The 57,671-nt window shown below is 60.5% G+C and carries 52 protein-coding genes and 1 riboswitch (2 of these 53 only partly in view); of the genes, 22 read left to right on the plus strand and 30 right to left on the minus strand.

Features of this window, described 5'->3' with window-relative positions; genetic code table 11:
- The 7 genes from FHT87_RS24825 to FHT87_RS24855 all read right to left on the minus strand — a co-directional run.
- Positions 1–278, minus strand: partial view of a mannitol dehydrogenase family protein gene (locus FHT87_RS24825; RefSeq protein WP_183735402.1) — the start only. Its footprint begins 1,204 nt before the window's first position; 278 of the gene's 1,482 nt are visible here — the first part of the coding sequence; it begins with the start codon at positions 276–278; its stop codon lies off the left edge, out of view.
- 105 nt (positions 279–383) lie between these two features.
- Positions 384–1,382, minus strand: a complete 999-nt coding sequence (locus tag FHT87_RS24830) for an ABC transporter ATP-binding protein (RefSeq protein WP_183805357.1) — start codon at positions 1,380–1,382, stop codon at positions 384–386.
- An 18-nt stretch (positions 1,383–1,400) separates the two neighbouring features.
- On the minus strand, positions 1,401–2,231 hold the full coding sequence (locus tag FHT87_RS24835; RefSeq protein ID WP_183735404.1) for a carbohydrate ABC transporter permease: 831 nt from the start codon (positions 2,229–2,231) through the stop codon (positions 1,401–1,403).
- Between the two features lies 1 nt (position 2,232).
- A complete protein-coding gene (locus FHT87_RS24840; protein WP_183735405.1) occupies positions 2,233–3,105 on the minus strand; it encodes a sugar ABC transporter permease in 873 nt (290 codons plus the stop codon).
- Between the two features lie 133 nt (positions 3,106–3,238).
- The gene (locus tag FHT87_RS24845) at positions 3,239–4,549 is read right to left on the minus strand and encodes a sugar ABC transporter substrate-binding protein (RefSeq protein WP_183735406.1); all 1,311 of its coding nucleotides are present in this window, start codon (positions 4,547–4,549) and stop codon (positions 3,239–3,241) included.
- Between the two features lie 146 nt (positions 4,550–4,695).
- Positions 4,696–5,649 (minus strand): sugar-binding transcriptional regulator, encoded by a 954-nt coding sequence (locus FHT87_RS24850; protein WP_183735407.1) that lies wholly within the window; start codon positions 5,647–5,649, stop codon positions 4,696–4,698.
- A 98-nt stretch (positions 5,650–5,747) separates the two neighbouring features.
- Positions 5,748–6,326, minus strand: coding sequence for an exopolysaccharide biosynthesis protein (locus tag FHT87_RS24855; RefSeq protein WP_183735473.1), 579 nt, complete (start codon positions 6,324–6,326; stop codon positions 5,748–5,750).
- 261 nt (positions 6,327–6,587) lie between these two features.
- Here FHT87_RS24855 and FHT87_RS24860 point away from each other — a divergent pair, with 261 nt between their 5' ends.
- Positions 6,588–7,499, plus strand: a complete 912-nt coding sequence (locus tag FHT87_RS24860; RefSeq protein ID WP_183735408.1) for an ROK family protein — start codon at positions 6,588–6,590, stop codon at positions 7,497–7,499.
- 58 nt (positions 7,500–7,557) lie between these two features.
- On the opposite strand, the gene FHT87_RS24865 is transcribed toward FHT87_RS24860, so the two are convergent.
- From FHT87_RS24865 to FHT87_RS24885, 5 genes are all read right to left on the minus strand, one after another.
- The gene (locus FHT87_RS24865; protein ID WP_183805425.1) at positions 7,558–9,471 is read right to left on the minus strand and encodes a family 20 glycosylhydrolase; all 1,914 of its coding nucleotides are present in this window, start codon (positions 9,469–9,471) and stop codon (positions 7,558–7,560) included.
- 227 nt (positions 9,472–9,698) lie between these two features.
- On the minus strand, positions 9,699–12,845 hold the full coding sequence (locus FHT87_RS24870) for an efflux RND transporter permease subunit (RefSeq protein ID WP_183805359.1): 3,147 nt from the start codon (positions 12,843–12,845) through the stop codon (positions 9,699–9,701).
- 25 nt (positions 12,846–12,870) lie between these two features.
- Positions 12,871–14,010: an efflux RND transporter periplasmic adaptor subunit gene (locus tag FHT87_RS24875; RefSeq protein ID WP_183805360.1), complete on the minus strand. Its 1,140-nt coding sequence runs from the start codon at positions 14,008–14,010 to the stop codon at positions 12,871–12,873.
- A gap of 50 nt (positions 14,011–14,060) precedes the next feature.
- A complete protein-coding gene (locus tag FHT87_RS24880) occupies positions 14,061–14,669 on the minus strand; it encodes a TetR family transcriptional regulator (protein WP_183805362.1) in 609 nt (202 codons plus the stop codon).
- 151 nt (positions 14,670–14,820) lie between these two features.
- Positions 14,821–15,252: an OsmC family protein gene (locus FHT87_RS24885; protein ID WP_183805364.1), complete on the minus strand. Its 432-nt coding sequence runs from the start codon at positions 15,250–15,252 to the stop codon at positions 14,821–14,823.
- A gap of 191 nt (positions 15,253–15,443) precedes the next feature.
- On the opposite strand from FHT87_RS24885, the gene FHT87_RS24890 reads away from it, so the two are divergent.
- From FHT87_RS24890 to FHT87_RS24905, 4 genes are all read left to right on the plus strand, one after another.
- The gene (locus FHT87_RS24890; RefSeq protein ID WP_183805366.1) at positions 15,444–16,184 is read left to right on the plus strand and encodes a FadR/GntR family transcriptional regulator; all 741 of its coding nucleotides are present in this window, start codon (positions 15,444–15,446) and stop codon (positions 16,182–16,184) included.
- Positions 16,185–16,255: 71 nt separating this feature from the next.
- Positions 16,256–17,404, plus strand: coding sequence for a galactonate dehydratase (dgoD, locus tag FHT87_RS24895; RefSeq protein WP_007820404.1), 1,149 nt, complete (start codon positions 16,256–16,258; stop codon positions 17,402–17,404).
- 94 nt (positions 17,405–17,498) lie between these two features.
- Complete coding sequence (locus FHT87_RS24900) at positions 17,499–17,897, plus strand: DoxX family protein (protein ID WP_183805368.1); 399 nt, start codon at positions 17,499–17,501, stop codon at positions 17,895–17,897.
- A 74-nt stretch (positions 17,898–17,971) separates the two neighbouring features.
- Positions 17,972–18,751, plus strand: a complete 780-nt coding sequence (locus FHT87_RS24905; RefSeq protein WP_183805369.1) for an SDR family NAD(P)-dependent oxidoreductase — start codon at positions 17,972–17,974, stop codon at positions 18,749–18,751.
- A gap of 69 nt (positions 18,752–18,820) precedes the next feature.
- On the opposite strand, the gene FHT87_RS24910 is transcribed toward FHT87_RS24905, so the two are convergent.
- Both FHT87_RS24910 and FHT87_RS24915 read right to left on the minus strand, forming a co-directional pair.
- A complete protein-coding gene (locus FHT87_RS24910) occupies positions 18,821–20,038 on the minus strand; it encodes an adenylate/guanylate cyclase domain-containing protein (RefSeq protein WP_183805370.1) in 1,218 nt (405 codons plus the stop codon).
- A gap of 71 nt (positions 20,039–20,109) precedes the next feature.
- The gene (locus FHT87_RS24915; protein WP_183805371.1) at positions 20,110–21,132 is read right to left on the minus strand and encodes a LacI family DNA-binding transcriptional regulator; all 1,023 of its coding nucleotides are present in this window, start codon (positions 21,130–21,132) and stop codon (positions 20,110–20,112) included.
- Between the two features lie 94 nt (positions 21,133–21,226).
- Between FHT87_RS24915 and FHT87_RS24920 the strand changes: the two genes are divergently transcribed.
- The 3 genes from FHT87_RS24920 to FHT87_RS24930 all read left to right on the plus strand — a co-directional run bounded on the left by FHT87_RS24920 (position 21,227) and on the right by FHT87_RS24930 (position 24,325).
- A complete protein-coding gene (locus FHT87_RS24920) occupies positions 21,227–22,414 on the plus strand; it encodes a phytanoyl-CoA dioxygenase family protein (protein ID WP_183805372.1) in 1,188 nt (395 codons plus the stop codon).
- 81 nt (positions 22,415–22,495) lie between these two features.
- A complete protein-coding gene (locus FHT87_RS24925) occupies positions 22,496–23,317 on the plus strand; it encodes an SDR family oxidoreductase (RefSeq protein ID WP_183805373.1) in 822 nt (273 codons plus the stop codon).
- 96 nt (positions 23,318–23,413) lie between these two features.
- Complete coding sequence (locus FHT87_RS24930) at positions 23,414–24,325, plus strand: SMP-30/gluconolactonase/LRE family protein (protein WP_183805374.1); 912 nt, start codon at positions 23,414–23,416, stop codon at positions 24,323–24,325.
- A gap of 2 nt (positions 24,326–24,327) precedes the next feature.
- On the opposite strand, the gene FHT87_RS24935 is transcribed toward FHT87_RS24930, so the two are convergent.
- The 6 genes from FHT87_RS24935 to FHT87_RS24960 all read right to left on the minus strand — a co-directional run bounded on the left by FHT87_RS24935 (position 24,328) and on the right by FHT87_RS24960 (position 29,727).
- Positions 24,328–24,609 (minus strand): MurR/RpiR family transcriptional regulator, encoded by a 282-nt coding sequence (locus FHT87_RS24935; RefSeq protein ID WP_162729933.1) that lies wholly within the window; start codon positions 24,607–24,609, stop codon positions 24,328–24,330.
- Between the two features lie 71 nt (positions 24,610–24,680).
- A complete protein-coding gene (locus FHT87_RS24940) occupies positions 24,681–25,430 on the minus strand; it encodes a ThuA domain-containing protein (RefSeq protein WP_183805376.1) in 750 nt (249 codons plus the stop codon).
- A gap of 16 nt (positions 25,431–25,446) precedes the next feature.
- Entirely contained in the window at positions 25,447–26,529 is a 1,083-nt protein-coding gene (ugpC, locus tag FHT87_RS24945; protein ID WP_183805378.1) for a sn-glycerol-3-phosphate ABC transporter ATP-binding protein UgpC, read from the minus strand.
- A gap of 19 nt (positions 26,530–26,548) precedes the next feature.
- Positions 26,549–27,460, minus strand: a complete 912-nt coding sequence (locus FHT87_RS24950; protein ID WP_183805380.1) for a carbohydrate ABC transporter permease — start codon at positions 27,458–27,460, stop codon at positions 26,549–26,551.
- A 1-nt stretch (position 27,461) separates the two neighbouring features.
- On the minus strand, positions 27,462–28,349 hold the full coding sequence (locus FHT87_RS24955; RefSeq protein WP_183805382.1) for a sugar ABC transporter permease: 888 nt from the start codon (positions 28,347–28,349) through the stop codon (positions 27,462–27,464).
- 85 nt (positions 28,350–28,434) lie between these two features.
- Positions 28,435–29,727: an extracellular solute-binding protein gene (locus FHT87_RS24960; protein ID WP_183805384.1), complete on the minus strand. Its 1,293-nt coding sequence runs from the start codon at positions 29,725–29,727 to the stop codon at positions 28,435–28,437.
- 202 nt (positions 29,728–29,929) lie between these two features.
- Here FHT87_RS24960 and FHT87_RS24965 point away from each other — a divergent pair, with 202 nt between their 5' ends.
- The 3 genes from FHT87_RS24965 to FHT87_RS24975 all read left to right on the plus strand — a co-directional run bounded on the left by FHT87_RS24965 (position 29,930) and on the right by FHT87_RS24975 (position 34,289).
- On the plus strand, positions 29,930–30,934 hold the full coding sequence (locus FHT87_RS24965; protein WP_183805386.1) for a Gfo/Idh/MocA family oxidoreductase: 1,005 nt from the start codon (positions 29,930–29,932) through the stop codon (positions 30,932–30,934).
- A 10-nt stretch (positions 30,935–30,944) separates the two neighbouring features.
- Positions 30,945–31,943: a LacI family DNA-binding transcriptional regulator gene (locus FHT87_RS24970; RefSeq protein WP_183805388.1), complete on the plus strand. Its 999-nt coding sequence runs from the start codon at positions 30,945–30,947 to the stop codon at positions 31,941–31,943.
- 102 nt (positions 31,944–32,045) lie between these two features.
- Entirely contained in the window at positions 32,046–34,289 is a 2,244-nt protein-coding gene (locus FHT87_RS24975; protein WP_183735429.1) for a glycoside hydrolase family 2 protein, read from the plus strand.
- A gap of 25 nt (positions 34,290–34,314) precedes the next feature.
- Here the strand turns inward: FHT87_RS24975 and FHT87_RS24980 are convergent, their stop codons facing one another.
- The 4 genes from FHT87_RS24980 to FHT87_RS24995 all read right to left on the minus strand — a co-directional run bounded on the left by FHT87_RS24980 (position 34,315) and on the right by FHT87_RS24995 (position 38,665).
- Positions 34,315–35,430, minus strand: a complete 1,116-nt coding sequence (locus tag FHT87_RS24980) for an ABC transporter ATP-binding protein (protein WP_183735430.1) — start codon at positions 35,428–35,430, stop codon at positions 34,315–34,317.
- A gap of 3 nt (positions 35,431–35,433) precedes the next feature.
- On the minus strand, positions 35,434–36,381 hold the full coding sequence (locus FHT87_RS24985; RefSeq protein ID WP_183735431.1) for a carbohydrate ABC transporter permease: 948 nt from the start codon (positions 36,379–36,381) through the stop codon (positions 35,434–35,436).
- The gene (locus FHT87_RS24990; protein WP_183735432.1) at positions 36,378–37,331 is read right to left on the minus strand and encodes a sugar ABC transporter permease; all 954 of its coding nucleotides are present in this window, start codon (positions 37,329–37,331) and stop codon (positions 36,378–36,380) included. The genes FHT87_RS24985 and FHT87_RS24990 overlap by 4 nt, the downstream gene beginning before the upstream one ends.
- Before the next feature lie 74 nt (positions 37,332–37,405).
- A complete protein-coding gene (locus FHT87_RS24995) occupies positions 37,406–38,665 on the minus strand; it encodes an ABC transporter substrate-binding protein (RefSeq protein ID WP_183735433.1) in 1,260 nt (419 codons plus the stop codon).
- A gap of 312 nt (positions 38,666–38,977) precedes the next feature.
- Here FHT87_RS24995 and FHT87_RS25000 point away from each other — a divergent pair, with 312 nt between their 5' ends.
- Positions 38,978–40,030 carry a substrate-binding domain-containing protein gene (locus FHT87_RS25000; RefSeq protein ID WP_183735434.1) on the plus strand — a complete coding sequence of 351 codons (1,053 nt, stop codon included), beginning with the start codon at positions 38,978–38,980 and terminating at the stop codon, positions 40,028–40,030.
- Here the strand turns inward: FHT87_RS25000 and FHT87_RS25005 are convergent.
- The 6 genes from FHT87_RS25005 to FHT87_RS25030 form a co-directional block, all read right to left on the minus strand.
- Positions 40,027–41,274 carry an adenylate/guanylate cyclase domain-containing protein gene (locus tag FHT87_RS25005; RefSeq protein WP_183735435.1) on the minus strand — a complete coding sequence of 416 codons (1,248 nt, stop codon included), beginning with the start codon at positions 41,272–41,274 and terminating at the stop codon, positions 40,027–40,029. The two genes, FHT87_RS25000 and FHT87_RS25005, sit on opposite strands and share 4 nt — an antisense overlap.
- A gap of 94 nt (positions 41,275–41,368) precedes the next feature.
- Positions 41,369–42,343: a class 1b ribonucleoside-diphosphate reductase subunit beta gene (nrdF, locus tag FHT87_RS25010; RefSeq protein WP_183735475.1), complete on the minus strand. Its 975-nt coding sequence runs from the start codon at positions 42,341–42,343 to the stop codon at positions 41,369–41,371.
- Positions 42,344–42,359: 16 nt separating this feature from the next.
- Positions 42,360–44,528: a class 1b ribonucleoside-diphosphate reductase subunit alpha gene (gene nrdE, locus FHT87_RS25015; protein ID WP_183735436.1), complete on the minus strand. Its 2,169-nt coding sequence runs from the start codon at positions 44,526–44,528 to the stop codon at positions 42,360–42,362.
- On the minus strand, positions 44,507–44,908 hold the full coding sequence (gene nrdI, locus FHT87_RS25020; RefSeq protein ID WP_183735437.1) for a class Ib ribonucleoside-diphosphate reductase assembly flavoprotein NrdI: 402 nt from the start codon (positions 44,906–44,908) through the stop codon (positions 44,507–44,509). Before nrdI ends, nrdE begins: the two co-directional genes overlap by 22 nt.
- A gap of 13 nt (positions 44,909–44,921) precedes the next feature.
- A complete protein-coding gene (gene nrdH, locus FHT87_RS25025; RefSeq protein WP_007820342.1) occupies positions 44,922–45,143 on the minus strand; it encodes a glutaredoxin-like protein NrdH in 222 nt (73 codons plus the stop codon).
- Between the two features lie 260 nt (positions 45,144–45,403).
- Positions 45,404–45,629, minus strand: a riboswitch (cobalamin riboswitch).
- A 337-nt stretch (positions 45,630–45,966) separates the two neighbouring features.
- Positions 45,967–48,237, minus strand: coding sequence for a heavy metal translocating P-type ATPase (locus tag FHT87_RS25030; RefSeq protein WP_183735438.1), 2,271 nt, complete (start codon positions 48,235–48,237; stop codon positions 45,967–45,969).
- Between the two features lie 71 nt (positions 48,238–48,308).
- Between FHT87_RS25030 and FHT87_RS25035 the strand changes: the two genes are divergently transcribed.
- From FHT87_RS25035 to FHT87_RS25080, 10 genes are all read left to right on the plus strand, one after another.
- Positions 48,309–48,731: a helix-turn-helix domain-containing protein gene (locus FHT87_RS25035; RefSeq protein WP_183735439.1), complete on the plus strand. Its 423-nt coding sequence runs from the start codon at positions 48,309–48,311 to the stop codon at positions 48,729–48,731.
- Positions 48,732–48,769: 38 nt separating this feature from the next.
- Positions 48,770–49,981, plus strand: coding sequence for a TIGR03862 family flavoprotein (locus FHT87_RS25040; protein WP_183735440.1), 1,212 nt, complete (start codon positions 48,770–48,772; stop codon positions 49,979–49,981).
- 166 nt (positions 49,982–50,147) lie between these two features.
- The gene (locus FHT87_RS25045) at positions 50,148–51,107 is read left to right on the plus strand and encodes a helix-turn-helix domain-containing protein (RefSeq protein ID WP_183805390.1); all 960 of its coding nucleotides are present in this window, start codon (positions 50,148–50,150) and stop codon (positions 51,105–51,107) included.
- Between the two features lie 168 nt (positions 51,108–51,275).
- The gene (gene adh, locus FHT87_RS25050; RefSeq protein ID WP_183805392.1) at positions 51,276–52,784 is read left to right on the plus strand and encodes an aldehyde dehydrogenase; all 1,509 of its coding nucleotides are present in this window, start codon (positions 51,276–51,278) and stop codon (positions 52,782–52,784) included.
- A 73-nt stretch (positions 52,785–52,857) separates the two neighbouring features.
- Positions 52,858–53,253 (plus strand): DUF779 domain-containing protein, encoded by a 396-nt coding sequence (locus FHT87_RS25055; protein WP_183735443.1) that lies wholly within the window; start codon positions 52,858–52,860, stop codon positions 53,251–53,253.
- 88 nt (positions 53,254–53,341) lie between these two features.
- Complete coding sequence (locus tag FHT87_RS25060) at positions 53,342–53,941, plus strand: DJ-1/PfpI family protein (RefSeq protein WP_183805393.1); 600 nt, start codon at positions 53,342–53,344, stop codon at positions 53,939–53,941.
- Between the two features lie 18 nt (positions 53,942–53,959).
- A complete protein-coding gene (locus FHT87_RS25065) occupies positions 53,960–54,310 on the plus strand; it encodes a ribbon-helix-helix domain-containing protein (protein ID WP_183805395.1) in 351 nt (116 codons plus the stop codon).
- Positions 54,311–54,492: 182 nt separating this feature from the next.
- Positions 54,493–55,626 carry a calcium:proton antiporter gene (locus tag FHT87_RS25070; RefSeq protein WP_183805397.1) on the plus strand — a complete coding sequence of 378 codons (1,134 nt, stop codon included), beginning with the start codon at positions 54,493–54,495 and terminating at the stop codon, positions 55,624–55,626.
- A 201-nt stretch (positions 55,627–55,827) separates the two neighbouring features.
- On the plus strand, positions 55,828–57,027 hold the full coding sequence (locus tag FHT87_RS25075; RefSeq protein WP_183735447.1) for an efflux RND transporter periplasmic adaptor subunit: 1,200 nt from the start codon (positions 55,828–55,830) through the stop codon (positions 57,025–57,027).
- A gap of 41 nt (positions 57,028–57,068) precedes the next feature.
- Positions 57,069–57,671, plus strand: partial view of a multidrug efflux RND transporter permease subunit gene (locus FHT87_RS25080; protein ID WP_183805399.1) — the 5' end (the start) only. 2,565 nt of this gene lie beyond the right edge of the window; only the first 603 of its 3,168 coding nucleotides appear in the window; the start codon lies at positions 57,069–57,071; its stop codon lies off the right edge, out of view.

The following is a 57,671-nucleotide window of genomic DNA, read 5'->3' on the forward strand; positions in this document are numbered from 1 at the left end:
TTGTTGTCCTGCTCGACGACGGTCGTCAGGAAATCCTGCGCCGCAAGCTTCTCGCGCATGGCCGCATCCGAGGGCAGGACGCCCGCACCGATGATAGCCCAGTTGTGATCGCTGCCGGCATTGAAGAGATCGTCGAGATAAATCGCTTGATGCGCGCGATGGAAGTTACCGACGCCGAAGTGCACGATGCCGGCTTTCAGCGACGCCCGCTCATAGGCCGGAATGGCTGCAGTCTTTGCTGCCTCGGCGAGCGTTGCCAGCGATAGTTTCCACGTCATGTTTCAGTCCTCTTGAAGGTCTTGCGAAAGGGCTTTCGTCCTCCCGGTAGCGCGGGCCGGACGAAGCCGCCCGGTCCGCATGTCTGCCCCCAGCCGGCGGCTGCCTCAGATGGCGAGACCGCTCTCGTTGAATTTATGGATGCGTATCTTGTCCGGCGTCAGGTAGACAGTATCACCGGCCTTGGACGCAAAGTCGCCGTTGCTGCGCGCCGTCACCATCCCGATACCCTCGACATCGACATGCAGGAACGTATCGGAGCCGAGATGTTCGGCCACCATGACCCTGCCCTTCCAGTCGCCGCTCTCGGTCGACAGCAGCACATGTTCTGGACGGATGCCGATCGTGTGCGCATTGAGCTGCGCAGCATTCTGCCCCTTGATGAAATTCATCTTGGGCGAGCCGATGAAGCCTGCAACGAAGAGGTTTCGCGGGCTGCGGTATAGCTCCAGCGGCGAACCGACCTGCTCGATATTGCCCCTGTTCAGAACCACGATCTTGTCGGCCATGGTCATGGCTTCCACCTGGTCGTGGGTGACATAGACCATCGTCGTCTTGAGCTGCTGGTGCAGCTCGCTGATTTCGATGCGCATGTTGACGCGCAGCGCCGCATCAAGGTTCGACAGCGGCTCGTCGAAGAGGAAGGCCGAAGGTTGGCGCACGATCGCACGGCCGATGGCGACACGCTGACGCTGACCGCCCGAAAGCTGGCGCGGCTTGCGGTCCAGATAGTCGCCGAGGTTCAGCACGCGCGCCGCATCGTTCACCTTGCGGTCGATCTCTGCCTTGTCCATGCCCGCCATCTTCAGCGGGAAGGCGATGTTGTTGCGCACGCTCATATGTGGATAGAGCGCGTAGGACTGGAAGACCATCGCCAGCCCTCGCTCGGACGGCGCCTTCTCGGTCGCATCCTTGCCGTCGATGACGATCTTGCCGCCGGAGACATCTTCGAGACCGGCGATCAGGCGTAGAAGCGTGGACTTGCCGCAGCCGGAGGGGCCGACGAAGACGACGAATTCGCCGTCCCTGATATCGAGATCGATCGAAGGGATGACCTTGGCTTCGCCGAAGACCTTCGAAACCTTTTGAAGGGTAATGCTGCCCATGTTTCTCTCCCTATGATCTTATTTCACCGCGCCGAAAGTCAGGCCGCGGACAAGTTGTTTCTGGCTGAACCAGCCGAGGATGAGGATCGGCGCGATCGCCATGGTCGAAGCCGCCGAAAGCTTGGCGTAGAACAGGCCTTCCGGGCTCGAATAGGAGGCGATGAAGGCCGTCAGCGGCGCTGCCTTGGAGGCCGTGAGGTTCAGCGTCCAGAAGGCTTCGTTCCAGGCGAGGATGATGTTGAGCAGCAGCGTCGAGGCGATGCCCGGCACCGCCATCGGCGTCAGCACATAGATGATTTCCTTGGCGAGCGATGCACCATCCATGCGGGCGGCTTCAAGGATCTCGCCGGGAATTTCCTTGAAGTAGGTGTAGAGCATCCAGACGATGATCGGCAGGTTGATCAGTGTCAGCGCGATCACCAGACCGGTGCGCGTATCGAGCAGGCCCGAATTGCGAAACATCAGGTAGATCGGGATGAGCGCGCCGACCGGCGGCATCATCTTCGTCGACAGCATCCACATCAGCACATCTTTGGTCCGCTTAGTCGGCGCAAAGGCCATGGCCCAGGCGGCGGGAATTGCGATGATGAGGCCGATCAGCGTCGAGCCGAAGGAGATCACCACCGAATTCATGAAGTGGCTGAGATAGTTGGAGCGGCTCTGCACCTCCGCGTAGTTCTCCGTCGTCCAGTGGAAGAACAGGAACTGCGGCGGCGAGGCGATCGCATCTGCCTCCGACTTGAAGCTCGTCAGGAAAGTCCAGAGGATCGGGAAGAAGATCAGGATGGCGAGCGTCCAGGCGATCGCGGTCATGATGACTTTACGTTGGGTAGTAACCTTTCTAGCCATCTCAAGCCTCCAGATTCTTGCCGACGAGGCGCACGAGGAAGATCGCAACGATATTGGCAAGCACGACCGCCACGATACCGCCCGCCGAAGCCCCGCCGATATCGAACTGCAGCAGCGCCTGTACATAGACGAGATAGGTGAGGTTCGTGCTCTGCGTGCCCGGGCCGCCATTGGTGGTGACGAGGATTTCGGCAAAGACCGACAGCAGGAAGATCGTCTGGATGAGGATCACTACCGTGATGGCGCGGGCCATGTGCGGCAGGATGATATAGATAAATTTCGAGATCGCTCCGGCGCCGTCCATCTCGGCGGCTTCCTTCTGCTCTTCATCGAGCGACTGCAGCGCCGTGAGCAGGATGAGCGTGGTGAAGGGAAGCCATTGCCAGGCGACGATCAGAATGATCGAAAACAGCGGGACGCTTGCCAGCCAGTCGATCGGCTGCAGGCCGACAGCCTTTGCCATATAGGCGAAGAGGCCGTTGACCGGATTCATGAACATGTTCTTCCAGACAAGCGCTGCCACCGTCGGCATGACGAAGAAAGGCGCGATGACCAGGATACGCACGATTCCCTGACCGTAAATGTCCTGGTCGAGCAGCAGCGCAAAGAGGATACCGCCGACGACGGTGATCAGAAGCACACCGGCGACCAGCACCAGCGTATTGATGAGCGCTGCGAAGAAGGCCGGATCGGTGAGGAAGTATTGGTAGTTTAAGAGACCGACGAAACTCTCCATGCCCGGGCTGAGCAGATTGTAATTCAGCAGGGAGAAGTAAATCGTCATCGCCAGCGGGACGATCATCCACGCGAAGAGCAGCACCACGGACGGTGCTATCATCAGGCGTGCTGCGGAGCGAGTGTGGAACGTTGCCATAGCAATCACCGGTCTGATCTGAAGCGGAAATGGCTGCGAAACAGCTTTGGAAAAAGCGGCCGCCGATACAGTTCGGATGATCGGCGGCCCGGAGGTGCGGAATGTCAAGCATTCCGTACATGCTCAGGAGGTTTTACTTGATATAGCCCGCCTTGGTCATTTCGCGGGTGGTCAGCTGCTGCGCGCTCTGCAGGGCCTGGTCGACCGAGATCTGGCCGGCAAGAGCTGCGGAGAACTGCTGGCCGACAGCCGTGCCGATGCCCTGGAATTCCGGGATCGCCACGAACTGGACGCCGACATAGGGAACCGGCTTGACAGTCGGCTTGGTCGGGTCGGCGGAGTTGATGCTGTCGAGCGTCATCTTCGCAAACGGAGCGGCCTTCTGGTAGTCGGCATTCGCATAGAGCGAAGTGCGGGTGCCGGGAGGTGCGTTCAGCCAGCCTTCCTTTTCGGCGACGAGATTGGTGTAGTCCTTGCTGGTTGCCCAGGCGATGAACTTCTCGGCGGCTTCAGACTTCTGCGAGCCTGCCGGAATGGCGAGGTTCCAAGCCCAGAGCCAGTTGCCGCGCTTGCCGAGGCCCTTGTCCGGAGCCAGCGCAAAGCCGACCTTGTCGGCAACCTGCGACTGCTTCGGATCGGCCACGAAGGAAGCAGCAACCGTTGCGTCGATCCACATGCCGCACTTGCCGGTCTGGAAGAGCGCCAGATTTTCGTTGAAGCCGTTGGAAGAAGCACCCGGAGGGCCGGCTTCCTTCATCAGGTTGACGTAGAAGGTCAGCGTGTCCTTCCACTCGGGCTGATCGAACTGCGGCTTCCACTCTTCATCGAACCAGCGAGCGCCGAAAGAGTTCGACATCGCCGTCAGGAAGGCCATGTTTTCGCCCCAGCCGGCCTTGCCGCGCAGGCAGATGCCGTAGATTTCCTTGTCCTTGTTGGTGATCTTCTTCGCAGCGTCTGCGATGAAGTCCCAGGTCGGCGCGTCGGGCATCTTCAGGCCGGCGGCGTCGAACAGGTCCTTGCGGTACATGACCATGGAGCTTTCGCCGTAGAACGGAGCTGCATAGAGCTTGCCGTCCTGGCTGATGCCGCTGCGGATAGCCGGCAGCAGGTCATTCACGTCGTAGCTGTCGCCGAGATTGTCGAGCGGCAGCAGCCAGCCCTGCTTTGCCCAGATCGGAACTTCATAGGTGCCGATCGTGAGCACGTCATACTGGCCACCCTTGGTCGCGATGTCGGTCGTGACCTTCTGGCGCAGTACGTTTTCTTCGAGGGTTACCCATTCAAGGTCGATGCCGGGATTTTTCGCCTTGAAGTCATCCGTCAGCTTCTGCATCCGGATCATGTCGCCGTTGTTCACGGTCGCGATTGTCAGCGTCTCGGCCGAAGCCATGCCGGCAAACGCCATTGCCGAGCAGGCGCCCAGCAGGAAAGTTCTCAATGTCATATCTTCCTCCCAGAAGATGAGTAGTGAGCATTCGCTTTGCTCATGGGCAATTACTCATCAGCGGAGAAAATTTGTCAATTGGCAATCGTTGCTGCGATGCCGAACAATCGAGCTATAGCATTGATTCAGAAAGGTAATATTTTTGCTCAGTTATTGAGCAAAAACTCAGCGGTCTCTTCGTCCGTGATCAAACCGTTCACCTGATGGCCGCTGATGGCCGCCCTGATCGCCTTGAACTTGCGCTTGCCCTTGGCAATCCCGATGACGACAGACGAATCGCGCGGCGGGATCGGAGCCGATGCGACACGCTCGTTGATCGGGTTGTCGAGCAGCTTGCCGTCGGCGTCGAATATCCAGCCGCAAATCTCGCCCGCCGCGCCGCCGCGCATCAGTTCCATCATCTCGTCCTTCTCGAGGAAACCGTCGACGCAGAGCGGGCCGTCGATCCCGAGCTCGCCGATACCGACGAAGGTCACATCCGCCTGTGCGCTGATCGCCAGCGTCGAGCGCACGAGCTGCTGGCCATGCAGAAGCTCGCGCTCCTCCGCCGAGGTGACGAGAACCGGCAGCGGCATCGGATAGTGCCGCGCCTTCACGGCATCGGCCATGCTGAAGATGACGTTGTAATAGGCGGCCGAACCGTCCGGGGCGATATTGCCCGTCAGCGAAACGATGCGGTGATTGGGACATTCGATCGCCGGCAACTGGTCGACGGCCGCCTTCAGCGTTCGCCCGGTGCCGACCGCGAGCACGATCGGATCGGGGCGCTTCAGCCAGCGCTCGATCTCGGAAGCTGCCGCCTCCGCAATGCCGACCGTCGTCGATGATGAGCCTGGATCGCTCGGAACGACCTCGACGTGCTTAAGACCGAATTTCTTGCGCAGCTGATTACCGAGTTCGAGGCAGGCGGCAATCGGATGGTCGAGCCGTACCTTGATCAGCCGCTCGGCCACGGCGAGCGAGACAAGCCGCTGTGCCGACTGGCGCGAAATGCCCATGGCGGACGCGATTTCATCCTGCGTACGGCCGGCAACATAATAGAGCCAACCGGCGCGCGCCGCGTCATCCAGCCGTCCGGAGGTCTCCGATCTCTTCACCATCTATCGCCGCCATTGATTTCTTTGAGTCTGTCTGGCGCCAGATCAAACCAAAAATCGGGCAAATGTCGAGGGCGTTGAAAAAGTGAGCAGCCAGTTCTTTATCCGAACCACTGCATGACGATGTAGATGGCAGCCTTGAAGAGACCGTAGATCACCCCACCGGCAACAGTGACGGAAACCGCCGTCATGACGAAGCCAAGGAGCGAAAACAGCCCGTCCCGGCCGAGAATTGCAAAGGCAAAGACGGAAATCGCAATCGCCGGCAGGATATTGCCGAGCGGCACCGGCAGCACGAGAACGATCGCCAGCACCAGGCAGCAGAAGCCCGCCAGATATTCCGCAGGCGGCTCCACGAAAATGCTGAGCCGCGGCTGCAGCATGCGTTCCGCCCAGGCGAGCCAGGGATGGATGCGCCCAACGATCGTCTCGAAATCCTCCCGTCGCATGGAGCGCGCCGCAATTGCCTTCGGCAACCACGGCTTCAAGCCGAAGGTGAGCTGCGCAGCGAGGAATACCAGGGGAGCGCCGAGCAGCGAGGAGGTGCCGGGCGGTGTTGGAAAGGCGTTCGGCAATGCGAAGATCAGCATCAATGCGCCGATCGCCCGGTCGCCCATCGTCTGGAACAGATCTCCGATCGACACTCGTTCACGGCTTCGATCCGCCGCCATCTGTCGCAGGATGGAGGAAAGCCGCCGGCCTTTTGGGCGCGGCCTGCGAGTGGTCGTTCTATTGGCTTCGGTATTTTCGATGGTCATGAATCCGGCATCGGCAGGTGAATAATGAAAAGCTTGCCCGTGCAATATGCCAATAGCATGACCCTGACGGATGAAAATTTCGGTGCGCGCATGCCAGTAACTTAGTTCATTTATCGAATAATCCTTGTAATTCCCCGCCAAGAGTGCGAGCAGACGCCGACACAGACAATCGGCAGACACCAGATGATCATTTCATTCGATATCGGTGGCTCCGCCATCAAGGGCGGAATTGCGCGTTCAGAATCCGACATCGTACCGCTCGGCCGCCGCCCGACGCCGAAGGACGATTTCCCGGCTTTCGTCAAAACGCTGAAGAGCTTTATCACCGAGGCCGGCGAACAACCCTCCCGCATTGCGCTCTCGATTGCCGGCGTCGTCGACCCGGACACGCAGCGCCTGATCGTCGCCAACATACCCTGCATCCACGGCCGCAATCTCGCTGCCGATCTGGAGGCTACGCTCGGCCTGCCCGTGCTGATCGCCAATGATGCCGATTGCTTCGCCATGGCGGAAGCCGAGCTCGGCGCCGGCCGCGGCCACCGCATCGTCTTCGGCGCCATCCTCGGCACCGGCGTCGGCGGCGGCATCGTCTCCGATGGTCGCCTCATCAATGCGTCAGGCGGATTTGCGGGAGAATGGGGCCACGGCCCGATTATCGCGTCGCAGGCAGGCACTCCGCCGGTCGCCATTCCCGCTTATGCCTGCGGCTGCGGCCAGAAAGGCTGCGTCGATACCGTCGGCGGCGCACGCGGCCTGGAACGCCTGCACAAGACGCTGCACGATCTCGACCTCTCCAGCGAAGAAATCGTCACCAACTGGCGCAAAGGCGAGGAAAAGGCCAACCGCACCATCGACGTCTATGTGGATCTCGTCGCTTCGCCGCTGGCGCTCGCTGTCAACATAACGGGCGCAACGATCGTGCCAGTCGGCGGCGGCCTATCGAATGTCGAACCGCTTCTCGCCGAACTCGATCAGGCAGTGCGTGCCCGTATCCTGCGGAAATTCGATCGGCCGCTGGTGGTGCGCAGTGAATGCCGCATCGAACCCGGTCTGATCGGCGCAGCGCTTCTGGGTCTGAAGGCCGAAGCAGCCTGAAGCAATTCCAGCAAAAGTGTGCAGCGGGTTTGCGTCCGGAATTGCGTAATAACCAACTTTAAAGCTTCGGCCACATCCTGACGATCGCGGCGAAGCGCAGCCAGTCCTTTCGGAGTGTCGGGGTCCAGGCAGCTTCCGCAACCGCCGACAGCCGCGGGAAGACCAACCGGTTGAAATAGGCCCTCGAGACGAAATTTTCGCCCCAGATGCAAGCCTGGATGCCACGCATCCGCTCTCTCAACTCCTCTGGGAACTCGCCCTCGGGTTCGTATGCATAGGTCTTTTCCGGTGGCGTGAAACCAGCCCAACTCGCACCCGGCTCTCCCCAGCCTTCCGCCTGGGCCATATCGAGATAATAGGCCTGCCCCGGCGTCATGACGATATCATAGCCCTCGCCCGCCAGCTCGATGCCGACCTCCGGCTTCTCCCAGGCCATCAGCAGCGTGCCGTCGCGATCGACGCCGCCGCCATGCGAGACCTCGTTCCAGCCGGCAAGCTTCTTGCCGCGTTCGGCAAGCATGGCCTTGATCCGCCGCATGAAATGCGACTGGAGCTCGGCCGTGCCGGCAAGCTTTTCCTTCTCCATCAATGCTTTGCAGGCCGGTGAGGCGAGCCAGGAACCATGCGGCACCTCATCCCCGCCGATATGGAGATAGTCGAAGGGAAAGAGTGCTGCCACCTCGTCGAACACCTTGCCCAGGAATTCATAGGTGAACTCAATCGCCGGATTGAGCGCATTATTCGGATAGCCCTGCACCGAGCGGTAGCTGCCCGGCGCCTCCTGCCCATCGACAAGCTTTGGCAGAGAAAAGAGAGCGGCTGCGCTGTGCCCGGGAATATCGATCTCGGCCACGACATCGACATGAAGTGCAGCGGCGTGAGCGACGATCCGGCGCGCGTCGTCCTGCGTGTAATATCCCGATCGCGGTTCGGCCCCGTCACCAAGCTGCGGCACGAGAACCTCATCCGGCCCGCGTTTTGCGCCGATCTCCGTGAGCTCCGGATAGGCCTTGATCTCCAGTCGCCAGGCCTCATCGTCGGTCAGATGCCAATGGAAAATGTTGAGCTTGTTCCAGGCGAGGATATCGATCAGCCGCTCGATATCCTCGACCGGATAGAACTGCCTGCTGACATCGAGATGACAGCCGCGCCACTCGTAACGAGGCTGGTCGGCAATATCGCCGAAGACGGGAAACTGGAAGATCTCGGCATCCCGGCGCGCACCGTGCAGCAATTGGGCGAGGCTGATAAGCCCGTAGAACCGCCCTACCGCATCATCCGTGGCGAGAATGATTTCCTGTGCCGTGAAGCGTAGTTCATAAGCGGTCGGCATGATCGAGGATTCCGTCTCGAAGCGGATCGGCCGACCACCCTGGACCGGCTGCAGCGTGAAAGGCACGTTGTCGGCGGGAAAGAGTCGTTGGTAGAGTGCCAGCACCTTCGCCACCGCCTTGATATCTTCGGCGCGCGAGCCGGCCGCCGGATAAAGCGCGACGGGCGGCACCTCGTCCGGCCGCATTGATAGGGAGAGCGGCCAGGGCAGCAGCGAAAACGGCTCCGTCACCTCGCCTCTCGGCAGCAGCTCAGGCAATTCGCCGCGCTCTGCGCCATCAAGCATCAGATCGCCGAAGCTGACGGGGACATGCCGGCCATCGGCAAGCGTAAGATAGGCGGATTTGATGCCCGCCGTGATGTGCTTCGGGCCATTCGCCAGCCCCTCCACAGTAAACTGCCAACTGTCGCCAGGCTTGAGCGTGAGCCCATCAGGCGGAGAATACTCATGAAAATTCGCAACGCGCCGCTTGAGCACGGCACCTTCCGCGGCATGTCCGTCCGCCACGCGGGTGAGCGAAGTATAGGCGAGCGTAAAACCGGAGAGCGGTTCGTCAGAAAGGTTGAAGAGCGTGAAAGTGAAGCGCCCGAAACGTCCTTCGACCGGGCTCCAGCTCGCTTCTAAACGGTAATCGGCCACAGTCATATCCTCCCTCCAACGAATATAGGGCGATCTTTACTCCCGTTTAGCGCCCCCGTCTCCTCGACGGCAGCATTCTGTACGCCGATGGCGTGCGCGGCGACCACATGCTCTGGCAGACGCTCTACTACCGCCGCAAGCACGAAGGCCCGAAACAAAAGATGAGTGAGACAAAGGATGAGTGAAACAAAAATGGCGCGGCCTCGACCGCGCCATGCGCCATTGTCTCATTCGGCTGCCAATGCCGGCGGATGATGGATGTCACCATCCGCCTCTTCCTGGTTGGCATTGGCATGTTCGTCATTCCTGGCCTTCGGCTCACGGCCGAAGAACAGAGCGTAGCCGGCCGGCAGTACGAGGATGGTCAGCACGGTGGCGACCAGGATACCGCCCATCATGGCGTAGGCGAGTGGACCCCAGAAGACGCCGCGCGAGATCGGGATCAGCGCCAGCACGGCTGTCAGCGCCGTCAGCATGATCGGCCGGAAGCGGCGGACGGCAGCTCCGACGATCGCCTCCTGCCTGTACATGCCCGCCTTGATGTCCTGATCGATCTGGTCGACGAGGATGATCGAGTTGCGGATGATGATGCCGAGCAGCGCGATGACGCCGAGGATCGCCACGAAGCCGAAAGGCGCACCGCTGATCAACAGGGCCGAGGCGGCACCGATGATGCCGAGCGGGCCGGTGGCGAAGACCAGCATCGCCTTGCCGAAATGCTGCAGCTGCGCCATCAGCAGGATCATGATGACGACGAGCATGATCGGCGCCTTGGCGGCAATCGAGGCCTGGCTTTCGGCCGAATCTTCGGCACCGCCCTGGATCTCGATCTTGTAGCCGGCCGGCAGGCTGTCGCGCAGATCCTTCATGTCGTTGTACAGCTTGGTCACGACGTCATTCGACTGAACATTATCAGGCAATGTCGCACGCACGGATATGGTCGGCAGGCGGTCGCGCCGCCATTCGACGCCTTGTTCCATTGACGGCACGACCTTGGCGATCTGCGAGACCGGAACGAAACCGCCGAAATCCGTCGGTACATAGACCGAGTTGACGGCTGAGAGCAGCGAACGGTTGGCATCCGGCTCGCGGGCGACGATCGACACCGTCTCTTCGCCGTCGCGGAAGTCGTCGAGCGGCGCGCCGGACATGGCGGTCTGCAGCATCTGGCGGACGCGCTGCGAGGTGACGCCAAGCGCACGGGCACGGTCCTGGTCGATGACCAGCTTCATCGCCGGCACCGGCTCCAGCCAGTCGTCATGAACAGCGCCGAGCATCGGGTCCTTGGCGAAGCGTTCCTTTACCTGATCGGCGATCTCACGCACTTCCCCACGGTCCGGACCCATCACGCGCATCTGTACCGGCCAGCCCGTCGGCGGGCCGAGGAACAGACGGTCGACCTTGCCACGGATGGATGGGAAATCTTCCGCAAGGATCGTCCTGAGCTTGGTGATGAGGCGTTCACGGGCCGGCTCGTCATTGGCCATGATCAGGAGCTGCGCATAGTTCGGGTTGCTAAGCTGCTGGTCGAGCGGCAGGAAGAAGCGCGGCGCGCCTTCGCCGATATAGGTGGCGATGAACTTCTTATCCGGATCGTCCATCATCTTGGCTTCCAGCGCCTTGGCCTGGACTTCCACTTCCTTGATGCTGGTGCCCTCGGGCAGCCAGAGATCGACGAGGATTTCCGGGCGCGAGGATTGCGGGAAGAAGTTCTGCGGAATGAACTGGAAGCTCCAGAGGCTGGCAACGAAGGTGGCGAGCGTCAGCACAACCACGATGACGCGATGGCGCACCGCCCAGCCGACCGTATGGCGCAAGCCGCGATAGAAGCGCGTGTCGAACACGTCATGATGCTCGCCCGCATGATGACGCTGCTTCAGGATCATGTAGCCGAGCCACGGCGTGAAATAGACCGCCACGAACCATGAGGTCACCAGCGCGATACCGACCACATAGAAGAGCGAACGCACATATTCGCCGGCCGTCGAGGCCGCAAAGCCCACCGGAATGAAGCCGGCCGTGGTGATCAGCGTACCCGTCAGCATCGGGAAGGCGGTCGAGGAATAGGCAAAACTCGCCGCATCGATCTTGACGAGACCTTCCTCGAGCTTTCGCTCCATCATTTCGACGACGATCATCGCATCGTCGACGAGCAGGCCGAGCGCGATGATAAGCGCACCGAGCGAAATGCGCTGCAGGTCGATACCGAGTTCGTACATGATGGCGAAGGTCGCAGCCAGAACCAGCGGAATGGCGATGGCGATGACAAGACCCGAACGCCAGCCGATCGACAGGAACGAGACGACGAGCACGATGGCCAGCGCTTCGCCGAGTGCATGCATGAACTCGCTGACCGCATCCGTCACGACGTCAGGCTGGTTGGAGATCTGGTCGACGGCGACGCCATAGGGCAGCGAGTCCTCGAAGCGCTTGTAGGTCGCCTCCACATCCTTGCCGACATCGGTGACCTTGAAGCCTTTGGCCATGACGACGCCGACTTGAACACTCTCGCGACCGTTATAGCGGTACTTGCGCTGATAGGGATCTTCGAGGCCGGAGGTGACGGTGGCGATATCGCCAAGGCGCGTCACCTGATTGCCAGAACGCAGGCGCAGTTCGCGGATATCCTCCACCTTGTGAACATTGCCTTCCACGGAGATACGAACCGAGCGCAGGCCGGTATCGACGTTGCCGGCCGGATCGACGGCGTTCTGGCCCTTGATGGCGTTCTGCAGGTCAGGGATCGTCAGTCCGCGCTCGGCGAGCGCTTTGGAGGAGACGTCGATATAGATCTTTTCCGGCTGATCGCCGATGATGACCGCCTTCTCGACGCCTGGCGTCGTCAGCAGCATGTCGCGCGCCTGGATCGCGAACGTCTTCAGCTCCGGATAGGAATAACCATCGCCGCTGATCGAATGCAGCGTGATGAACGTATCGCCGAATTCATCGTTGAAATAGGGACCGAGTAGGCCCTGCGGCAGGTCGCCACTGATGTCGCCGACCTTCTTGCGCACCTGATAGAAGGCGTCCGCGACCTGAGCTGAATCCGTGTCACCCTTCACCTGCACGGTGATGATGGTGCTGCCGGCGCGTGTGTAGGACTTTACCCAGTCGAGATGCGGGGTTTCCTGCAGTTTACGTTCGATCTTGTTGGTGACCTGGTCTTCCATGTCCTGAAGCGAGGCGCCAGGCCAGAGCGCCTGTACCACCATGACGCGGAAGGTGAAATCAGGGTCTTCCTTCTGGCCCATGCGTGTCAGGCCGAGCACACCGGTAATCAGGATCAGTCCGAACAGGAACCGCGCGATGCTCGGATGGCCGATTGCCCAGCGCGAAAGGTTGAAGGGGCGCTTTTCAGTGGTGGTGGTATCCATGGTCGTGTTCCCTCTCCCTGACCGTTCAGCGGACGGCTGCTTCCGTTTCGGCGGCAGCCGATTGCTGGTTGGGAAGCTTGACCTTCAGGTTTTCGCTCATGAATTGTGTGCCGGCTGCCACGACGAGATCGCCGTTATCGAGCCCCTTGGCGACACGAACGCCATCGCCGGTGAAATCCGCAATCTCGACGCCACGGACATGGACGGTTTCCGTTCCACGGTCGACGGTCCACACGACCTGCTTGCCATCCTTCTGTGCCAGTGCGCTGAGCGGGATGGAAACATAGGTGTCCGCATTGCTGACATCGGCTTCGATCGTCGCCGTCATCCCGAGCAGCACGCGCGGATCGTTCGGCAGGCTGACACGCACGGCGAAGGTGCGCGACTGCTGGTCGGCACTGCCCGCGACCTCGCGAACGGTGCCATCAAGCACCAGCTGGTCATCGGACCAGAAGCTCGCCTTGACGGTCTTGCCCGGCTTGAACTGCGCGATATCGTTTTCCGGCACCGCGATCTGCACTTCCTTCTCACCATCGACGGCAACGGCAACCACCGGCGTGCCGGACCCTACGACCTGTCCGACATCGGCATTGATGGTGGTCACGATACCGCTATGGTCCGCCTTGAGTTCCGTATAGCTCACCTGGTTCTTCGCCTGGTCGAGCGCGGAAGCGGCAGCATCCCGGCTCGAAATCGCCTGGTCATGGCTGAGCGAAGCCTGCTCGACCTGGGATTTCGGCGCGACATTCTTGTCGAAGAGCTGCTCGGCGCGACGGTTGGCGATATCGGCCGTCTCGACGGCCTTTTCAGCGGCGGCGAGATTGGCGTCGGCAGTCTTCACCGCAAGCTGGTAGTCGGTCGAGTCGATCCGCGCGAGAACGTCACCCGGCTTCACCTGCTCGCCGATATCGACGAGGCGCTCGGTGATCTTGCCGCCGACGCGGAAGCCGAGGTTCATTTCCGTGCGCGCCCTTACCGATCCGGAATAGTCCAGCGTGCGGGTATCGCCAGCCTTGGCGATCTCGACCACCTTGACCGGCCGGATGACCTCCTTAACCTCTGCCTTTTCTTCCGTGCAGCTTGCAACGCCGAGACCGACCGCACCAAGGAGCGCGAGGCTCATGACGGACGGCATGCGGTTGCTGAAGGTCTTGAGCGAAAACATCTTTCGCACTCCTGATTATCTAGGGTTTTCTTGGGCGACCTTGGCCGCGATTATTTTCTGAGTGCCCTGATCGCAAATTCGATCAGTTCGTCCACGGTCGCCCGGTTTGTCTTGGCAAGACATTGGGCCACCATCTGCGGGTGGCAGAGATTGATGGTCGCCGCCCCAAAGCAGCGGGAGGCGATCTCGGGGTCCTGTTCGGCGAATTCACCGGCAGCGATGCCGTCGCGGATAACGTCGGCAAGCAATGCGTGAATGGAGTCGATGTGCTTCTCGATGACATGCCAGTCGCGTTCGATCGCGACGATCACCATCTCATGCACTTTCTGCTGATCGAGCATCATGTCGAGCGTCAGCTGGTACTGGCTGCGCACGTACTGGCGCAGCCGGTCGGAAGCGCTGATCTTCTGATGGCAGATATTGGCTGCAAGCGCATAGCTCATCGCCAGCATGCGTCCGCAGATCGCCTGGTGGATCTCAACCTTGGAGGCGAAGAAACGGTAGATATTGGCAGGCGACATGCCGAGATCGCGGGCAACGTCCGCAACCGTCGTCTTGGAATAGCCGTAGTGGCGGAAAAGCCGCTCCGCCGCATCGAGAATACGGGTGATATTTTCCTGCCGCGTGACGTCGAGCGTATTTTCCGCGATGTCATTCATGGGTTTCAGGCCTGATATTTTACGACTGACGAAATTCGAATTTCGTCAGTCGTAAAATATCATCCTTCATTTGTCAATGATTTTGCGATGCAAACAAAAGTGCCGCAGCCTCGGAGAGCTGCGGCATCAGAATAAAAACAGGCTTGAAGGATCAGGCGAGCTTGACGTCGAGCGTGATCGGAACGGCCGAGAGAGCCTTGGAAACCGGGCAACCCGCCTTTGCCTTGCCGGCAAGTTCCTCGAACTTTGCCTGGTCGGCGCCGGGAATGCTGCCGGTCAGCGACAGGTGGATGGCGGTGATGGCAAAGCCGCCCTCGACGCTTTCAAGCGTCACCTTGGCGGAAGTTTCCATGTGGTCGGCCTTGAGGCCGGCTTCGCCGAGGATCAGCGACAGCGCCATAGTGAAGCAGCCTGCATGAGCAGCGCCGATAAGCTCTTCCGGGTTGGTGCCGGGAATGCCTTCGAAGCGGCTTGCGAAGCCGTATGGGTAATTGTTCAGCGCACCGCTCTGGGTCGAGATCAGACCCTTGCCGTCCTTGAGACCGCCCGACCACTGAGCCGAACCTGTACGATTGATCTGCATGCCGTCCTCCTGTTTCGATTGGTTTTCGAAGCGTTGTGCCGCTCCACCGCGAAGGACATTCTGCCCTTCCGACCGGCAATATAGTCCTCTATCCGCGGAAGACGACACCAGATTGAATTCCAATCATCATACAAGAAGATTGCTTGTGTATGATGATTGCTTTAAAAGACTTGGCCACGAGGAATCTTCCGATGCAGCCCGCAGCAAGACGCGATGAAAAAACTGCGGCGCCCGAGCGCCGGCCGCGCGTCCGCCGTAACGTGACGGCGGCGATTGCCGAGGATATCTGCGCCAACCGATACCCCGCCGGTACGCTGTTGCCGCGCGAAAACGATCTCTGCGACCTCCATGGCGTCAGCCGCACCGTCATCCGAGAATCCCTGAAAGTCCTGGAATCCAAGGGCCTCGTGCGCGGCAAGCCACGCATCGGCACCACCGTCTGCGACAAGGACGAATGGAACATCCTCGATCAGGATGTGCTGGAGTGGATGGGGCCGCATCTCGGCGACTTCGACTTGCTGGCGAGTATCCTGGAGGCCCGCCGCACGATCGAGCCGGCCGCGGCCGAATATGCCGCAAGCCGCGCGACCGCCAAGGAGATCGCCGATCTGGAGGAAGCCTGGCAGCGCATGCAATCGGCGAGCGACGATCCCGAAGCCTTCACCGAGGCGGATCTCCTCTTTCATACGGTGCTTCTCAAGGCGAGCCATAACCAGGTCTTCCGCCGCCTCGCCGGCGCCATCCATGCCGCCCTGAAATTCGCGCTTCACGCGTCGAACCTCGCCATGCCGGATCACCGGGAAGCGATCGCCATTCATGGCAAGGTCGTGGAGGCACTGCGCCTGCGCGACGCGGCAGAGGCGCGCGATTGCGTCAACCGAATTCTCGACCTCGCCAAACGCGACCTCACCGCCGCCGGCCGGACGAAATAAACGAACTCTGAGCAATATCGGCGGCTTCGTTCGCCGATGGGAACACGAAGCGAAACGAAAGCACGATTTCCATGAAGATCACCAAACTGACCACTTACATCGTCCCGCCGCGCTGGCTGTTTCTGAAGATCGAAACCGATGAAGGTATCGTCGGGTGGGGTGAACCGGTCGTCGAAGGCCGCGCGCTGACCGTCGAGGCCGCCGTTCACGAACTCGCCGATTATCTAGTCGGCAAGGACCCTTTCCTCATCGAAGACCACTGGACCGTCATGTATCGCGGCGGCTTCTACCGCGGCGGCGCCATCCACATGTCAGCAATCTCCGGCATCGACCAGGCGCTCTGGGACATCAAGGGCAAGGCACTGGGACAGCCGATCCATTCGCTGCTCGGCGGCCAGGTACGCGACCGCATCAAGGTCTATTCCTGGATCGGCGGCGACCGCCCTTCCGACGTCGCCCGCAACGCCAAGGACGTTGTGGCCCGTGGCTTCAAGGCCATCAAGCTCAACGGCTGCGAAGAAATGCAGATCGTCGACACCAACGAAAAGATCGACAAGGCCGTCGAAACCATCGCCACGATCCGCGAGGCGATCGGCCCGCATATCGGCATCGGCGTCGATTTCCACGGCCGTGTGCATAAGCCGATGGCCAAGGTTCTCGCCAAGGAGCTCGAGCCCTACAAGCTGATGTTCATCGAGGAACCGGTACTGTCCGAGCACCGCGAGACGCTCAAGGAAATCGCCAACCATTGCTCGACGCCGATCGCGCTCGGCGAACGCCTCTATTCCCGTTGGGATTTCAAGTCGGTCCTGTCGGACGGCTATGTCGATATCATCCAGCCCGATCTTTCGCATGCCGGCGGCATCACCGAATGCCGCAAGATCGCCGCCATGGCCGAAGCCTATGACGTGGCGCTCGCGCCCCACTGCCCGCTTGGTCCGATCGCGCTTGCCGCCTGCCTGCAGGTCGATGCCATCTCTTACAATGCCTTCATTCAGGAGCAAAGCCTCGGCATCCATTACAACAAGGGCAACGACATTCTGGATTACATTTCCAACAAGGAAGTCTTCCAGTACGCCGACGGTTTCGTCTCCATTCCGCAAGGTCCCGGCCTCGGCGTCGAAGTGGACGAGGCCTATGTCATCGAGCGCGCCAAGGAAGGCCACCGCTGGCGCAACCCGATCTGGCGCCATGAAGACGGAAGCTTCGCCGAATGGTAAACGAAGGGCCGCGAAAGCGGCCCTTTTTCATTAGCTCTGTCGGATAACGGGCAGCTCGTCCGTCATAGTGGAAACTCAAAGAGGAGATTTTACCATGGCCAGAGCCATTGCAGTCATCATCGCCCGCATCATCTTCAGCTTCATCTTCTTCATGGCGGCCGGCTTCAAGTTTGCCGATATCGGCGCGACGGCAGCCTATATCACCGCGGCCGGCTTTCCGGCGGCGACATTCTTCACCTGGATCGCTGCTTTCTTCGAGATCGCGCTGGCGCTCGCCTTCATCACGGGCGCCTTCTTCACCGAGGCCAGCCTGCTTGCCGGCATTTACGTGATCTTCCTCGCCTTCTCCTTCCATGGCCCCTCGCACTGGCAGCAGAACCAAGCCGAGTTCGGCTTCTTCGTCGATCACTTCACCTTCCTCGCCGGCCTGCTCTTCGCCGCCGTTCACGGACCGGAGAAATGGGCGCTGCGTCACAGCCTCCTGAAATGGTAGTCATCGCCCGAGCGTCCGGAACCAAGAGCCGCCCCGATCATTGCCTTACCGGCAACCGCAAAGAGGAACGGCCGATGGAGTTGCAGGGAAAGACCGCATTGGTGACCGGCGCAGGCTCCGGCATCGGCAAGGCAACCGCATTGAAGCTCGCCGCCGAAGGCGCAAAGGTCGCGGTGCTGAGCCGCACCGAAAGCGAGGTGCAACGGACCTGCCAGGAGATTATTGCCGCCGGCGGCCAGTCGATCGAACTGACCGCCGATACCAGCGATGAAGCGCAGATGCGGACTGCCATCGAGAAAATGACCGAGACTTTCGGGGGCATCGATATCGTCATCGCCAATGCCGGCATCAACGGTGTCTGGGCGCCGATCGACGACCTCAAGCCCGAAGAATGGGATCGGACCATGGCCGTGAACCTGCGCGGCACATATATGACCCTGCATCTGACCGTCCCCTATCTGAAGATGAACGGCGGCTCGATCGTCGTGGTCTCCTCCATCAATGGCACACGCACCTTCACGACACCCGGCGCCACGGCCTATACCGCGACCAAGGCGGGGCAGGTCGCGATGGTCCAGCAACTGGCGCTGGAGCTCGGCAAACACGGCATCCGCGTCAATGCCGTCTGCCCCGGCGCCATCGAAACCAGCATTTCCGCCAACACTACGACGCGTCACCGCGAGGAAACCGAGGTGCCCGTCATCTGGCCGGAGGGCGAAATCCCCATCACCGGCGGCAAGGCGGGATCGAGCGAAGATGTCGCCGAAACGATCCTCTTCCTCGCCTCCGAGCGCGCCAGGCATATTACCGGCACGCCGGTCTGGATCGACGGCGGACAGGGATTGCTGCGTTAGGGCAATTGCATGGAGCGAATAGCCGACCTGCATCCTATGCAGGCCTTGAACGCGGATAGATCTTGCTGGTCAGCCGTTCAGCCGCGCACTTTCCAGCGTATAGAGCAGCTGAGGGCGCTTGACGCCGCGCAGAGCATAGCGGCCGATACAGGCGAGGACGTTCCGCTCTGCCTCGGGGATCGTCGCTTCGAAATCCGACGACATCAGCACGTTGAGATCGACCGAACGGCAGATCGAGGCAATGCGGCTGACCTCGTTGACCGCCGGCCCGATGACCGTGAAGTCCAGACGATCCTGGCTGCCGATATTACCGTAGAAGACATCGCCGATATGCAGGCCGATATAGACATCCGTCGTCGGCCGCCGGTTCACTTCGCGCGCAGCGTTGAGTGCTGCAAGCTTCTGCCGTAGCAGGCGCTCTGCCTTCAGCGCCGCAGAACAGCTTTCCGCCGGCTCCTCGCCCTTGAAGATGGCAAGCACCCCGTCGCCGATCAGCTTCAGAACATTGCCGCCGGCCTCATGAATCGCTGTTATCACCGCCTCGCTATATTCGTTGAGCAGCGGAATGATCTCTTCCGGCGGAGAATTGTCCGAGATCTTCGTGTAGTTCAAGAGGTCGGAGAACCAGAGCGCTGCCGAAATGCGCTCGGTCTTGCCGCGCGAGATCTTGCCGTCCATCACCTGGCGGGCCGCATCCTCGCCGAGATAGACCTCGGCGATCGTGCGGGCGATGCGGGCGAGTGCCACGCATTTGATTGCCAGCCCAAGCACCGGCACCAGTTTGCGCAGGATCGCAAGATCCTGATCGGAAAACCCCTCCGGATGCTTCGTCGAGAAATGCGAGAAGAAGCAATCCATCTCGCCGATCGTGCCGGCCTCGGCAAAGCGATAGGCCATGGCAACGTAATCGGTATGACCGAGCTTATAAATCTGATCCAGCATGATGAAATCAGTCGGATCGCCGAAGCCGATCCTGCGCCGCACCTCTCGATCTCCGCTGGTCCAGAGATGGTAGAAGGCCGACCGACGCCAGGTATCCAGCCCCTGGCCCTCGCTCGAAGGGCCATATTCAAACTCGCCCTCGAAATCCTCAACGCTGTCCCAGCGAAAGGCCCGGCCTTCATGCACCGGATGGAGCGTGTCCATCAACGCCATGGCGCGATCAAGCCGCATGCCGGCATTGCGGCAGGCCTCGCAGAAGCCGGCAAGCAACTCCGCTTCGGTCGCACCGTTCAGGCCCTGTTCCGTCACCCATGCTGCGATTGTGCCGACGTCACTGTGATCCATGCGCTCTCCTCGCTGTCCGCAAGCTGTAACGTGAATCTGCCGCAGATGGAAAGACAATCAACCCGAACATACTATTGGCTCGTCGGCATATTGTAAGGCGTAACGATTTCGACGGTCGAAAACGCCGCCGGCGCCGCCCGACTGGCAGGGATCGTGCGAGCCATGATTGCACGGAAAGCGGAGCGTGCATCGGTTCTGAGATCATGATGCAGCACGAAATCGATCCGCCGTTCCACAAGCAAGGCGCGATTATCAGCATCAAGATCATGCGCCACGAAGACCGAGATCGGCCGGCCTGCAGCCTCGAAAGCGGCGAGCACTGCACGGTTCCCGCCGCCAACTGAATAGACGGCGTTGATCGAGGGATCACCGGCAAGGGCTTCGGCAACGAGCGTGCCCGTCGCGGCATCGGTGCCATGCCCTTCGCTCACTTCGATAATACCGATCGACGGATAATGCGCGCGGATCACCCGGCGAAAGCCGATCTCCCGCTCTTCCTCGCCCCGGAAGCGTCCGCTCGACAGCGTCACCAGCGCCTTGCCGCCGGAGGCCCCGAGCAGCCGGCCGATAAGGTAGGCTGCCGTCTCCCCCGCCGCCCGGTTATCGGCGCCGGCATAGGCCGACCGAGCCGAATTCGGCAGGTCGGTGACGAGCGTGACGACCGGGATATCGGCGGCATCGAGCCTTGCAACGGCCGCGACGATATCAGGCACGTCGGGCGCCTTCAGCACGATGCCATGTGTGCCACGCAGCCGGATCCGGTCGAGAAGTTGTGCCAATTCTGCCACTCGCACCACCTCGGCAAAATGAAACCGGCAGCGGAAGACAGTCGGCAGGAAGGTCGCAACCTCCGCTTCGAAGGCGGCCCGCACCGCCGTGCTGAACCTGTCAGGCGTTTCCATGACGATATCGATCGTCAGCTTGCGACCGGCTACATCGGCACCCGCCTGTTTCTCGAGCTCGGCGATTGCCGCTTTCACCCGCATCTCCGTCTGCCGCCGCACACCGGGCCGGCCGTTCAGCACCCGATCGACTGTGGCAGTGCTGAGACCTGCCTGAAAAGCGATATCCTTGACAAGAAAGGGATGTGCCATGCTTGCTGTTTTGATGGATTTTTGATGGATTCCTGCTCTATATCAGGATCGCCGTCGGCGTATAGTCCCTTCATCGGACATGGAGGAGCACCCGATGAAATCAGACAACCAGCAGAAACTGCGTACCGACCGCGTCTGGCTCACCGAAGACGCCTGCGATCTCAATGATTTCCGCGCGCTCGCCGAAAAGACAACCGTCCTCGCCGACTACCCAACGGCTTCTGCCGTCGAGAAGAACGTGCTGATCTACGACAGCCGCAAGGTGATCGAGGCAGCCTCGACGCCGGAAGGCCGTCGCGCCATTCTCGCCGAGATCTCGGAAGCCTTCGGCATCGGCCCCGGCGTCGTCGTCTTCAAGCATGCCTACGAAGACACCGGCATCATCGATCGAGCCAGCACCATCTTCGACGAGATCATCGAGGAGCAGCACCGCACATCGACCGGGGGCGGCGACCATTTCGCCAAGCCCGGCGCCAATGACCGCATCTGGAACTCGCTGGAAAAACACTGCCTTGCCGACCCCGACAACTTCGCTCGCTATTACGGCAATGCCATCGTGGCGCTGGCGAGCGAGGCATGGCTCGGCCCGCATTATCAGATGACGGCGCAGGTTAACCGGGTGAACCCGGGCGGTGCCGCGCAATCGGCCCATCGCGACTATCACCTCGGCTTCCAGTCATCCAAGGTAATCGAGCAGTTCCCCGCGCATGTCCATCGCCTCTCGCCGGTGCTGACCCTGCAGGGTGCGGTCGCCCATTGCGACATGCCGCTCGAAAGCGGCCCGACGCTTTTCCTGCCACACAGCCAGACCTACGAGCCGGGCTACCTCGCTCTCAAGCGCCAGGAATTCAAGGATTATTTCGACCAGAACCATATCCAGCTGCCGCTGGAAAAGGGCGATGTCGTCTTCTTCAACCCCGCCCTCTTCCATGCCGCCGGCACCAACCGCTCGAAAGACATCAAGCGCGTGGCGAACCTGCTGCAGGTCTCCTCGGCCTTTGGCCGAGCGATGGAAACCGTCAATCGCGAACGCATGAGCGCAAAACTCTTCCCCACTCTCAAGGCGCTGAAAAGTGCGCTGTCGGCAAGCGAGATCGCCAATGCCGTCGCCTCCTGCGCGGAAGGCTATTCCTTCCCGACCAATCTCGACCGCGATCCGCCACTCGGCGGCCTTGCGCCAAAGACCCAGGCCCGGTTGATGCACGAGGCGCTCGCGGAAAACTGGAGCGACGACGCCTTCGGCAAGGCCCTTGCGGAACAGGCAGCCAGGAAGCTGAGCTGACACGGCCATTACAACACCATCATCCCAGAGCCCCTTACCAGCGGTAAGGGGCCATTGGCATGTCATCAGGAGGAAAGACATATGAACACGGATTACGCCCGCCTCGACGGCAAGATCGCCATCGTCACCGGCGGCACACAGGGCCTCGGCGCCACCATTGCCCGCCTCTTTGCCGAACGCGGCGCTGAAGGCATCGTCATCTGCGGCCGCAACGAAGCCAAGGGCAAGGCAAAAGCCGAGGAGATTTCGTCAAAGACCGGCGCCAAGGTGGTCTACGTCAAGGCCGATCTCGGCAAGGTCGAGGATGCGCAAAATGTCGTCCATGTCTGCGACCAGACCTTCGGCCGCGTCGATGCCCTGGTCAATGCCGCTGCCATCACCGACCGCGGCACGATCCTCGATACCAGCCCCGAACTCTTCGACGCCATGTTCGCCGTCAACGTTCGCGCCCCCTTCTTCCTCATGCAGGAAACGGTCAAGGTCATGCGCCGAGAGAAGACCGAAGGCACCGTCGTCAATATCGGCTCCATGTCCGCCAAGGCCGGCCAACCCTTCATATCAGCCTATTGCGCGTCCAAGGGCGCACTGGAAACATTGACCAAGAACACCGCCTATGCGCTCTTGCGCAACCGCATCCGCGTCAATGGCCTGAATATCGGCTGGATGGCCTCCGAAGGCGAAGACCGCATCCAGAGGGAGTTTCACAAGGCCGACGATGACTGGCTCGCCAAGGCTGCCGCAAGCCAGCCCTTCGGCCGTCTTGTCGATCCGGAGGAGGTTGCCCGCGCCTGTGTCTATCTATCATCGGCCGAATCCGGCCTGATGACCGGCTCCGTCATCTGCTTCGACCAATCGATCTGGGGCGCCTATGACGGCTCGCCGCATCCGATAGCCGCTCTTTAAAACGCATCCACGCCTGGCGCTTTCTGCAGCCAGGCTCTGGCACGTTCAGCCGTTTGCCGCTACGAAGATGCAATATCGATCTGGGAGGAATCGTGCATGGCCGGAAACGAGCTTTATGACATCAAAGACGAGCGTTTTCGCGCGCTGATCGCCGGCAGCGCTGTGCTGGAGGAGCTTTACACGGGCTGTCGCTGGGCCGAGGGGCCGGTTTGGTTTTCCGATCTGAATTGCCTGCTCTGGAGCGACATTCCGAACGAACGCATAATGCGCTGGGTGCCGGATGGGACCGTCTCCGTCTTCCGTTCGCCTTCCAACTACGTCAACGGCAATACCCGTGATCGGCAGGGTCGCCTCGTTTCCTGCGAGCATGGCGGCCGCCGTGTGACTCGCACCGAGTCGGACGGCCGCATCACCGTGCTTGCCGACAGTTACAACGGCAAACGGCTGAACTCTCCGAACGACGTCGTGGTCAAGTCCGACGGCTCGATCTGGTTCACCGATCCGAGCTACGGCATTATGTCGGATTACGAAGGCCACAAATCTCCGGAAGAGCAGGAAAGCCGCAACGTCTACCGCATCGACGCCGCGACTGGCGACATCGAAGCCGTCATGACCGACTTCATCCAGCCGAATGGGCTGGCCTTCTCACCGGACGAACGCCAGCTCTTCATCGCCGATTCCGGTTCCGCCAATCATGACGTCCCGCGCCATATCCGCGTCTTCGATGTCGTGGATGGCCGCAAGCTGACAAACAGCCGCTACTTCTGCTCGATCGACAGCGGCGTGCCCGATGGTTTCCGTTTCGATGTCTCCGGCAATCTCTGGACGAGTGCTGCCGACGGCGTGCACTGCTTTGCGCCCGACGGGACACTGCTCGGCAAGATCAAGGTGCCGCAGACCGTTTCCAACATCACATTCGGCGGCCCGAAGAAGAACCGCCTCTTCATCACCGCGACGCAATCGCTCTATTCGATCTACACGACGACGAACGGCGCGCAGTACCCGTAAGCCTACGCCTTGCGCGCTGCAGCTCTGAGTGCCTGCTGGAAAACCTGCTTCATCTCGGCAAAACCATCAAAGCCGAGATGATGCGCGAAGCGGATGACGCTGGTCTGTGAAACATTGCAGCGCTCGGCGATCTTCTGGCTGCTTTCGAAAGCGAACACATCGGGCCTCTCGGCGGCGAGCCGCGCCAGCGCATCCAGCCGCTGCGGCAGATCGCGATGGATGGAAACCCAGAATGCCTTGCTGAGAAAGGCATCTCCGTCAGCCTTCATCGAAACGGTCTGCATTCCAGCCTCCATCGTTTACCGCCCCGTGGAGGCCAGGATCATCATGGCCCCAGCCCCACGGGAGGAACTATTTAAGCCTTCACCTTGTCCGGCCGGCCGTGCAGTGGCTCCTTGCGGTGCCAGTTTTCGAGGATGCGGCCATCCATATGCTTCTGCTGCGCCCAGCGTATGCCGTTGGTGATGACCTTGTGCACCGTCTTGTCGTGATAGATCGGGTACGTCTCGTGGCCGGGACTAAAGAAGAAGATGCGCCCGCGCCCGCGCTGGAAGGTGCAGCCGCTGCGGAACACCTCGCCACCGGAATACCAGGAGATGAATACCAGCTCGTCCGGCTGAGGAATGTCGAAGGGCTCGCCATACATTTCCGAAGCATTGACCTCGAAATAGGGCGGCAGGCCCTCGGCGATCGGGTGCGAGGGATTGACCACCCAGACGCGCTCCAGATCGCCCTCGGGCGTTTCGCGCCAGGAGAGATTGGCATTGGTGCCCATCAGCCGGCGGAAGAGCTTGGAGTGATGGCCGGAATGCAGGACCAGCAGGCCCATGCCCTTCAACACCCGCTGCTGTACGCGGTCGATCAGCCCGTCGCTGACCTCTTCATGCGCCATATGCCCCCACCAGAGCAGCACGTCAGTATCGTTGAGCACGGAATCCGGCAGGCCTTCATCCGGATCGTCGAGCGTGCCGCGGCGGATCTCGAAATCGGGATGGGCGATACCGGCGGCGATCGCGCCGTCGATACGGTCGGGATAGATATCCTGGACTTCCTTGTGGACCTGCTCGTGGCGTCCTTCGTTCCAGATCGTGACCTTGATTGTCATGCTATTCCTCGATGTTTCAAATTTGAGCCGAATGGAGAACCCGGCCGGCGGAATCGAACAGATGGCAAGCGGCGCGCTCGGCTGTGAGCGAAACGCGATCGCCGGGACGAATGGTCATGTCGCCTTCTGTGCGCACGACGATCGGCTGCTGCTGCGACCCGACCGTTAGATAGGTCTCGACACCAAGCCGCTCGACGATAACGACCTCGGCCGAAAAATCGCCCTGCCCCTGCGGCGCGAGCTTCAGATGCTCCGGCCGGATGCCGAGTTTCGCCTCACCCTGCGGCACGGCGCCATTGGCATCCGAGAGATCGATCGCAAGGCCGAGCGGGCTTTCCAGATGCACCTTGCCGGCATCCCGGCGTGTTGCCGTCATCGGCAGCACGTTCATCTTCGGCGAGCCGATGAAGGTCGCGACGAACTCGTTTTCGGGCTGATGGTAGAGTTCCATCGGCGCGCCCTGCTGGGCCACGACACCCTCGTTCAGAACGACGATACGATCGGCCATTGTCATCGCCTCGACCTGGTCATGCGTGACATAGACAACGGTCGCCTTCAGCTCGCGATGCAGGCGCTGCAGCTCGGCGCGCATCTGCACGCGCAGCGCCGAATCGAGATTCGACAGCGGCTCGTCGAACAGGATCAGCGACGGCTTCTTGATGATCGCACGGCCGATCGCCACGCGCTGGCGCTGGCCACCGGACAGTGCTCCCGGCTTGCGGCTGAGATAGTCAGTCAGTTGCAGGATCTCCGCGACGCCTTCGACCTGCTTCTTGATTTCGGCTTCCGGCACCTTCTTGAGGCTCAGCGAAAAGCCGATATTTTCAGCGACCGTCATATGCGGATAGAGCGCATAGGACTGGAATACCATGGCGATGCCGCGCTTGTCCGGCGGCACGTCGTTGATGCGCTGGCCGTTCAGCACCAGATCGCCCTCATCGATGCCTTCGAGGCCGGCGATCATACGCAACAACGTGGACTTGCCGCAGCCCGACGGGCCGACGAACACGGCGAATTCGCCATCCTCCACCGTGATATCGACGCCCTTGATGACTTCGAGCGCGCCGTAGAATTTGCGAACGTTTCTGAGATTGATCATTCGTTTCTCTTTCTTGATCTCAGCCCTTCACACCGCCCGAGAAAGTCTGGACGAGGAAGCGTCGCGCAAAGCCGAAGGCGACGACGGCAGGCAGCAGGTAAATGAAGGCGAGCGCCGTCAGCAGGCCGTAATCGATCTCGTTGATGCGCAGGAAGGCGCGGAAGAGGCCGAGCGGCAGCGTCTGCAGCTCTGGCGACGACAGGAAGATCAGCGGCAGCAGGAAATCGCCCCAGGCAGACATGAAGGCGAAGAGACCGGCGGCCGCCAGACCCGGCATGGCAAGCGGGATCAGCACGCGGCGGATGCGCTGCATCATCGTCGCCCCGTCCATGACGGCCGCTTCCTCATAGTCGCGCGGCAACCCGTCGAAGAAGGTCTTCATGATCCAGAGCGCAAGCGGCAACTGCATGGTGGCGAGCACCAGCATGATACCGAGATAACCGTCGATGAACCCGGTCCAGCGCATGATATCGCGGGCATAGCTTCCGAAGATCGGCCGCAGGATTGCAGCCTCCCCATTGTTCAGCGTCAGCAGGAACTTGTAGAGCGGCACGACGAGTGCGGTCGGCGGCAACACGCGGATCAGCAGGATCGCGTAGAGGAAGGGCAGCTTCCACCAGGCCCGCGTGCGCGACAGCGCATAGCCACCGAGCCCCGCCAGAACCATGACGATAAGCGTCGCTCCGCCGACCACGAAGAGCGAGTTGAACAGCCACTTCGCCCCATCCTCCTTGGTGAAGACGCGCACATAGTTTGCAAGCGTCCATTGCTCCGGCCAGCGCAGGAAGAGCCGCGCATTGCCATCGAAGGAGGCGAGCAGCACCCAGAAAAAGGGCACGGCGCAGAAGATCGAGATGATCGACAGCGTTGCATAGGCGATGAGGTCGGAGCGGGTCTTGTTGGCACCTTCGCTCGGGGAAATAGCGGTCATGTCAGACCTCCACTTTCATGGCTCGGACATAGCCGATGCCGAGGATCAGCGAGATGATGAGCGCGACGACCGCGACCGCAGCACCGTAACCGAGCTGGAAGGCCGTGAAGGACTGGTTGTAGATGTAGATGCTGACGACCTCCGTCGCCCCGCCCGGGCCGCCGCGCGTCAGCGCGTAGACGAGACCGAAGACGGCAATGGTGGAGACGGCCGAAATCAGCATGTAGAGCAGGATTGTCGGCATCATCAGCGGCAGGGTGATGCGGCGGAACATCTGCGACGGTGTCGCGCCGTCCATGCGCGCCGCCTCGTAGATCTCGGCGGGGATGGTGCTGAGGCCCGCCGTAAGCAGGATCATCGCGGTCGCGATACCGCGCCAGGTGTTGACGATGATGATCATCGACAGTGGGAAGGCGTTCAGCCAGTCGGCCGGATTGATGCCGAAGAAGGCAACGATGCGCGAGAGCGTCGCATGTTCGCCGCCGGCCAGCATCGAGATCCACATGAAGCCGGCAACGACTTCCGGGGCGGCATTCGGCAGAAGAATAATCGAAGAGAAGAACTGGCGGAAACGGATCGGCCGGCGCAGCGCCATTGCCGAGATCAGTCCGAGCGCGAACTGCCCGATGACGGCAGAACCCATGACGAAGACGAAGGTGACGAACAGCGAATTCCAGAACTTTGCATCGTTGAAGAGGCGCACATAGTTGCGGATACCGACGAAGCGCGGCCGCAGGGCCGCAGCTCCTGTCAGCGCCTCATTGGTGAAGCTCAGATAGACGGAATAGAGGGCGGGATAGATCACAAAGGCCAGAAGCAGGACCAGCGACGGCAGCAGAACCAGCAGGAGTTGGCGCTCGGTTCGCTTTTCATGAGAGTTTCGGGCCATTGAAGCTCACAACCTTATCAAATGAAATCGGAAAGACGCGGCGAGAATGCCGCGTCCCCGTCTTGGCGGGAGGAAGATAAGCGGCTTACTTGACCATGTCGTCGCCGAGCGTTTCCTTGACGTAGTCGACAAGGATCTTCTGGGCGCCGGCCGCATCGGTTTCCTTGCGCAGCAGGGCTTCGGTGGCGCGTGCCACACCTTCGGCAACCGTGCCGAAGCCGGAAGCCTGCTTCAGGAAGACGCCGTTTCCAGCAGCAGCATGGATCGGAACGAGTTCCGTCAGCTTCTGGAATTCCGGATCCTTGGCGGCATCCTTGCTGGCCGGAATGTTGCCGATGCGGGCAGCATAGGAAACCTGTGTTTCGACCGAGCCGATTTCCATCAGCGCCTTCTTGGCCAGTTCCACATTGGCGGACTTGGAGTTGACGGCCCACGGAGCAGCGAGGTTGGCAAGCACGTACTGGCCGCCGCTCTGACCCGGAACGGTCCAGGTGCCGACGATCTTGGTCACGTCAGGGATCGGGTTCTTGCTCTCGCGACCCCAGTCGAAAATGTAGCACCAGGAACCGCAGGTGGTGGCGGCAAGCTTGCCGGCCGGGAACATTTCATACTTCGGCACGACCCAGGGCTCCGGTCCGAGCAGCGGCTGCACCGGCATGAGGTCCTTGTCGATCAGCGTCTTGTAGACGTTGAAGACATCCTTGACACCTTCGCCGTTCAGGTCGAGCTTGCCATCGGCACCGACGAGCTGCGGCGTCTTGGAACCGACGAGCAGGTGCTGGAAGCCTTCGTCGAAGGCGCCGCTGCCCCAGGAAACGCCGGCCGGGAAGAGTAGGCCGTAAGAGCCGGTCTTCTGCTTGACTTCGGCGGCGCGATCCAGGAGCTCCTGCCAGGTCTTCGGCTGCTCGGCGGAGATGCCAGCCTTTTCGAGAACATCCTTGCGGAAATAGATTTCCTGAATGCCGAGCATGAACGGCATCACATAGGTTTCGCCGTCAGGGCTGACAGCAAGCTGCTTGGCGACGTCATAGAGGTTGGCATAGCCGTCCCAGGCCTTGAACTCGGTGGAAACGGGCGCGAGGTAGCCGGCTTCGACCATGTCGGCAACGGCAGCCGTCGTCGGGATGGAGAAGAGGTCGGGTGCGTTGCCGGCGCCGAGTTCGGTCAGGAGCTTGGTGAGATAGTCCTTATCCGGCGCCGGATATTCGACGACCTCGACCGTCACGGCATATTTTTTCTCGATCCGCTCGACGGTCGACTTCATCGCGTCGATGCCGGCCTGACCGTGATTGGCGATACGAATTGTTTCAGCATGGGCCAGCGTCGAAACCGCGCTGAATAGGATGGCGCACAGGCCACCGATAACCGTCTTCTTCAACGGAAGTCCTCCCTTTTTTAGAGCCACGGCGCCCTCCAGCACCGGTGACGAAAATGTACACGCATTCTGAATGCTGACAAGATGATTTTTGAAACCTCAAACTACGCAAATTTATCATATTGATTTTAGGTAGTTATTTATAACTTGCACCAATGGTATCGTTTGTGTAATCGTTTGCACAGCGATATCAGGGAGGATTTCGATGTCTCAGAAATTACGCCTCGGCGTCATCGGCGCCGGCTTGAAAGCGGCTGAGTATGCTCAGAGCTGGGCAAGGATGCCGGAAATTGAATTCGTGGCGCTTGCCGACACCAGCGAAACCTCCCGCAAGCGCCTCATCGACGTCTGTACCGCGGCCGGTGCGCCGGAACCGAAGAGCTTCGCCGATTACCGGGATCTGCTCACAAAATGCCGCGACGAACTCGACATCATCTATGTCTCGACCCCGCACGCTTCCCATGCCGAGCAGGCGACCGCCGTCGCCGAAGCTGGCCTCGACCTCTTCCTCGAAAAGCCGATGGTGACGACCGTCGCCGAGGCCGAGACGCTGATCGCGGCGCAGAAGAAAAGCGGCGTCACCATCGTCACCGCCTTCCAGGGCGGGCTGTCTCCGCTGGTGCTCGACACGCGCAAACGCGCTCTGTCAGGCGAATTCGGCGAGCTGATCGCCATTTCCGGCATGATCTGGGAAAGCTGGTCTTCGAATTATGACGGCCACTGGAAGCAGCAGCCGGAAATCTCTGGCGGTGGCTTCATGTTCGATACCGGCGCGCACATGATGAACACCGTCTGCCTGCTCGCCAATTCCGATTTCGACAGCGTTTCTGCCTATATGAATAATCAGGGAAAAAAGGTCGATATCGCCACCGCGGTCTCCGCCCGCCTGAAGAACGGCGCGCTTGCCACGCTGACGGCCGCCGGCGAAGGCCCTCCCGGCTGCGCTTCCTACATCATCTTCTTCTATTCGAAGGCGATCGTGCGCATCGACGCCTGGGGCGGCTGGCGCGAAATCAGCGTCGGGCGCATCAGCGAGCTGCGCGAAGAGGCCGAGATTCTCGGCAATCCGATGAAGAATTTCCTCGCCATCCGTGCCGGAACGATGGAAAACTCCGGCTCCGTTGAAATGGGTCTCAGATTCGCTAGGCTCTGGGATGCAATCAAGGAATCGGCAGCGGCCGACGGCACCCCCGTCAGGATTGCCGGATAGGCGCAAGACGATGAATGGAACGAACAGACGGCGGATCACCTCGAAGGAACTGGCGAAACTGGCCGGCGTCTCCTCGGCGACGATTTCGAGGGCTTTCTCGCCGAATTCGCGGATCGGCAGCGCCACGCGTGACCGCATTCTCGCCGTCGCCCGCGAATACGGCTACCAGCCGAATGCGATCGCCCGTTCGCTGAACAACCAGCGTTCGCGCCTCGTCGCCCTCGTCGTCAATGCGATCGGCAACCCATGCGAAGCCGAAGAGCAGCAGCTTCTCATCCACCGCCTGCAGGCCCACCAACTCCTGCCCATTCTTCTCTGCTGCGCCGATCATTCGGACCGGCTGCAGCTGATGCGGCTCGCCTCGACCTACCAGGTGGATCACGTCGTCATCTTCTCCGACATGGTGTCGATGCAGGATGCGGTCGACATCTTCCACACCACGAAGCCGATCATCGTTTCCTTCGAACCGCTGGAAAACGAGGATGTCTCCAACATCCGCATCGATGGCGCCGTTGGCGCCGGTGAGATCATCGACAAGATCGTCAGCGATGGCAAACGGCGCTTCGCCTATCTCTCCGGCACCAAATCGAGCTGGATCGACAAGCTGCGCCGCAAGTGGTTTGCAGACGCTCTGGCGCGTCACGGCCTTGCCTTCGAGGCGGAAGCCTTCGGCGACTATTCCTACGATTCCGGCTTCAAGGAAGCCGTTCTCTTGCTGCATCGTTCCAAGGTCGATGCTGTCATCTGCGGCAACGATGTGATGGCGATCGGCGCGCGCGATGCCGCCCGCCGCGTGCTCGGGAAGAATACGCCTGGGGATATCGCCATCGTCGGCCAGGATGGCATTGCCATGGCCGCCTGGGACTGCAACGACCTGACGACGCTGAGCCTCGACCACGTGTCCTTCATGGACGCGGTCGTCGAGGTGATCGAACGCCATGAGGCCGGCGACGAGGGTCCGCACAGCATTACGCTTGCCTGCACACCCCGCTGGGGTTCGACCGCCTGAGAGGCGGCTCCAGCCATTCGCATCGAGGAGGAATATCGATGATCACCCTTTCACGCGCCGCCGGGCGCCGCCTCTTCCCTGCAGCCTGCCGGGGAGCCTGAGATGCGTTCCGTCGTTTCCCTCAATGAATCCTGGAGCTTCCACGAAGGCTTTGGCCAGCACCTGACCGAGGCTTTCGACGGCGACCATATGGTCAGCCTGCCGCACACGGCCGTCGAGCTGCCCTTCAACTATTTCGACGAGAAGCGCTATCAGCGCGCCTTCACCTATCAGAAGGTGCTGCGCTGGCTGCCGGAATTCGAAGGCCGCGAGGTCTCAATCCTCTTCGATGGCGCCATGGCCGACAGTGTCGTCTATCTGAACGGCGAAGAGATCATTGCCCATAAGGACGGCTATACGCCCTTCGAATCCCGCCTGACCAGCAAACTCATCAAGGGCGAGAACCTGATCACGGTCAAGATCGACGGCAGCGAGAACCCCGCCATCCCGCCCTTCGGCGGTCGCATCGACTATCTCACCTATGCCGGCATCTATCGCGACGTCTGGCTGAAGGTCACCGACAAGGTCTCCATCCGCAATCTCAAGATCGAGACCCACGACGTGCTGTCCGACATGAAATCGGCGACCGTGCGCATCGATATCGCCAACCCGCAGAGCCTGACCTATGCGGCAACCATTACCGCCTCGCTGAAGGATGCAAGCGGCATCATTCTCGCAAGTGCCGCCGGTGAGACGATCGGCTCGGTGACGACCCTTTCCTTCGGCGGCCTGACCGGCATCGAACTGTGGGACCTGGCAAACCCGGCGCTCTACGAAGTTGTCGTCGATCTCAGAACCGAACACGGCTCAGACAGAACTTCCGCTCATTTCGGCTTCCGCACCGCCAAATTCACGCCGGAAGGTTTCCTGCTCAACGGCCAGCCCGTAAAGCTGCAGGGCCTCAACCGCCATCAGGCCTATCCCTATGTGGGCTACGCTGCCGGCCGCTCCGCGCAGGAACGCGACGCAGACATCATGAAAAAAGTGCTGAAGTGCAATATCGTGCGCACTTCGCACTATCCGCAGTCGAAATGGTTCCTCGACCAGTGCGACCGCATCGGCCTGCTCGTCTTCGAGGAAATCCCCGGCTGGCAGCATATCGGCGATCTCGACTGGCAGCAGGAATCCATCGAGAACGTGCGCCGCATGATCGAGCGCGACTGGAACCATCCGTCGATCATCATCTGGGGCGTGCGCATCAACGAGTCGCTCGATAGCCACGACTTCTATACTGCGACCAACCGACTGGCCCACGAGCTCGATTCAACGCGCCAGACCGGCGGCGTTCGCTACCTGACGGAAAGCGAGCTTCTCGAAGACGTTTATACGATGAACGACTTCATCCTCGGCAATGAGGAACTGCCGGGCGCCAATCGCCCACGCACGGCGCTTCGCGGCCAGCAGGAAAATACCGGCCTCTCCTACAAGGTCCCCTACATCATCACCGAGTTCAACGGCCACATGCATCCGACCAAGATGTATGATGCCGAGCAGCGCCAGGCCGAACATGTGCGCCGCCATCTGGAAGTGCTGAACGCCGCCTATGGCGATCCGGACATTTCGGGTGCGATCGGCTGGTGCATGTTCGACTACAACACGCACAAGGATTTCGGCTCCGGCGACCGCATCTGCTATCACGGCGTCATGGACATGTTCCGCGAGCCGAAATTCGCGGCCTATGTCTATGCCAGCCAGTGCGACCCTTCGGATGAAATCATCATGAAACCGGTCACGTTCTGGGCGCGCGGCGAACGCAGCATCGGCGGCGTGCTGCCGCTGATCATCCTGACCAATTGCGACGAAGTGGAACTGACATACGGCTCGCTGACAAAACGTATCGGCCCGGACCGTGAAAACTATCCGCACCTGCCGCACCCGCCAGTCGTGCTCGACCACCGCCATTTTACCCAGGACGAACTCGGCCGCTGGGGCCTGGAATGGATCGACGGCGAATTCACCGGCTTCATCAATGGCGAGCCCGTGGCCAGACTGACACTCGCCGCCGATCCGCTGCCGACCGCACTCGAAGTCGCGCCCGACAGTACCATGCTGAAGGCGCGCGAGCGCGATACGACCCGTGTCATCATCCGCGCACTCGACCAGCGCGGTCAGCGCCTGCCCTTCCTGAACGATGCGGTAACGCTGACGGTCAAAGGCCCTGCCAAGATTGTCGGCCCGACGACCGTACCGCTGCAGGGCGGGACGACGGGCTTTTGGCTGGAAGCGACGGGCCTGACCGGCGAAATCGCCGTCGAAGCGACCTCAAGCCACTTCGCACCGGTCACGATCTCGGTGGCGGCGGTCTGACTGCGGCCAGAGAATATTTTGCTGGCTAAGCGATCCTCAACTGGCTGGCCGGATCGAAGAACACCGCCTTGTCGAGATTGAAGGCAAGGCGGGTATTCTGGCCGGGCAGGATGCCGGCATCGGCGCCAAGGCGCGCAACCACCGACTTGCCGCCGAGTTTGGTGACGGCGAACGTATCGGAACCGGCAGGCTCCACGACCTCGATGGCACAATCGCCGTGGACGACGGACTTCGCCTTCCGATCGGCTCCGTCGATATCGGTCAGCGCTTCCGGGCGAATGCCGAAGATCACCTGCTTGCCGGCATAGCCGGTCAAGTTGTTGGTCCCGGCATTGACCGGCAGCTTCAGCGGTTCGCCATTCGGCCGTTCCAGCGACACCTGCAGCCCGCCGGCACCGTTTTCAACGGTGGCGTTCAGCAGATTCATTGCCGGCGATCCCATGAAATCGGCCACGAAGACATTGGCGGGGCTGTTATATATCTCGGCGGGCGTGCCGAACTGCTGCAGCACACCGTCCTTCAGCACGGCGATCTTCGTTGCCAGCGTCATCGCCTCGATCTGGTCATGGGTGACGTAAACGATCGTCGTTCCCATGCGCTGGTGGAGGCGTTTGATTTCCGTGCGCATGTCGACGCGCAGCTTCGCATCGAGGTTGGAAAGCGGCTCGTCGAAGAGGAAGACCTGCGGGTTGCGCACCAGAGCGCGGCCCATCGCCACACGCTGGCGCTGGCCGCCTGAGAGCTGCGAGGGCTTGCGATCGAGCAGATGGCCGATCTGCAGCATGTCGGAGACCTGCTTGATCGCCTTCTCGCGCTCGTCCTTCGGCACGCCGCGGATTTCCATGCCGAAGGCGATATTGCCGGCAACGGTCATGTTCGGATAGAGCGCGTAGCTCTGGAAGACCATGGCGATATCACGCTTGGATGGGTGCAAACCGTTGATGGAGCGGCCGTCGATGCGGATTTCGCCCGAAGTGATCGCCTCCAGCCCGGCGATGGTGTTAAGCAGCGTGGACTTGCCACAACCTGACGGGCCGACCAGCACCAGGAAGCCACCCTTCTCGAGTTCCAGGTCGATCCCCTTGAGAATGTCGACGGCGCCGAAGCGCTTCTTGAGACCGGAAATTTCAAGGAAAGCCATGGATCACCCTTTGACGGCGCCCGCCATCAGACCGCGCACGAAATAGCGGCCGGCGAGGATGTAGACGATGAGCGTAGGAACGGCTGCGATCATCGCCGCAGCCATGTTGACATTATATTCGACCACGCCGGTCGAGGTATTGACGACGTTGTTCAGCGCCACCGTCATCGGCATGGAGTCGCCCGTACCGGCATAGGCCGAGGCGAAGAGGAAGTCGTTCCAGATATTGGTGAACTGATAGATGACCGTCACCACGATGATCGGCAGCGAATTCGGCAGCATGATGCGGCGGAAGATCTGAAAGAAGCTCGCCCCATCGACCTGCGCCGCCTTTACCAACTCCGTCGGAAAGGCCTCGTAGAAATTGCGGAAGAACAGCGTCGTGAAGCCGAGACCGTAGACGACATGCACGAAGACGAGGTTCACGGTCGAATTGCCGAAGCCGAAGCTCAGGCCCGTGAGATTCTGCAGCGTGGTACCAAAGCGGCCGAGCGCGCCGAGAATGGTCGCCATCGGCAGCAGCACCGATTGGAACGGGATGAAGCAGGCAAAGAGCATCAGACCGAAGACCAGCGTATGGCCGGGGAAGCGCCACTTGGTCAACACATAGCCGTTGAGCGCACCGAGAATGGTCGAGATGGCAACTGCCGGCACGACCATCTTGATCGAGTTCCAGAAGTAACCCTTGATACCGGCGCAGGTGAGGCCGACACAGGCCTCGCCCCAGGCCTTGAACCAGGGATCGAGCGTCGGCGCCTGCGGCAGCGCAAGCATATTGCCGTTCTGGATCTCGTCCATCGTCTTGAACGAGGTCGTCAGCATGACAAAGAGCGGCATCAGATAGAGAATGGCGAAGATCAAGAGCAGGCCGTAGATGATGATGCGGCCGACCCAGCGGCCGCTATTGCCGCCGTGCGAACTCGCGATATCAGAAGAGGTAACGCTGCTCATCGCGCCTTCTCCCTCAGTTCGGAATAGAGATATGGAACGATGATCGCCGAGATGGTCATCAGCATGATGATGGCGCTCGCGGAACCGACAGCCATTTCATTCCGCTTGAAAGTGTATTCGTACATGAAGTTGGACGGCAGCCATGCCGAACCGCCGGGGCCACCCGATGTCAGCGCCACGACGAGGTCGTAGGATTTGATCGCCATATGCGCAAGCACGATGAAGGCTGACAGGAAGATCGGCCGCAGCATCGGAATGACGATCCGCCGGTACATCTGGAAGGGCGACGCGCCGTCAATCTGCGCCGCCTTCATGATTTCACCGTCGATGCCGCGCAGGCCCGCAAGAAACATCGCCATGACGAAGCCCGAAGCCTGCCAGACACCGGCGATGACGACGGTGTAGATGACGAAATCCTTGTTCTTGATCCAGTCGAAGTGAAAGCTCGTCCAGCCGAAATGATGCAGCGTCTGCTCGAGTCCGAGGCCCGGATCGAGGAACCATTTCCAGGCAACGCCCGTCACGATGAAGGACAGCGCCATCGGATAGAGGAAAATCGGCCGCAATATGCCTTCGCCGCGAATCTTCTGGTCGAGAAGGATTGCCAGCAGCAGGCCGAGCCCAAGGCAGATGAAGATATAGAGGAAGCCGAAGATCCCCATATTGGTGATCGACGTGTACCAGGAGGACGGCGGGTCGCTCTCGAAGGTCCAGCGCCAGAGCCGTTGATAGGCGCGCGAGCCGGTCAGCGCATAGGACGGAAAGGTCTTGGAATTGGTGAAGGAAAGGTAGGCCGTCCAGACGATGAAGCCGTAAACGAAGATCACCGTGATGAGGAAACTCGGCGCCAATACGATTTTCGGCAATGCATCCTGCAGTCGGCCGCGAATGGACGTGCGGGTTGAGGGCTTCGACGTCAGGACCGGATCCGTGGTCGCAACTGTGCTCATGTGATCATCTCCTCCCCGCGCAGCAGGGGCCGTGGCTTCCCCGCAAGCGCGCGGGAAAGCCTTTGTCGTTAGAATTAGCGAGCGTCGTCGATAGCCTGGACGAGCTGGGTAACAGCTTCGTCGGAGGTCTTGATCTGACCATGGACGAACTTCGAGACGACATCCTTATAGGCGTTGGCGATCGCCGGAGGAGCACCATAGCCCTGAGCGAGCGAGCCGAACAGCGTGCCGCCTTCGTTGGCAGCCTTCAGGTCGGCAATGCCCTTCTTGCCGCAAGCGTCGAAATCCGTATCCGGTACGTCGGTACGGGCCGGAACCGAACCCTTGACGACGTTGAAGGCGGACTGGAAGCTCTTGGAAAGCGTTGCTGTGGCGAGCGCCACCTGAGCGGCCTTGCGGTCGTCAGGAACGTTGAACATGCCGAACATGTCGGAGTTGTAGACCACGCTGCCGTCGGTGCCCGGGAAACGGTAGCACAGGAAGTCGGTATCAGGGGTCTTCTTGGCGGCAACGAATTCGCCCTTCGCCCAGTCACCCATGACCTGCACAAGAGCATCGCCCTTGATGACCATGGCGGTCGCCAGGTTCCAGTCGCGGCCCGAGAAGTTCGGATCGACGTACTGGATGATCTTGGCGAGGTTATCGAAGGACTTCTTCATCGTGTCGGACTTCAGCGATTCCTCGTCGAGGTCGTTGAAAGCCTTCTTGTAGAATTCCGGGCCACCGGTCGACAGCACGATGGAATCGAACATCGTGGCTTCCTGCCAGTTCTGACCGCCGAGCGCGAGCGGGATGACGCCAGCTGCCTTTGCCTTGTCGAGCAGCGCGATCAGGTCGTCGAAGGTCTTCGGCTGCGTGCCGCCGATCTTGTCCATGACCGACTTGTTGATCCACAGCCAGTTGACGGAGTGGACGTTGACAGGTGCGGCGACCCACTTGCCGTCATAGACGGAGAACTTCTGCAGTGCTGCCGGAACGGACTTGTCCCAGCCTTCCTTCTTCGCCGTCTCGGTCAGATCGCCCATGACGCCAGCCTGAGCATAATCGAGCACGGTATAGCCGAGCATCTGAGAAGCGGTCGGATAGGTGCCTGCGGCAACCATCGCCTTCAGCGCGGTCATGGCTGCGTCGCCGCCACCGCCTGCGACCGGTACGTCCTTCCAGGCAAAACCTTCCTTGGAAAGGTCCTGCTTCAGCACGTTGAGCGCCGCGGCTTCGCCGCCCGACGTCCACCAGTGCAGCATCTGAACTTCCTTGACGTCAGCCGCGTGAGCGCTGCCGAAACCAGCCATCGTCACGACAGCAAGAGCTGCCGAGCTCAAAAACTTGCGCATGAATATCCTCCCGTTCGTAAGTGGCGGCGAGACCCACCTCGCCTGCCGGATGTCTTCCGCCGTGAGGGCGGCCAGGCACCACATACACCGCACCTCCCAGTGCGGGTAACAATTTAAAACGTTATAAACGCGGCCACGTCAAGCCCTTCCTCGACTCCCGAGAAAAATATGATTAGTCCGATAAATATTGATTTTATTTATATTTTTTCTGTTCGGTTAAGATGCCGTAAAAATTTAAATCGTTTGCATTGATTGATTGCGTGCCGTTTTCATCGTGTTATTGTAGCCGCGGCCCAGCATGGAATGTCCCCAGTGACCGAATCGTCCCAACTGCAACGCGGTGAAAATCCGGATGGTGCGCAAAAACGCAGCAAGCCGACCTTGCGTACCATCGCGACATTGACCGGCCTTGCAGTGACGACGGTTTCGCGCGCACTCAGCGACGCGCCGCAAATATCGGTTGAGACGCGCGAGCGCGTCCATCGCATTGCCCGCGAGATCGGCTACCTGCCCGACCGGGCTGCTCAGCGCCTGAAGACAGGCCGCACCAATGTCATCAGCATCCTTCTCGATCCGCATCAGGAAGTGGTCGGCTTCGGCACCGCGATCATGTACGGCATTGCCAAGGCGTTGAAAGAGACATCCTACCACCTCGTCGTCGCCCCGAACTTCCTGTCGACGACGGACCTCGAAGCAGCGGAATATATCGTCCGCAACAATTTCGCCGACGGCCTGATCTTCACGCGGACAGAACCCTTCGATGCGCGGGTGCGGATGCTGCAGGAAGTCAGCTTCCCCTTCGTGTCTCACGGGCGCACCGAATTTTCGACACCGCATGCTTATGTCGATTACGACAATTATGCCTTCGCCTACGAAGCCACCCGGCGTCTGATCGTCAAGGGCAGGAAGAAGGTCACCGTTGTCATGCCGCCGAAGCGGCTGACCTTCAGCCAGCACATTCTGCATGGTTTCATGACCGCCGTGCGCGAGGCCGGCGTCGCCTATGAGATATCGGAAGCGGTCACGCTCGATTCACCGGCCAATGAAATCAGAGATTTCTTTCGGGCGCGTGCCGCGGCGGCCGATGTTCCAGACGGATTCGTCTGTCCAGGCGAAGTTTCGGCGCTGGCGCTCGTCACCGCCATGAATGATGTGGGACGCGTTCTCGCTGATGACTACGATATCGTCGCCAAGGAGACCTCGCATCTCCTGACGCATCTGCAGCCGAAAATCGAGACTATCTATGAGGACCTGGTCGAGGCGGGCGAACATCTCGGCCAGATGCTTCTTCAGCGAATCGGCAATCCGGCAGCGGAGAGCCAGAGCCTGCTCCTGCCGCCGCAGATCAATTTTCCGGTGGCCTAAGCTGCGTCACGACCGGCTGTCGGCTTTTCGCGGAAAGCGAAGACTTCGACCGGCTCCCCAAGCCCGCGCAGAGGAAAAGTGCCGAGATTGTCCATCTCTTCCGTGCAGGTCGCCATCTCAACGAAAGCGCGAGACAAAAGTACCGGCCGCTTGACCTCCTTGGTCAAGGTTTCAAGCCGCGAGGCGACGTTGACTGCCGGGCCGATGACAGTGAAATCCAGCCGTCGACGCGAACCGATGTTGCCGTACATGACGTCACCGACGTGGACGCCGACACCATAGCGCAGCGGATCACGTCCCAAACGCTGATGTTGCTCATTTAGTTTCGCCATCGCCTCCTGCCCTTCACGGATCGCCGTCAAGAGATCCTCGCAGGCCGAAGGCTTCGACAGCGGGAAGATGGCAAGCAATCCATCGCCCATGAATTTCAGGATTTCACCGCCGTGCCGTTCGATCGGATCGGACATGGCATCGAAATAGTCATTGAGCAGCTGGATGACGTCGTCGCGCGGCCAGAGATCGGAGATCGCCGTGAAATCGCGCAGATCGCAGATCATAATCGCCGCGCCGACGGTCGTGCCGCTGCCACGGGTGATGACGCCGGAGAGAATCTGTTCGCTCGCATGCGGCCCGACATAGGTCTGCAGCAGCGTGCGCGCCATGATGTTCTTGAGCCTGATCTCGCTGACGAGAGTGAGAGCCGGCAGCAGATCGCGCAGGAAATCCACGTGTTCGCCGGTAAAACCGCCTGGCCTATTGGTGGAGAAGGTAACGACGTGGCGCTTGTCGAACGTATGATCGATCGGCCAGGCAACATATTCCGTATAGCCGTCGTCTCGCAATTCCTGGTAGAAGGGATAGTCGTCGCCCTCCCATAAATCCTCAAGGTTCTTCCGCACCTCGTTGGTGCCGCTGTGGATCTCGTTGACCGGGCTGTTGAGGAATTGCGGCGTGGTTTCCACCCCGTAGGCAAAGGTGTTGATCTTTGCCTCTTCCATGCCTTCCACCCATAGGATACGGGCGCCGATCCATTGCGGATGGTTGGTGCGGAAATGCAGGCTGGACCGCGTCACCGGCACGCCGACTGCCAGCAGCCGCTTGCACATCTCTACCAGGATATTGTCGATGAAACGCTCGCTGCGGGTCTCGTTGATCAGCCAGTCGAGAATTCGGCGCCTGCGGATTGGCCAGACGCCTTCGGCAGCTTCGCTTGCCGGATCAGTCGCTTCGAAAGAGGGCCTCATAAAAAAACTCCCGCTACGCCACATTCAACGAATACATCGCGCTGAATGTGGGCGATAGCGGGCCGAATGATAAGAGGCTTCGTAAAGATAAACCTCAGAAATCCCAGTCTTCGTCCTCGGTCGCCACCGCTTTGCCGATGACATAGGAGGAGCCGGAGCCCGAGAAGAAGTCGTGGTTTTCATCGGCATTCGGCGACAGCGCAGATAAGATCGCCGGATTGACCTTGCAGGCTTCGGCCGGGAACAGCGCCTCGTACCCGAGGTTCATCAGCGCCTTGTTGGCGTTGTAATGCAGGAACTTCTTGACGTCCTCTGTCAGGCCAACGCCGTCATAGAGCGCTTCGGTATATTTCGCTTCGTTGTCGTAGAGCTCGAGCAGCAGGTCGAAGGCAAAGTCCTTGATCTCCTGCCGGCGCTCTTCGGAGAGCTTTTCAAGTCCACGCTGGAACTTGTAGCCGATATAATAGCCATGCACGGCTTCGTCTCTGATAATGAGGCGGATCATGTCGGCCGTGTTGGTGAGCTTGGCACGGCTCGACCAGTACATCGGCAGATAGAAGCCGGAATAGAAGAGGAAGCTTTCGAGGAAGACGCTCGCCACCTTCTTCTTCAGGGGATCGCTGGACGCATAATGCTCCATGATCAGCGCCGACTTCTTCTGCAGGAATTCGTTCTCTTCCGACCAGCGATAGGCATCGTCGACATCGGGCGTCAGGCAGAGTGTTGAGAAGATCGAGGAATAGGAACGCGCATGCACCGCTTCCATGAAGGAGATGTTGGACAGCACCGCTTCTTCATGGGGGGTTGCCGCATCCGCCATCAGCTTGACCGAGCCGACACCGTTCTGGATTGTGTCGAGCAGGGTCAGCCCGGTGAAAACGCGGATCGTCAGCTGCTGCTCGGCTGTCGTCAACGTCGCCCAGGAGGGAATGTCGTTCGACAGCGGCACCTTTTCCGGCAGCCAGAAATTGCCGGTGAGGCGATTCCAGACTTCGAGATCCTTGTCGTCCTCGATGCGATTCCAGTTGATGGCGCGCACGCGGCTGACCGGCTTGAATTGCATGTTCATCATTGTCTCCGGTCGGTTAGAGCGTGCAGGAAACGCAGCCCTGCACCTCGGTGCCGGACAGCGCCATCTGGCGAAGGCGGACGTAGTAGATCGTCTTGATGCCCTTCTTCCAGGCATAGATCTGGGCGCGGTTGATATCGCGCGTCGTTGCCGTATCGCGGAAGAACAGCGTCAGCGACAGGCCCTGGTCGACATGCTGGGTGGCAGCCGCATAGGTGTCGATGATCTTCTCCGGCCCGATCTCGTAGGCATCCTGATAATAATCGAGATTGTCATTGGTCATGAACGGTGCGGGATAATAGACGCGGCCGATCTTGCCTTCCTTGCGGATCTCGATCTTCGAGACAATCGGATGGATCGAGGAGGTCGAGTGGTTGATATAGGAAATCGAGCCCGTTGGCGGCACCGCCTGCAGGTTCTGGTTATAGAGACCGGACGCCATGACCGTCCTCTTCAGCGCGAGCCAGTCTTCCTGCGTCGGGATATGAATGCCGGCATTGTCGAAGAGCGTCTGAACCTTCTCGGTCGCCGGCTTCCACTCCTTCTCGGTATACTTGTCGAAATATTCCCCCGAGGCATATTTCGACTTCTCGAAGCCCTTGAAGCTTGCGCCACGCTCGGCCGCCAGGCGGTTGGAGGCACGCAGAGCGTGATAAGTCACCGTGTAGAAATAGATATTGGTGAAATCGACGCCTTCTTCCGAACCGTAATGGATGCGCTCGCGGGCGAGATAGCCATGCAGGTTCATCTGTCCCAAGCCGATCGCGTGGCTGTCGTCATTACCCTTCTCGATCGAGGGCACCGAGGAGATATGGCTCATGTCGGACACGGCCGTCAGCGCGCGGATCGAGGTTTCGATCGTCTTGCCGAAATCAGACGAATCCATCGCCATAGCGATGTTCAGCGAACCGAGATTGCAGGAAATATCCTTGCCCATCGTCTTGTAGGAGAGGTCGTCGTTGAATTCGCTGGCCTCGCTCACCTGCAGGATCTCCGAGCAGAGATTGCTCATGCTGATGCGACCGGCGATCGGGTTTGCTCGGTTCACCGTGTCTTCGAACATGATGTAGGGATAGCCGCTCTCGAACTGGATTTCGGCAATGACCTGGAAGAATTCGCGCGCCTTGATCTTCTTCTTTGTAATACGCGCATCCGCCACCATCTCGCGGTACTTTTCCGTCACCGATATCTCGGTGAAGGGCACGCCATAGACCCGCTCCACGTCATAGGGCGAGAAGAGGTACATATCCTCATTGTTTTTGGCGAGTTCGAAGGTGATATCAGGTACGACGACGCCGAGCGACAGCGTCTTGATGCGGATCTTCTCGTCGGCATTTTCGCGCTTGGTATCGAGGAAGCGCATGATGTCGGGATGGTGGGCATTGAGATAGACCGCACCCGCACCCTGCCGGGCACCGAGCTGGTTGGCGTAGGAGAACGAGTCTTCCAGCAGCTTCATGACGGGGATGATGCCGGAAGACTGGTTTTCGATCTGCTTGATCGGCGCACCCGCCTCGCGAATATTGGTCAGGGAAAGCGCCACGCCGCCGCCGCGCTTGGAAAGCTGCAGTGCCGAATTGATGGAGCGGCCGATCGATTCCATATTGTCTTCGACACGCAGCAGGAAGCACGAAACGAGTTCGCCGCGTTGCTTCTTGCCAGCATTGAGGAAGGTCGGGGTTGCCGGCTGGAAACGGCCGGAGATGATTTCTTCCATCAGATCGCGAGCAAGCTGTTCATTGCCTCTGGCGAGCGCCAGCGCCACCATGCAGATGCGATCTTCGTAGCGCTCCAGATAGCGCTTACCGTCGAAGGTCTTCAGCGTATAGCTGGTGTAATATTTGAATGCGCCGAGGAAGGTCGGGAAACGGAATTTCTTGGCATAGGCCTGATCGAACAGATCGCGGACGAAATTGAAGGAATACTGGTCGAGCACCTCCTGCTCGTAATAGCGCTCGGTGACTAGGTAATCGAGCTTTTCCCTGAGGTTGTGGAAGAACACCGTATTCTGGTTCACATGCTGCAGGAAATACTGCTTGGCCGCCATGCGGTCCTTGTCGAGCTGAATCTTGCCCTCGTCGTCATAGAGGTTCAGCATCGCGTTCAGCGCATGATAGTCCAGCGCTTCCACTGCCTTGAGCGGTTTTGCCCCCGCATCCCGCGTCAGGTTTGTCCCCGTGTCCAAAATCGTCCCATCCCGTCTTTGACATTGGCGACATCCTCGGCAGTTCCCAGAAGCTCGAACCTGTAGAGATACGGCACCTGGCACTTCTGCGAGACCACGTCGCCGGCAAGCCCGTAGGTCTCGCCGAAATTGCTGTTGCCCGCTGCAATCACGCCGCGGATGTTGGAGCGGTTTTCCGCATCGTTGAGGAAGCGGATCACCTGCTTGGGTACGGCGCCCTTGCCACCGTCCCCACAATAGGTGGGCGAGATCAGCACATAGGGTTCGCGGATGTGGATGTCTTCAACGCCGACGGGAATGCGCGCCGCGCGTAGTCCCAGCTTCTCGACGAAACGATGGGTATTCTCGGACCGGCTGGAATAATAGACGATCAGGCCCATCGCTCTTCTCCAATCAGGAGAGGGCGCTGATCATGTCGGGACGGAAGCCCGCCCAGTGGTTCTCGCCGGCAACGACAACAGGAACCTGCATGTAGCCCATGCCGCGAACGCGATCGAGCGCGTCGGCATCCTCGGAAATATCGATGATCTGATAGTCGACGCCCAGACGGTCGAGGGCACGGTAGGTGGCGGTGCACTGAACGCAGGCAGGCTTGCTGTAAACGGTAACGCTCATCATGTTCCTCGTGATGTCAATGGATTCCGGACGCAATACTGGGATCGGGCGCCTTACGGCGTCCGGGGCAACGCTTGATGATGATCTTGCAGAGTTGGCGTTTAAACGCCTGAAATTATCCCTTGCAGGATTTGCGCGGGCGGCGGCCTTGACGTTCTCGACATAACTTCAACCCCGAAGTGCTCATGCGGACGTTCGGGGCAGCGTAACAGGACGGATAGATTCCGCTTTCATGCACGCGACCTTCCGGACACCCCGCCCGTGGACGTTTTATTCAAGGCAGGTCTCCTGGCTTACGGGTCGAAGCCCCTGCCCCAGCCTTCCCAAAGCGTCATGCCTCAGTGACCCGAAATCGGACAGTTGCTCGCCGCTTACAGTTGCGGGGGCAGCTCCGGCTTTGTCGCGCCGTCATGGCGAAACGCACCGTATTCCCGTCTTAGCCCCCGACCCTCACGAATCGAAGGAACCTTGAACACTAGATATAGTACGCGAATCCCGGTTTGCGTCAACGGATGGTTTGTGCATCGCGTTACGGGATGTTTGAAATCGCTGCATTCCTGTGAAAAACGTGGTTAACAAATGATCAAGAAAACAGGCAGTGGAGACGGCTGGGAGGAAGAGAGCAAGCCTGTAGCCGCTTCGCGATTTTTGCTTCGGGATTCATGCCCGAATCGTGATGTGGCGTCGCGCAAAAGGCACGCCTGTTGTTGCTGAGGCAGCTCCAGTTAAGGCACCGAACTGGCTCCTTGCTCCAGATCGGCGGATCCCGAGAACAGTGATGTGGCAAGCGTGCCCCTGCCGCATCACGCTGCCAAAGAAATCCTTACGTCCTTATCCGAAGAAGGCGAAGCGCGTTCATCGTCACCAGCACGGTCGCGCCCGTATCCGCCAGGATCGCCGGCCACAGGCCAGTGATGCCAAGGATGGTGGTGACGAGAAACACCGCCTTCAGCCCGAGCGCGATAGTGATGTTCTGCATGATATTGCGCATCGTCCGCTTCGAAAGGTCGATCATGCGCGCCACGTCGCCGACACGTCCATGCAGCACCGCCGCATCCGCCGTTTCCAGCGCCACATCGGCGCCACCGCCCATGGCAATGCCGACATCGGCAGCCGCAAGCGCCGGCGCATCATTGATGCCGTCACCGACCTTGGCGACGAAAAGCCCTTCGCGCTTCAACTCGCCGACAATGCGCTGCTTGTCTTGCGGCAGAAGCTCGCCGCGCCAGTCGATGCCGAGATCGCCGGCAACGGCAGCGGCCGTGCGCTTGTTGTCGCCGGTCAGCATAATGGCGCGCACACCGGCCGCCTTCAGCGCCGCAACGCCGCTCTTTGCGTCCTCGCGCGGCTCGTCGCGCATGGCGATCAGGCCGGCAGCGACGCCATCGATCAGCAGCACCGAAACACTTTTGCCCGCGCCGTTCAGGACAGCGACCTGCTCATCCTGCCCCTCATTCAGCGCCCCACGCTCACGCGCAGCCGGCGGCGACAGGAGATCGAGCGTCTCGCCGCCCACCTTGCCCGTCACACCCTTGCCCGGCAGCGCCTCAAGTTCGAAAGCCGGCGGCATAGGTGCACCATCGGCCCTCGCCCGGTTGAGGATCGCCAGCGCCAGCGGATGGCTGGAGCCCTGCTCCAGGACCGCGGCGCGTGACAGCACCTGCGCATCGGGACGTCCAAAGGCAATGATATCGGTTACCTGCGGCTTTCCCGCGGTCAACGTGCCCGTCTTGTCAAAGGCGACGGCCGTCACCTTGCCAAGCGATTCCAGAACCGCGCCGCCCTTCATCAGCAACCCGCGGCGCGCACCCGCCGAAAGCGAGGCGGCAATGGCTGCAGGCGTCGAAATGACCAGAGCGCAAGGGCAACCGATCAGCAGGATCGCAAGGCCCTTGTAGATCCATTCGCCCCAAGCCGCACCCGTCAGCAGCGGCGGCAGGATCGCCACCAGGACCGCCACGACGACAACACCCGGCGTGTAATAGCGCGAAAAGCGGTCGATGAAGCGCTCCGTCGGCGCCTTGGATTCCTGCGCCTCCTCCACCAGCTTGACGACGCGGGCAATCGTATTGTCCTCGGCAGCGGCCGTCACGCGAACACGCAATGCTGCATCGCCATTGACCGTGCCGGCAAAGACGGTCTCACCCGCCCCTTTGCGCACCGGCGTGCTTTCGCCGGTCACCGGCGCTTCGTCGATGTCGCCCTCACCAGACAGGATCGTACCGTCCGCAGAAATCCGGTCGCCCGGCCGTACGAGAATGATGGAGCCGACAGCGAGCGTTTCCGCCGGCACTTCCGTCACCTCGCCGCCCGTTTCGAGCAGCGCATTCTTCGGCACCAGCGTCGTCAGCGACTGGATGCCAGCGCGCGCCTTGCCGGCGGCTACGCCTTCCAGCAGCTCGCCGACAAGGAACAGGAAGACCACCGTCGCCGCTTCTTCGCCGGCATTGATGATGACTGCGCCGACAGCGGCTGTAGTCATCAGCATTTCGATGGAAAAGGGAATGCCGGCAAGCGCCGCCATGATGGCGCGCCGCGCGATCGGAACCAGCCCGACCAGCAGGGCGGCAATGAAGGCATAGGAAGCGATCGCAGGCACCAGATGGCCGACCGCATAGGCAACAACGAGCGCCAGGCCGGAGAAGATCGTCAGTCGGCCCTTCTTGCTTTGCCACCAGGGGCCGGTCATCGGCCCATGATCATGACCGTGCAGCCCCGCGACTTCCTCCGCACCGTGCGAATGTACATGACTGGAATGATCGTGATCATGATGTTCATGTCCGTCATGATCGTGGTGGTCATGGTCATGGCCGTGGTCGTGATCATGGTGCGCATGATACTGGCCGCCCTTCTTTTCCTGAGCAGGCGCCTTGCCCGTGAACGGAGCGACGGAATAGCCGAGGCCGGTCACCTTCTTCTCGATCGCCTTGAGATCGCTGCTGCCATTGTGGCGCACCGTCATCGTGCCGGCCGTCACCGAAACCGAGACGTCCTCGACCCCGTCCATACGCCTGACGGCCGTATCGATCTTCGTTGCGCAGGCGGCGCAATCCATACCGCCGACCCTGTACCGTGCCTGTGCTGCTTCGCTCACGATCTAAATCCTTGCTTGTAGGCAGCGTCCTTCCTACATCCTCTAGCGACTAGAGGTGCAAGAGGAAAATCATGAAAAAGATCACCATCGGTGAAGCCGCACGTCACAGCGGCGTCAAAGTGCCGACGATCCGCTATTATGAGAGCATCGGCCTGCTTTCCGAACCCAGCCGCAGCGAGGGCAACCAGCGCTCCTACGAGCCCGCTGACCTCGATCGCCTCGCCTTCATCCGCCACGCTCGCGAACTCGGCTTCGAGATCGATGCGATCCGCACGCTGCTGCACCTGCAGGATGACCCACACCAGCCCTGCGCCTCCGCCGATGCCATCGCCAAGGCACGTCTCATCGAGGTCGAGCAACGTATCCGCAGTCTGAATGCGTTGAGGGCGGAACTGGAGCAGATGGTCGAGAGCTGCTGCCACGGCCGCGTCGATCAATGCCGGGTCATCGAAGTGCTCGCCGACCACGGCAAGTGCGTGCATCCGCGTCACTGAGGCTTGCGCTAGGCGATCACCCGCGCCAAGAAGGCGCAATGGAACAGAAGACGATTGCGATCATCGGCGGCGGTCCCGCAGGCTTGTCGGCGGCCGAAATATTATCGGAAGGCGGCCACGCCGTCGCTGTCTATGACGCGATGCCGACCTTCGCGCGCAAATTCCTGCTCGCCGGCAAGTCGGGCCTCAACATCACGCATTCGGAAGACTACGACCTCTTCGCCACCCGTTTCGGCGATGCCAATGTCAGTCTTCGTCCCGCCCTCGATGCCTTCACCCCGGCCGATATCCGCACCTGGGCAACTGATCTCGGCACCGAAACCTTCGTCGGCTCCTCCGGCCGCGTCTTCCCCAATGTCATGAAGGCTTCGCCGCTTCTGCGCGCCTGGCTCGCCCGGCTGGAAGCCCGCGGCGTCAGCTTCTTCACCCGCCATCGCTGGATCGGCTTTGCCGACGGTGGACACAGGTTCGAAACGCCAGACGGACGCAAGACTATTTCCTGCGATGCCACGCTGCTTGCGCTCGGCGGCGCAAGCTACCCCCGTCTCGGCTCCGATGCGGCCTGGGTGCCGATGCTTGCCGATCGCGGTATCACAATCGCTCCATTCCAGCCCGCCAATTGCGGTTTTGACGTCGCCTGGAGCGATCTCTTCCGCGAGCGTTTTGCCGGCGAACCGCTGAAATCCGTCACAGCAACTTCCTCCGCAGGGACGTTTCCCGGTGAATTCGTGATTACCAAACACGGCATCGAGGGCAGCCTTGTCTATGCGCATGCCGCCGCCCTGCGGGGTCGTCTGCGTGGCGAAGGCAAGGCGTTTTTGACGCTCGACCTCACCCCCGGCCGCACGCTCGAACGCCTGTCCCGTGACCTTGCCCGACAGGATACGAAATCGAGCTTCTCCAACCGCCTGCGCAAAGGCGCCGGGATCGACGGCGTGAAAGCCGCGCTCCTGCGCGAACTGACGCCGGAAGCCGATCGCAACGATCCGCAGAAGCTCGCCGCCGCCATCAAGGCCCTTCCGATCCCGCTTCTGCGCCCGCGTCCGATCGCCGAGGCCATCTCGTCCGCCGGCGGCATCGCCTGGAGCGAGGTCGACGAGAGCTACATGCTGAAACATCTTCCCGGCGTTTTTGCAGCCGGCGAGATGCTGGATTGGGAAGCGCCGACGGGCGGATATCTGCTCACAGCCTGTTTCGCCACGGGCCGCGCCGCGGCGAGAGGCATCGAAAACTGGCTCAGCCGAAGGTGAAGGCAAAAGTTTACACGCCGGATTGAACCGCAAGGCGTGCTGTCTCAGAAATGCGACACTTCGCATCCGGCAAATTCGATCCATACAATCCGCGGTCATACCGGCTTGATTGCAAAGCCGCCATATTTACATCAGAATATGCGCAAGTTCCGTGGGAGGAGCCTTCATGCACGAACAATCCGCACATGCGGAGCATGTCTATACGTGCGCCCAGCAAAACTCTGCTGCGGCCAGCTCGCCGATCGTGGCTTCATGGCGCCGCTGCATGACCATGTATCAGCTGGCGCCGGAGGAAAAACGTGCGCCCCTGCGCCTGACAGAACAGGAATTCCGCCTTGCGCGGGGACAATCCGAGCAGTTGATCGCCGATGCCCGTGACGAACTCGACCGTCTCTTTGCGACGGTGGGCAAGGCCGGCTGCTGCCTGCTTTTGACCGATCGCAACGGCATTGCGCTGGAACGCCGCGGCGCCGCCGGCAATGACAAGGAATTCTACGATGTGGGCCTTTGGACCGGCTCCGTCTGGACCGAGGCCAGCATCGGCACCAACGGTATCGGCACGGCTCTCGCCGATGAACGTGCCGTCGCCGTTTTCCGCGACCAGCATTTCTACTGCTCCAACATCAAGCTGAGCTGCACCACAGCCCCGATCCGCGATCATCGCGGTCTGCTTGCCGCCGCGCTCGACATTTCCACCTGCCGCGATGACGTCAATGAAATGACGCTCACCATCCTGTCGCAAGCCGTGCGAGATGCGGCCATGCGTATCGAGCTCAATCTGTTCCGTTCCGCTTTTGCCGGCGCCCGTTTCGTCATGGTCCCGGCCGGCGCCAATTCCGCCAATGCACTACTTGCCGTCGACCGGCACGATCTCGTCCTCGGCGCCACGCGCGCCGCCCGTCTTGCCCTCAAGCTTGACGACAGGCATATCGCCGCCGGCATTCCGGCCTCCGATGCGCTGCACGAAGGTCGCGTTTCGCAGGAGGAAGAAATGGCAGAGGCGGAAAAAGCCGCTCTCCTGCGGGCGCTGTCGCGTACCCATGGCAACGTCTCCCAGGCCGCCACAGCCCTTGGCATCAGCCGCGCAACACTGCACCGGAAGATGAAGAAGCTCGACCTGCACTAAGACAGGGCGAAAGGTTCAATCACAATGTCGTGGCGGTGCCGAAACCTGTCGCAACTCTGCGACACTGTGCACTGCGGTATTGGTGAGCTCCCCTGTTCCCCCAGGCAAAAGCGACACAGATTCCCTCCACTGGTTCGTTCCCGGACCTGTTCATCAAGGGAGGATGACATGCTTCATCAGAAAATCGTCGAGTCGCCGTTCAAGCTCAAATACGGCAACTACATCGGCGGCGAATGGCGCGAGCCGATCGGCGGCAAATATTTCGACAACGTCACGCCCGTCACAGGCGGCAAGCTCTGCGAAATCCCGCGCTCCGATGAAAAAGACATCAACGCCGCGCTCGATGCCGCCCATGCCGCGAAGGAAAAATGGGGTCGCACCTCCACCACAGAGCGCTCCAACATCCTCATGAAGATCGCCCAGCGCATGGAAGACAAGCTGGAGCTTCTGGCGCAGGCCGAAACCTGGGACAATGGCAAGCCGATCCGCGAAACCATGGCGGCCGACATTCCGCTCGCCATAGACCACTTCCGCTATTTCGCCTCCTGCATCCGCGCCCAGGAAGGCACGATCGGCGAAATCGACCATGACACGGTCGCCTACCACTTCCATGAACCGCTCGGCGTCGTCGGCCAGATCATTCCCTGGAATTTTCCGATCCTGATGGCGACCTGGAAGCTGGCCCCGGCCCTTGCCGCCGGCAACTGCGTCGTCATCAAGCCGGCTGAACAGACGCCCGCCTCCCTGCTTCTCTGGGCAGAAATCGTCGGCGATCTGTTGCCGCCCGGTGTGCTCAACATCGTCAATGGTTTTGGTCTCGAGGCCGGCAAGCCGCTGGCCTCCAGCCCGCGTATCGCCAAGATCGCCTTCACCGGCGAGACGACGACAGGCCGCCTGATCATGCAATATGCCAGCCAGAACCTCATTCCGGTCACGCTGGAACTCGGCGGCAAGTCACCCAACATCTTCTTTGCCGATGTGGCTGCCGAAGACGACGATTTCTTCGACAAGGCGCTCGAAGGTTTCGCCATGTTCGCGCTGAACCAGGGCGAAGTCTGCACCTGCCCGAGCCGCGCCCTCATCCAGGAATCGATCTATGAGCGCTTCATGGAACGGGCCGTCAAGCGCGTCGAAGCCATCAAGCAGGGCAACCCGCTCGACCCGGCAACGATGATTGGCGCTCAGGCCTCCACCGAGCAGATGGAAAAGATCCTCGCTTACCTCGATATCGGCAAGCAGGAAGGCGCGCAGGTTCTTGCGGGCGGCTCACGCAACGATCTCGGCGGCGAACTGTCTGAGGGCTATTACATCAAGCCGACCATCTTCAAGGGCCACAACAAGATGCGTGTGTTCCAGGAAGAAATCTTCGGCCCGGTCGTCTCCGTCACCACCTTCAAGGATGACAAGGAGGCGCTCGAGATTGCCAATGACACGCTCTACGGCCTCGGCGCCGGTGTCTGGACCCGCGATGCCAACCGCGCCTATCGCTTCGGCCGGGAAATCCAAGCCGGCCGCGTCTGGACCAATTGCTACCACGCCTATCCGGCCCATGCGGCCTTCGGCGGCTACAAGCAGTCCGGCATCGGTCGCGAAACGCACAAGATGATGCTCGACCATTACCAGCAGACCAAGAACATGCTGGTCAGCTACAGCCCGAAGAAGCTCGGCTTCTTCTGAGAAGCAGCCGATCGTGCTATCATCGAGCCTCCTCCCTTCACGGGGAGGAGGCATTGTCTTGGAGGAGGCAATCATGGAACAGACGGTCAATGGCGAAGCGCGCGTGCTCGCCACCGATGCGGCGCTCGACCTCATCAGGGAAATCCAACGGGATTATCCCAAAATCCTCTTCCACCAGTCCGGCGGCTGCTGCGACGGCTCTTCGCCCATGTGTTATCCGACGGACGATTTTATCGTCGGCGATCAGGATGTGAAGCTCGGCGAGATCGGCGGCGTGCCTGTCTATATCAGCGCCAGCCAGTTCGAGGCTTGGAAGCACACGCAACTCATCATCGACGTCGTGCCCGGCCGCGGCGGCATGTTCTCGCTCGATAATGGCCGCGAGAAGCGCTTCCTCACCCGTTCGCGCATGTTCGGCGGCGGCGAGGCCTGCGCCATCCCCGATGTCAGGGCACGCGAAACGACCTGATCCGGAAGCCCCGTGTAGTATTCCTATATTACCCGCGGCCGCGATCCTTTGTTAAAGTCCATCTGTTGGTTTTTTACGGGAGGAAGAAATGCCAGCGACCAAGATCCTGATGATCACAGGCGATTTCACTGAAGATTACGAAACCATGGTGCCGTTCCAGACGCTGCTTGCCTGCGGCTATACGGTCCATGCAGTCTGCCCCGGTAAGACCGCCGGCCAGACGGTCGCCACCGCCATCCATGATTTCGAAGGCGACCAGACCTATTCCGAAAAGCGCGGCCATAACTTCGCGCTGAATGCCACCTTCGAAAGCGTGCGCGCCGAAGATTACGATGCGCTCGTCATTCCCGGCGGCCGCGCGCCGGAATATCTCCGCCTCAACCCCGATGTCATCAAGGCTGTCAGGCATTTCTTCGATGCCAACAAGCCGGTTGCCGCGATCTGCCACGGCGCCCAGCTTCTGGCGGCTGCCGGTGTTCTCAAGGGCCGCACCTGCTCGGCCTATCCCGCCTGCCGTCCGGAAGTCGAACTTGCCGGCGGCACGTATGCCGATATCGCGATCAGTGACGCTGTTTCCGATGGCAATCTCGTCACCGCACCGGCCTGGCCGGCTCACCCCTCGTGGCTGCGCCAGTTCATGACGGTGCTCGACGCGGCAACGGTGCTGGAGACCAACGCCGCCGAGTGAAGCCGCGGGAGGAACGTGATGTGTGAACTCTTCATCAAGGCTGATGCCAGCCTCTGGGAAAGCACCACCCGGTCGCTGCGCATCGACGGCATGGTCACCAGCGTGCGGCTGGAGAATTTCTTCTGGTCGAAACTGGAAGAAATTGCCACCCGCGACGGCATGAACGTGGTCCAGCTCATCACCAGGCTGCACCACGAGTCGATCGATGCCGGCCATGACCTCGGCAACTTCACTTCGTTCCTCCGTGTCTGCTGCGCCCGTTACCTGGATCTCCAGCTTGCCGGCGACATCCCTGCCGACCTTTCGAGACCGATCGCCGGCCTCGACGCCCCGGAAATTCTGGGGCGGGAGAAACGGAAGTACCATTGAATTCGCCTGAAACCTGAGCGACGATTTTTAGATAGGCGGAATGCCCCTCTGCGTGAGACAATCGCTCCCAGCCGCCGCCAAACCGCACCGCTCGGTTTGCCCGGCGGCGGGGAAAGCGGAGAGGAAGATGGCAGCGATCGTGGTCGTGATGCTACGGCATTCCGTGGCTGGCGGTGGTTTCAATGACTGACGGCTCCGCATTGCACACCATCGGTTTAGCAGGCATCGTGCGCGAGGAATGGTTCTTTGGCGTCAGTGTCGCAACCAGCCTGGCTTTCCTTGTTTTCTCCGGGCCAATCTTCGCGCAGCTTTCCGAGCCACTCTGGTTCATCGTCATTTTTTTCTGGCTTTTTGCCGTTGTGCTGGGTTCCGCCCTATCGGTCGTTCGTCATGCCGATCATCTGGCGGAACAGCTTCAAGAGCCGTACGGGACCCTCATCTTGACCCTTGCGATTACCTCGATCGAAGTGATGGCGATCTCGGCTGTCATGCGGCATGGAGAGAACAATCCGACGCTCGCACGTGACACGCTGTTTGCCGTCGTCATGATCATTCTGAACGGCATGGTGGGATTGTCGCTGCTCCTTGGCGCGTGGCGGCGGGAAGATCAGCAGCACAACCTGCACGGCGCCAATGCCTATCTCGGCGTCATCGTGCCACTGGCCACCCTCAGCCTCGTCATGCCCACGTTTCTGGCCGGCCCGGATGGCCCGCACCCCTCGGCGCCCAGGCAGATGTTTCTCGGCATAGTCTCGATTGGCCTGTACAGTGTATTTCTGCTCCTCCAGGCCGGCCGTCATCATCGCTACTTCGCCGATGACGGCAACCATCACGAGCAGCACATCGTCAGCATGCGGCGCCACCGGTCCGTCTGGCATCATGCGGTACTGCTGCTCGCTTATATGGTGCCGGTCGTCTTCCTGGTCGAACAGCTTGCCCGGCCGATCGACTACGTGATCGAAACCCTTCGTGCACCGGCAGCATTCGGGGGGGTGGTCATGGCGGTACTCGTCGCAACACCAGAGGCGATCAGCGCCGTGCGCGCCTCCGTCGCCAACCACCTGCAGCGAGCCATCAACATTTTCCTCGGCTCGGTTCTGTCGACGATCGGCCTCACCGTGCCGGCCATGCTGGCAATCAGCCACCTCTACGGACACCCCGTCACGCTGGGGCTTCAAGGCCCGGATCTTGTCATGTTCGTGCTGACGCTCGCCGTCAGCATCATCACGTTTTCGAGTGGGCGCACCAATCTCATGCAGGGCGCAGTTCACCTGATGCTGTTCGTGTCTTACGTGCTGCTCATTACTCAGCAGTGAATAGAAAATTCCAGGCTGGGCCATGATGGAATTGCGGAGTCATCAATCGTTTAGACGCAGCTGGATTGCATGCCATAAGCTATTGCAATTTCGGACAATCCCGCGACATAGTACCGCATGCCTGAAACACTTGGCGACTGATGGGGTCGTCACCAAGGCACGCATGAAGACCGGGACACATAGATCATCGGGGCAGCAAGAATGCGTGAGGGATTGCATCGGGGCCTGCAGATTTCCGTAACACTCATCGGCATGACAGCGCTCGCTGCCTGCGATGGAAGCAGCAATACCTACGTCCCGCCTCCGCCACCGGCCGTCCGTGTTGCGCAACCAGTCCAGGAGCCCATCACCCTCTATTTCGAACTCACGGGCAATACTGCGCCGCTGAACTCGGTCGATATCGAAGCGCGCGTCCAGGGTTACCTTCAATCGATCGATTATCAGGATGGCACGACGGTAACGAAGGGCACGAAGCTCTTCGGGATCGAGCGCGACACCTATCAGGCCCAGCTTGATCAGGCCAAGGCATCCCTCGCATCGCAACAGGCATCCCAGGTTGGCGCCAAGCAGGAGTACGATCGTCAGGTCAATCTGATGAAGCAGCAGGTCACGACGCAGACAGCCGTCGACAGCGCCAAGGCGACGCTCGACGAGGCCAACGCGCAGATCCTCAATGCGCAGGCCAATGTCGAACTTGCAACGATCAATCTCGGCTATACGGAAGTGATTGCCCCCTTCGATGGCACGGTGACCGACCACCTTGTCGATATCGGCACGCTCGTCGGCGTCTCAGGCCCCACCAAGCTCGCCAGCATTGTTCAAACGGACCCGATCTATGCGTATTTCAACGTCAGCGAAACCCAGGTGCTACTGATCAAGGATATGTTGAGAAAGCAGGGACGCACCTTCAAGCAGACGGATCTGCCGAGCATCCCAGCCGAACTCGGCCTGCAATCCGAAGAAGGCTACCCACATAAGGGACATCTCGACTACGTCTCGCCGCAACTCGATGCATCGACCGGAACGCTTCAGGTTCGGGCTCTGTTCGATAACAAAGACAAGGCCATGCTGCCCGGCCTCTTCGTGCGCGTTCGCGTACCGATCGGCCAGAACGAGAAGGCGCTGCTCGTGCGCGACGATGCGATCGCCACCAACCAGCTCGGCAGCTACCTGCTCGTTCTCGGCAAGGACGATACGATCGAGCAGAAACAGGTGAAGGCCGGCCAGCGCGAAGGCGCCCTCCGCGTCATCGAATCCGGCCTCGAACCCGCCGACTGGGTCGTCATCCAGGGCATCCAGCAGGCAATCCCAGGCAGCAAGGCTGCGCCCGAGAAAATCGACATGAAACCGCAACCGGCGGCGGCCGGCACCGATGCAAAGGCTACGACGACGACGCAGTAATTTCGCCACAACGCCTCATCTGAACGTCCAAGGGCAACAGCATGATCTCGCGCTTCTTCATCGAACGGCCGGTGCTCGCCAATGTTCTGGCGTTGGTCTTTGTTCTCATCGGCGCGGTGGCTCTTTTCCAACTGCCAGTGGCGCAATATCCAAATGTCGTTCCGCCGACAGTGCAGGTGACGACCCGCTTTCCGGGCGCCAGCGCCAAGACGCTCGTCGATACGGTGGCGCTGCCGATCGAGCAGCAGGTCAACGGCGTACAGGACATGCTCTACATGCAGTCCACCAGCGCAAGCGACGGCACCTACTCACTGACCGTGACCTTCGCCATCGGCACAGATCCCGATCAGGCACAGGTCCTGGTGCAAAACCGTGTCGCGGTCGCCATGTCGTCACTTCCGCAGTCGGTGCAGGTTCAAGGCGTCAGCACTCAGAAGAAATCGACCGCTATCCTCGGCTTTGTCACTCTGACCTCGCCGGACAGCCGCTATGACAACCTGTTCCTCTCCAATTATGCGGTCATCAACCTCCAGAACGAACTTGCCCGCCTGCCTGGCGTCGGCAACGTCACGGTCTTCGGCGCCGGCCAATATGCCATGCGTATCTGGATGGATCCGAACCTGCTGCAGGCTCGCGGGCTGACG

The organism is Rhizobium sp. BK316 (assembly GCF_014193695.1).
In the GTDB taxonomy this organism is placed as follows: domain Bacteria; phylum Pseudomonadota; class Alphaproteobacteria; order Rhizobiales; family Rhizobiaceae; genus Rhizobium.

Bases quoted from the DNA above. Each gene is read 5' to 3' on its own strand.
- FHT87_RS24830 (WP_183805357.1), bottom strand. From the start codon at position 1,382: ATGGGCAGCATTACCCTTCAAAAGGTTTCGAAGGTCTTCGGCGAAGCC.
- FHT87_RS24835 (WP_183735404.1), bottom strand. From the start codon at position 2,231: ATGGCTAGAAAGGTTACTACCCAACGTAAAGTCATCATGACCGCGATC.
- FHT87_RS24840 (WP_183735405.1), bottom strand. From the start codon at position 3,105: ATGGCAACGTTCCACACTCGCTCCGCAGCACGCCTGATGATAGCACCG.
- FHT87_RS24845 (WP_183735406.1), bottom strand. From the start codon at position 4,549: ATGACATTGAGAACTTTCCTGCTGGGCGCCTGCTCGGCAATGGCGTTT.
- FHT87_RS24850 (WP_183735407.1), bottom strand. From the start codon at position 5,649: ATGGTGAAGAGATCGGAGACCTCCGGACGGCTGGATGACGCGGCGCGC.
- FHT87_RS24860 (WP_183735408.1), top strand. From the start codon at position 6,588: ATGATCATTTCATTCGATATCGGTGGCTCCGCCATCAAGGGCGGAATT.
- FHT87_RS24870 (WP_183805359.1), bottom strand. From the start codon at position 12,845: ATGGATACCACCACCACTGAAAAGCGCCCCTTCAACCTTTCGCGCTGG.
- FHT87_RS24875 (WP_183805360.1), bottom strand. From the start codon at position 14,010: ATGTTTTCGCTCAAGACCTTCAGCAACCGCATGCCGTCCGTCATGAGC.
- FHT87_RS24880 (WP_183805362.1), bottom strand. From the start codon at position 14,669: ATGAATGACATCGCGGAAAATACGCTCGACGTCACGCGGCAGGAAAAT.
- FHT87_RS24885 (WP_183805364.1), bottom strand. From the start codon at position 15,252: ATGCAGATCAATCGTACAGGTTCGGCTCAGTGGTCGGGCGGTCTCAAG.
- FHT87_RS24890 (WP_183805366.1), top strand. From the start codon at position 15,444: ATGCAGCCCGCAGCAAGACGCGATGAAAAAACTGCGGCGCCCGAGCGC.
- dgoD (WP_007820404.1), top strand. From the start codon at position 16,256: ATGAAGATCACCAAACTGACCACTTACATCGTCCCGCCGCGCTGGCTG.
- FHT87_RS24900 (WP_183805368.1), top strand. From the start codon at position 17,499: ATGGCCAGAGCCATTGCAGTCATCATCGCCCGCATCATCTTCAGCTTC.
- FHT87_RS24905 (WP_183805369.1), top strand. From the start codon at position 17,972: ATGGAGTTGCAGGGAAAGACCGCATTGGTGACCGGCGCAGGCTCCGGC.
- FHT87_RS24910 (WP_183805370.1), bottom strand. From the start codon at position 20,038: ATGGATCACAGTGACGTCGGCACAATCGCAGCATGGGTGACGGAACAG.
- FHT87_RS24915 (WP_183805371.1), bottom strand. From the start codon at position 21,132: ATGGCACATCCCTTTCTTGTCAAGGATATCGCTTTTCAGGCAGGTCTC.
- FHT87_RS24920 (WP_183805372.1), top strand. From the start codon at position 21,227: ATGAAATCAGACAACCAGCAGAAACTGCGTACCGACCGCGTCTGGCTC.
- FHT87_RS24925 (WP_183805373.1), top strand. From the start codon at position 22,496: ATGAACACGGATTACGCCCGCCTCGACGGCAAGATCGCCATCGTCACC.
- FHT87_RS24930 (WP_183805374.1), top strand. From the start codon at position 23,414: ATGGCCGGAAACGAGCTTTATGACATCAAAGACGAGCGTTTTCGCGCG.
- FHT87_RS24935 (WP_162729933.1), bottom strand. From the start codon at position 24,609: ATGCAGACCGTTTCGATGAAGGCTGACGGAGATGCCTTTCTCAGCAAG.
- FHT87_RS24940 (WP_183805376.1), bottom strand. From the start codon at position 25,430: ATGACAATCAAGGTCACGATCTGGAACGAAGGACGCCACGAGCAGGTC.
- ugpC (WP_183805378.1), bottom strand. From the start codon at position 26,529: ATGATCAATCTCAGAAACGTTCGCAAATTCTACGGCGCGCTCGAAGTC.
- FHT87_RS24950 (WP_183805380.1), bottom strand. From the start codon at position 27,460: ATGACCGCTATTTCCCCGAGCGAAGGTGCCAACAAGACCCGCTCCGAC.
- FHT87_RS24955 (WP_183805382.1), bottom strand. From the start codon at position 28,349: ATGGCCCGAAACTCTCATGAAAAGCGAACCGAGCGCCAACTCCTGCTG.
- FHT87_RS24965 (WP_183805386.1), top strand. From the start codon at position 29,930: ATGTCTCAGAAATTACGCCTCGGCGTCATCGGCGCCGGCTTGAAAGCG.
- FHT87_RS24970 (WP_183805388.1), top strand. From the start codon at position 30,945: ATGAATGGAACGAACAGACGGCGGATCACCTCGAAGGAACTGGCGAAA.
- FHT87_RS24975 (WP_183735429.1), top strand. From the start codon at position 32,046: ATGCGTTCCGTCGTTTCCCTCAATGAATCCTGGAGCTTCCACGAAGGC.
- FHT87_RS24980 (WP_183735430.1), bottom strand. From the start codon at position 35,430: ATGGCTTTCCTTGAAATTTCCGGTCTCAAGAAGCGCTTCGGCGCCGTC.
- FHT87_RS24985 (WP_183735431.1), bottom strand. From the start codon at position 36,381: ATGAGCAGCGTTACCTCTTCTGATATCGCGAGTTCGCACGGCGGCAAT.
- FHT87_RS24990 (WP_183735432.1), bottom strand. From the start codon at position 37,331: ATGAGCACAGTTGCGACCACGGATCCGGTCCTGACGTCGAAGCCCTCA.
- FHT87_RS24995 (WP_183735433.1), bottom strand. From the start codon at position 38,665: ATGCGCAAGTTTTTGAGCTCGGCAGCTCTTGCTGTCGTGACGATGGCT.
- FHT87_RS25005 (WP_183735435.1), bottom strand. From the start codon at position 41,274: ATGAGGCCCTCTTTCGAAGCGACTGATCCGGCAAGCGAAGCTGCCGAA.
- nrdF (WP_183735475.1), bottom strand. From the start codon at position 42,343: ATGAACATGCAATTCAAGCCGGTCAGCCGCGTGCGCGCCATCAACTGG.
- nrdI (WP_183735437.1), bottom strand. From the start codon at position 44,908: ATGGGCCTGATCGTCTATTATTCCAGCCGGTCCGAGAATACCCATCGT.
- nrdH (WP_007820342.1), bottom strand. From the start codon at position 45,143: ATGAGCGTTACCGTTTACAGCAAGCCTGCCTGCGTTCAGTGCACCGCC.
- FHT87_RS25035 (WP_183735439.1), top strand. From the start codon at position 48,309: ATGAAAAAGATCACCATCGGTGAAGCCGCACGTCACAGCGGCGTCAAA.
- FHT87_RS25040 (WP_183735440.1), top strand. From the start codon at position 48,770: ATGGAACAGAAGACGATTGCGATCATCGGCGGCGGTCCCGCAGGCTTG.
- FHT87_RS25045 (WP_183805390.1), top strand. From the start codon at position 50,148: ATGCACGAACAATCCGCACATGCGGAGCATGTCTATACGTGCGCCCAG.
- adh (WP_183805392.1), top strand. From the start codon at position 51,276: ATGCTTCATCAGAAAATCGTCGAGTCGCCGTTCAAGCTCAAATACGGC.
- FHT87_RS25055 (WP_183735443.1), top strand. From the start codon at position 52,858: ATGGAACAGACGGTCAATGGCGAAGCGCGCGTGCTCGCCACCGATGCG.
- FHT87_RS25060 (WP_183805393.1), top strand. From the start codon at position 53,342: ATGCCAGCGACCAAGATCCTGATGATCACAGGCGATTTCACTGAAGAT.
- FHT87_RS25065 (WP_183805395.1), top strand. From the start codon at position 53,960: ATGTGTGAACTCTTCATCAAGGCTGATGCCAGCCTCTGGGAAAGCACC.
- FHT87_RS25070 (WP_183805397.1), top strand. From the start codon at position 54,493: ATGACTGACGGCTCCGCATTGCACACCATCGGTTTAGCAGGCATCGTG.
- FHT87_RS25075 (WP_183735447.1), top strand. From the start codon at position 55,828: ATGCGTGAGGGATTGCATCGGGGCCTGCAGATTTCCGTAACACTCATC.